The 57671-nt window shown below is 66.8% G+C and carries 46 protein-coding genes and 1 riboswitch (1 of these 47 running past the window's edge); of the genes, 31 read left to right on the plus strand and 15 right to left on the minus strand.

Annotated elements, in window-relative coordinates; all coding sequences use genetic code 11:
• Positions 1-466: 466 nt before the first annotated feature.
• The 3 genes from H3005_RS03915 to hemH all read right to left on the minus strand — a co-directional run bounded on the left by H3005_RS03915 (position 467) and on the right by hemH (position 4671).
• Entirely contained in the window at positions 467-2563 is a 2097-nt protein-coding gene (locus H3005_RS03915) for a methyl-accepting chemotaxis protein (RefSeq protein WP_191077601.1), read from the minus strand.
• A 291-nt stretch (positions 2564-2854) separates the two neighbouring features.
• On the minus strand, positions 2855-3712 hold the full coding sequence (locus H3005_RS03925; RefSeq protein ID WP_191077602.1) for an alpha/beta hydrolase: 858 nt from the start codon (positions 3710-3712) through the stop codon (positions 2855-2857).
• Positions 3709-4671: a ferrochelatase gene (gene hemH / locus H3005_RS03930; protein ID WP_191077724.1), complete on the minus strand. Its 963-nt coding sequence runs from the start codon at positions 4669-4671 to the stop codon at positions 3709-3711. Before hemH ends, H3005_RS03925 begins: the two co-directional genes overlap by 4 nt.
• Positions 4672-4837: 166 nt before the next feature.
• On the opposite strand from hemH, the gene H3005_RS03935 reads away from it, so the two are divergent.
• The 4 genes from H3005_RS03935 to tatC all read left to right on the plus strand — a co-directional run bounded on the left by H3005_RS03935 (position 4838) and on the right by tatC (position 7265).
• On the plus strand, positions 4838-5728 hold the full coding sequence (locus tag H3005_RS03935) for a YSC84-related protein (RefSeq protein ID WP_191077603.1): 891 nt from the start codon (positions 4838-4840) through the stop codon (positions 5726-5728).
• Between the two features lie 74 nt (positions 5729-5802).
• On the plus strand, positions 5803-6030 hold the full coding sequence (gene tatA / locus H3005_RS03940) for a Sec-independent protein translocase subunit TatA (protein WP_100461960.1): 228 nt from the start codon (positions 5803-5805) through the stop codon (positions 6028-6030).
• Between the two features lie 15 nt (positions 6031-6045).
• On the plus strand, positions 6046-6519 hold the full coding sequence (tatB, locus tag H3005_RS03945; RefSeq protein WP_191077604.1) for a Sec-independent protein translocase protein TatB: 474 nt from the start codon (positions 6046-6048) through the stop codon (positions 6517-6519).
• Positions 6516-7265, plus strand: coding sequence for a twin-arginine translocase subunit TatC (gene tatC, locus H3005_RS03950; RefSeq protein ID WP_099819942.1), 750 nt, complete (start codon positions 6516-6518; stop codon positions 7263-7265). The genes tatB and tatC overlap by 4 nt, the downstream gene beginning before the upstream one ends.
• A 74-nt stretch (positions 7266-7339) precedes the next feature.
• On the opposite strand, the gene H3005_RS03955 is transcribed toward tatC, so the two are convergent.
• The 3 genes from H3005_RS03955 to H3005_RS03965 are packed head-to-tail and all read right to left on the minus strand — an operon-like array spanning position 7340 to position 10856.
• Complete coding sequence (locus H3005_RS03955; protein WP_089237918.1) at positions 7340-8251, minus strand: BPSS1780 family membrane protein; 912 nt, start codon at positions 8249-8251, stop codon at positions 7340-7342.
• Positions 8252-8302: 51 nt separating this feature from the next.
• Positions 8303-9049 carry a glutamine amidotransferase gene (locus tag H3005_RS03960; RefSeq protein WP_100461962.1) on the minus strand — a complete coding sequence of 249 codons (747 nt, stop codon included), beginning with the start codon at positions 9047-9049 and terminating at the stop codon, positions 8303-8305.
• Positions 9021-10856, minus strand: coding sequence for a GspE/PulE family protein (locus tag H3005_RS03965; protein ID WP_100554038.1), 1836 nt, complete (start codon positions 10854-10856; stop codon positions 9021-9023). Before H3005_RS03965 ends, H3005_RS03960 begins: the two co-directional genes overlap by 29 nt.
• 83 nt (positions 10857-10939) lie before the next feature.
• On the opposite strand from H3005_RS03965, the gene glyQ reads away from it, so the two are divergent.
• The 8 genes from glyQ to H3005_RS04005 all read left to right on the plus strand — a co-directional run bounded on the left by glyQ (position 10940) and on the right by H3005_RS04005 (position 27299).
• On the plus strand, positions 10940-11851 hold the full coding sequence (gene glyQ / locus H3005_RS03970; protein ID WP_089237912.1) for a glycine--tRNA ligase subunit alpha: 912 nt from the start codon (positions 10940-10942) through the stop codon (positions 11849-11851).
• A gap of 88 nt (positions 11852-11939) precedes the next feature.
• Positions 11940-14015, plus strand: a complete 2076-nt coding sequence (glyS, locus tag H3005_RS03975) for a glycine--tRNA ligase subunit beta (RefSeq protein WP_100554037.1) — start codon at positions 11940-11942, stop codon at positions 14013-14015.
• Positions 14016-14234: 219 nt separating this feature from the next.
• Positions 14235-16031, plus strand: a complete 1797-nt coding sequence (locus H3005_RS03980; protein ID WP_100554036.1) for an autotransporter assembly complex family protein — start codon at positions 14235-14237, stop codon at positions 16029-16031.
• A complete protein-coding gene (locus tag H3005_RS03985) occupies positions 16028-19894 on the plus strand; it encodes a translocation/assembly module TamB domain-containing protein (protein ID WP_191077605.1) in 3867 nt (1288 codons plus the stop codon). The genes H3005_RS03980 and H3005_RS03985 overlap by 4 nt, the downstream gene beginning before the upstream one ends.
• 179 nt (positions 19895-20073) lie before the next feature.
• The gene (locus tag H3005_RS03990; protein ID WP_100554034.1) at positions 20074-22221 is read left to right on the plus strand and encodes a S46 family peptidase; all 2148 of its coding nucleotides are present in this window, start codon (positions 20074-20076) and stop codon (positions 22219-22221) included.
• Positions 22222-22346: 125 nt separating this feature from the next.
• On the plus strand, positions 22347-25802 hold the full coding sequence (locus H3005_RS03995) for a PAS domain-containing hybrid sensor histidine kinase/response regulator (RefSeq protein WP_100554033.1): 3456 nt from the start codon (positions 22347-22349) through the stop codon (positions 25800-25802).
• A gap of 140 nt (positions 25803-25942) precedes the next feature.
• Positions 25943-26032: riboswitch (yybP-ykoY riboswitch) on the plus strand.
• Between the two features lie 88 nt (positions 26033-26120).
• Complete coding sequence (locus tag H3005_RS04000; RefSeq protein ID WP_100554032.1) at positions 26121-26696, plus strand: manganese efflux pump MntP family protein; 576 nt, start codon at positions 26121-26123, stop codon at positions 26694-26696.
• Positions 26697-26843: 147 nt separating this feature from the next.
• The gene (locus H3005_RS04005) at positions 26844-27299 is read left to right on the plus strand and encodes a transposase (RefSeq protein ID WP_100554031.1); all 456 of its coding nucleotides are present in this window, start codon (positions 26844-26846) and stop codon (positions 27297-27299) included.
• A 103-nt stretch (positions 27300-27402) separates the two neighbouring features.
• On the opposite strand, the gene H3005_RS04010 is transcribed toward H3005_RS04005, so the two are convergent.
• Complete coding sequence (locus H3005_RS04010; RefSeq protein ID WP_006477308.1) at positions 27403-28068, minus strand: response regulator transcription factor; 666 nt, start codon at positions 28066-28068, stop codon at positions 27403-27405.
• A 121-nt stretch (positions 28069-28189) separates the two neighbouring features.
• Positions 28190-30133, minus strand: a complete 1944-nt coding sequence (gene acs / locus H3005_RS04015) for an acetate--CoA ligase (RefSeq protein ID WP_100554030.1) — start codon at positions 30131-30133, stop codon at positions 28190-28192.
• Positions 30134-30378: 245 nt separating this feature from the next.
• On the opposite strand from acs, the gene H3005_RS04020 reads away from it, so the two are divergent.
• The 4 genes from H3005_RS04020 to xth all read left to right on the plus strand — a co-directional run bounded on the left by H3005_RS04020 (position 30379) and on the right by xth (position 36158).
• A complete protein-coding gene (locus H3005_RS04020; RefSeq protein ID WP_100554029.1) occupies positions 30379-31800 on the plus strand; it encodes a DcaP family trimeric outer membrane transporter in 1422 nt (473 codons plus the stop codon).
• 111 nt (positions 31801-31911) lie between these two features.
• Positions 31912-33567: an MFS transporter gene (locus H3005_RS04025; protein ID WP_100554028.1), complete on the plus strand. Its 1656-nt coding sequence runs from the start codon at positions 31912-31914 to the stop codon at positions 33565-33567.
• Positions 33568-33837: 270 nt separating this feature from the next.
• Complete coding sequence (locus H3005_RS04030) at positions 33838-35244, plus strand: coniferyl aldehyde dehydrogenase (protein WP_100554027.1); 1407 nt, start codon at positions 33838-33840, stop codon at positions 35242-35244.
• Positions 35245-35390: 146 nt separating this feature from the next.
• Entirely contained in the window at positions 35391-36158 is a 768-nt protein-coding gene (xth, locus tag H3005_RS04035; RefSeq protein ID WP_100554026.1) for an exodeoxyribonuclease III, read from the plus strand.
• Positions 36159-36209: 51 nt separating this feature from the next.
• On the opposite strand, the gene H3005_RS04040 is transcribed toward xth, so the two are convergent.
• A complete protein-coding gene (locus H3005_RS04040) occupies positions 36210-36461 on the minus strand; it encodes a GlsB/YeaQ/YmgE family stress response membrane protein (protein ID WP_025878785.1) in 252 nt (83 codons plus the stop codon).
• Between the two features lie 84 nt (positions 36462-36545).
• Here H3005_RS04040 and H3005_RS04045 point away from each other — a divergent pair, with 84 nt between their 5' ends.
• The 9 genes from H3005_RS04045 (at position 36546) to H3005_RS04085 (ending at position 45048) form a co-directional block, all read left to right on the plus strand.
• Positions 36546-37145, plus strand: a complete 600-nt coding sequence (locus H3005_RS04045) for a 4'-phosphopantetheinyl transferase superfamily protein (RefSeq protein WP_089237883.1) — start codon at positions 36546-36548, stop codon at positions 37143-37145.
• 39 nt (positions 37146-37184) lie between these two features.
• Entirely contained in the window at positions 37185-37823 is a 639-nt protein-coding gene (gene rsmG, locus H3005_RS04050; protein WP_099819925.1) for a 16S rRNA (guanine(527)-N(7))-methyltransferase RsmG, read from the plus strand.
• A gap of 112 nt (positions 37824-37935) precedes the next feature.
• A complete protein-coding gene (locus H3005_RS04055) occupies positions 37936-38733 on the plus strand; it encodes a ParA family protein (RefSeq protein WP_025878788.1) in 798 nt (265 codons plus the stop codon).
• A complete protein-coding gene (locus H3005_RS04060; protein WP_089237881.1) occupies positions 38733-39653 on the plus strand; it encodes a ParB/RepB/Spo0J family partition protein in 921 nt (306 codons plus the stop codon). The genes H3005_RS04055 and H3005_RS04060 overlap by 1 nt, the downstream gene beginning before the upstream one ends.
• A gap of 142 nt (positions 39654-39795) precedes the next feature.
• Entirely contained in the window at positions 39796-40521 is a 726-nt protein-coding gene (locus H3005_RS04065) for a suppressor of fused domain protein (protein ID WP_100554025.1), read from the plus strand.
• 64 nt (positions 40522-40585) lie between these two features.
• Positions 40586-41551, plus strand: coding sequence for an NAD-dependent epimerase/dehydratase family protein (locus H3005_RS04070; RefSeq protein ID WP_100554024.1), 966 nt, complete (start codon positions 40586-40588; stop codon positions 41549-41551).
• Between the two features lie 90 nt (positions 41552-41641).
• A complete protein-coding gene (locus tag H3005_RS04075; RefSeq protein WP_100554023.1) occupies positions 41642-42364 on the plus strand; it encodes a glycosyltransferase family 2 protein in 723 nt (240 codons plus the stop codon).
• Positions 42364-42711: a lipid-A-disaccharide synthase N-terminal domain-containing protein gene (locus H3005_RS04080; RefSeq protein ID WP_032973852.1), complete on the plus strand. Its 348-nt coding sequence runs from the start codon at positions 42364-42366 to the stop codon at positions 42709-42711. The genes H3005_RS04075 and H3005_RS04080 overlap by 1 nt, the downstream gene beginning before the upstream one ends.
• Before the next feature lie 564 nt (positions 42712-43275).
• Positions 43276-45048, plus strand: coding sequence for a DUF885 family protein (locus H3005_RS04085; protein ID WP_100554236.1), 1773 nt, complete (start codon positions 43276-43278; stop codon positions 45046-45048).
• Between the two features lie 101 nt (positions 45049-45149).
• Here H3005_RS04085 and H3005_RS04090 read toward each other — a convergent pair whose 3' ends face one another.
• The 5 genes from H3005_RS04090 to H3005_RS04110 all read right to left on the minus strand — a co-directional run bounded on the left by H3005_RS04090 (position 45150) and on the right by H3005_RS04110 (position 51901).
• Positions 45150-48359, minus strand: coding sequence for a CusA/CzcA family heavy metal efflux RND transporter (locus H3005_RS04090; RefSeq protein WP_191077606.1), 3210 nt, complete (start codon positions 48357-48359; stop codon positions 45150-45152).
• 9 nt (positions 48360-48368) lie between these two features.
• On the minus strand, positions 48369-49568 hold the full coding sequence (locus tag H3005_RS04095) for an efflux RND transporter periplasmic adaptor subunit (RefSeq protein WP_100554021.1): 1200 nt from the start codon (positions 49566-49568) through the stop codon (positions 48369-48371).
• Positions 49565-50818 (minus strand): TolC family protein, encoded by a 1254-nt coding sequence (locus H3005_RS04100; RefSeq protein WP_100554020.1) that lies wholly within the window; start codon positions 50816-50818, stop codon positions 49565-49567. Before H3005_RS04100 ends, H3005_RS04095 begins: the two co-directional genes overlap by 4 nt.
• A gap of 56 nt (positions 50819-50874) precedes the next feature.
• Positions 50875-51219 carry a hypothetical protein gene (locus H3005_RS04105; protein ID WP_100461982.1) on the minus strand — a complete coding sequence of 115 codons (345 nt, stop codon included), beginning with the start codon at positions 51217-51219 and terminating at the stop codon, positions 50875-50877.
• 283 nt (positions 51220-51502) lie between these two features.
• Entirely contained in the window at positions 51503-51901 is a 399-nt protein-coding gene (locus tag H3005_RS04110) for a RidA family protein (RefSeq protein ID WP_100554019.1), read from the minus strand.
• A 110-nt stretch (positions 51902-52011) separates the two neighbouring features.
• Here H3005_RS04110 and H3005_RS04115 point away from each other — a divergent pair, with 110 nt between their 5' ends.
• Positions 52012-52905 (plus strand): LysR family transcriptional regulator, encoded by an 894-nt coding sequence (locus H3005_RS04115; RefSeq protein WP_100554018.1) that lies wholly within the window; start codon positions 52012-52014, stop codon positions 52903-52905.
• Here the strand turns inward: H3005_RS04115 and H3005_RS04120 are convergent.
• Positions 52874-54106 carry a glycosyltransferase gene (locus tag H3005_RS04120; RefSeq protein WP_100554017.1) on the minus strand — a complete coding sequence of 411 codons (1233 nt, stop codon included), beginning with the start codon at positions 54104-54106 and terminating at the stop codon, positions 52874-52876. The genes H3005_RS04115 and H3005_RS04120 overlap by 32 nt on opposite strands.
• Before the next feature lie 205 nt (positions 54107-54311).
• On the opposite strand from H3005_RS04120, the gene dnaQ reads away from it, so the two are divergent.
• From dnaQ to H3005_RS04145, 5 genes are all read left to right on the plus strand, one after another.
• On the plus strand, positions 54312-54821 hold the full coding sequence (gene dnaQ / locus H3005_RS04125) for a DNA polymerase III subunit epsilon (protein WP_100554016.1): 510 nt from the start codon (positions 54312-54314) through the stop codon (positions 54819-54821).
• 395 nt (positions 54822-55216) lie between these two features.
• Positions 55217-55453 carry a 50S ribosomal protein L28 gene (rpmB, locus tag H3005_RS04130; RefSeq protein ID WP_005411638.1) on the plus strand — a complete coding sequence of 79 codons (237 nt, stop codon included), beginning with the start codon at positions 55217-55219 and terminating at the stop codon, positions 55451-55453.
• A 10-nt stretch (positions 55454-55463) separates the two neighbouring features.
• Complete coding sequence (gene rpmG / locus H3005_RS04135; RefSeq protein WP_170272460.1) at positions 55464-55631, plus strand: 50S ribosomal protein L33; 168 nt, start codon at positions 55464-55466, stop codon at positions 55629-55631.
• Between the two features lie 205 nt (positions 55632-55836).
• A complete protein-coding gene (cls, locus tag H3005_RS04140; RefSeq protein ID WP_089237853.1) occupies positions 55837-57255 on the plus strand; it encodes a cardiolipin synthase in 1419 nt (472 codons plus the stop codon).
• Between the two features lie 24 nt (positions 57256-57279).
• Positions 57280-57671 carry the 5' end (the start) of an FAD/NAD(P)-binding protein gene (locus H3005_RS04145; protein WP_191077607.1) on the plus strand. The gene runs 1030 nt beyond the window's last position, so 392 of the gene's 1422 nt are visible here — the first part of the coding sequence; its start codon is at positions 57280-57282; its stop codon lies off the right edge, out of view.

Genomic DNA, 57671 nt, shown 5'->3' on the forward strand with positions numbered 1-57671 from the left:
GTGAAACGTAGCTGCGCCGATGGTAGTGTGGCCTAAGCCATGCGAGAGTAGGTCATCGCCAGGGTTTATACCCAAAAACCCCGCTGCTCACGCAGCGGGGTTTTTCTTTGTCCGTCGTAAACCACGGTAGTGCCGGCCGCTGGCCGGCAACCACGTGCAGGTGCTTGAGGTTCATGGGTTGCCGGCCAGCGGCCGGCACCACCGGGGGCCAGCATCACGCAGATGGTCGGCAGACGCGCATGAAAAAGCGGCGCCCAAGGGGCGCCGCTTTTTGTACAGCTCAACGGCAGGCGGACTTACTTCGCCGCAGCGGCCGGTGCCTCGGCCTTCATCATCGTGTGCTGGGCAGCCTTGAATGGACTGCCTTCGTACCCGTTGAGCCGACGAACGCTGCCGCGAACCGCGCCCAACAAAAAGGCGGCGCCCTGCGGGCGCCGCCTTCCATGGAGCATGGCGCAGGGTCGACTCAGTCGATCAACGCGGCCTCGCGCTGCCGGAACACCGATACCGCCTGGTTCAGTGCGCCTGCCTGCGACTGCAGTTCCCGTGCCGCTGCAGTCGCTTCTTCCACCAGGGCCGCATTCTGCTGCGTGGCCTGGTCCATCTGCACCACCGTCTGGTTGATCTGCTCGATACCGGAAGACTGCTCCTGCGACGCTGCCGAGATCTCGCGCATCAGGTGGCTTACGTTCTCCACGCCGCCGACGATGCCCTGCATGCGTTGTCCGGCATCGGCGACCAACTGGGCGCCCTCGCCGACCTGACGACCTGCCTCGTCGATGAGGACCTTGATCTCCTGGGCGGCTGCCGCCGATCGCTGCGCCAGCACACGGACTTCGCTGGCGACGACGGCGAACCCACGCCCCTGCTCGCCGGCGCGTGCCGCTTCGACCGCTGCGTTGAGCGCGAGGATGTTGGTCTGGAAGGCAATGCCGTCGATCACGCCGGTAATGTCGCCGATCCGCTTCGACGCGCCTTCGATGGCCTGCATGGTGTCGACCACCCGCTGCATGGCGTGGTTGCCATCACTTACTGCGCCCTGGGTGGAGGCGGCCAGCTCACTGGCCTGACGCGCATGCGCTGCATTCTGGCGCACGGTGGCGGTCAGCTCCTCCATCGAAGCGGCGGTTTCCTGCAGATGCGCAGCCTGTCGCTCGCTGCGCTCGGACAGTGCGCCGTTGCCGGCGGCGATTTCGCTGGCGGCCGTGCTGATGGTGGTGGCGCAGTGCTGGATGTGCCCGACCATGCGTGCCAGCTGGCTGGCAGTGGCGTTGGCATCGCGCTGGATGGCGGCGAACGCGCCGTGATACTCGCCCTGCATGCGGCGGTCGAGATCGCCGTTTGCCATCGCCGAGAGCATCTGCCGTACTTCGTCGACCGTGCTGCCCAGGGTGTCCAGCAACTGGTTGATGCCCCCTGTCAGGCCGTCGAGGAAGCTGGCGCCTTCGCTGGCCTGCAGGCGCTGTTCGAGATCACCGTGCGCGGCGGCATCGACAATCCCGGCAACGGCATTCTCCAGCGTCAGTTCATGGGTGCGGTCATGCCATTCCACCGCAAAGCCCAGGCGCTCGCCCTGTGCATCGAACACCGGGGTGACCACCTGCGCGAAATGCACCGGCCCGATCCGCACCTTGCCGTTGTGCGTCGCCTGCAGCCCGTTGAGGATGCCGCGGATCCGGTCAGGGTTGGCATGGAAACGATGGATGCTGCTGCCGACCAGCCGCTCTGCATCGAAATCGGGGAACGCCTGGCGCAGCGTGGCCTGCTGGTTGCGCAGCAGTGCCACCACCGAGCGGTTGACGTAGCGGATGACGTGATCGTTGTCGGCAATCATCATCGCCGTGCGCGAGGCATCCAGTGCCTGGCGGATCTGCGCGTTCTCGGCATGTGCTTCGGCCTCGCGGCCACGCTGCGCCTGCACGTGGCGTGCGGTATCGGCCAATGCATGGGCCAGTGAGCCGGGTGCGTAGTTGCGTGCATCGCTGTGTGCGCCGAGGTCGGCGCCCGTGGCGATGTCGCGTGCCAATGCGGCCAGGCGGTGCGGTCCGTGACCCAGCGCTTCGCTCTGTTGACGCAGGCGTGCGGCGGTCTGCCCCAGCACCAGCGTCAGCACTGCCAGGGCCGTGGCATTCAACAGTGGTGGCAGGACCGTCGCCCCATCAAGCAACGGCGCCAGCAACGCACTGACACCCACCGCGCCGGCCAGCCACAACGGCATGCGGTCACGCTGGATGAGCAGCACGCCCAGCAGCAGCGCGATGGGCAATGCGGCATTCAATCCGCTGATATGGCAGAGCAGGCTCAACTGCAGTGAAAGCACTACGGCCAGGCCGTTGCGCGCGAGCACATGGCCGGCGTGGCGCCAGCCCAGCCAGGCGGCTGGCAGCACCGCAGCGGCAACGGCGCTCGCGGCGGGCAGCGACGTACCGCGCATGGCCAGTACAAGGCCGATCGCTGCCAATATGACGCTGCCCAGCAGCAGGCGACGATCGCCTCGCTGTGCCAGCTGTTGCAGATAAGGGACACGGCCCTGGTCGGGCGGGCGGGAGGACGCAATGGACATCGGCAACTCCTGGATCAACGGACGGCAGCGGCCATACAACGCGCTGCGCGGACGAGCGCAACGACGGCAGGGTCGGGAAATTCGGGGAATGCGGCGCAGGCTGCGACGCGGAGGACAGACACCGTGACCACATCCTGTGGATGACGGTGCAGCAGACGGGACATGCGGTCTTCCTTGCAGAACCAGGAACGAGCCGCAGGCACAAAGGGCCTGCGTGCTGTGGGCGCAGGGGCCCACTACCGTTCTATCGGCCGCACTGGCGCAGAGTGAAGTGCGCGCAGCCGACGATGGTCAGCGTGCGTTGGCGTTTCCGCTCAGGAATGCATCGATGACCGCGGCAATCTGTGCCGGGTGTTCCATGTGCAGATGATGGTTGCCGGGGAATACCGCCAGGCGGCCATCACGCAGGTGCTGCAGGCGCTCACTGCGCATCGGCTCGGGATAGTACGACTGCGCAGGCGTGGCGTAGATCACCTGGGTCGGGCAGCTGATGGCCTGCAGCAGGTTGTCGATCTGGCCTTCGCTGAGACGGATCGCAGTGGGCAGCATCAGGCGCGGATCGCTGCACCAGCGATAGCCGCCTTCGACCGGCTCGACACCGCGTTCGACCAGCAGGCGCGCGCAGCCTTCGCTGAGCTGGTTGGTCATCATCCGCGCCCGGATTGGTGCGGCCAGATCGGGGAACACGCGCAGCTGCTTGCGCGCGAGGGCACGGGTGGCATCGACGTGTTCGCGCAGACGGCTGGCGGTGTCTTCTTCCGGTCCGCGCAGGCCGCCGAGCGCCTCGATGGCGACCAGGCGTTCGACGCGATCACTGACCGCCGCGGTGAGGCTGGCGATGCCGGCACCCATCGAATGGCCCATCAGGGTGAACCGGTCCCAGCCCAGCGCGTCGGCGACATCGAGTACATGGGTGATCGCCGCCGGCGTCGTGTACACCGCACCGGTGGGCAGATGTGCGCTGTGGCCATGTCCGGGCAGGTCGATCGCCACCAGATCCAGTTGTGGCAGATGCGGCGCCAGCGGTACGAAGCTGGCCGCATTGTCGAGCCAGCCGTGCAGGGCCAGCACGCGCGGTCCCTCGGCTGCACGGCGCAGGCCGGCAACGCGGACGCCTGCGACCTGCAGTTCAAACGGCTGCAGGGTCATGCCAGCGAGGCCACGGCCAGCCGAGCCAAGGCGCGGGCATGTTCCGGCTCGGCGTTGAGGCAGGGGATGTAACGCATCTGCGCGCCGCGCTCGGCCAGCGTTTCGGTGAAGCCCATGGCGACTTCTTCCAGTGTTTCCAGGCAGTCGGTGGCAAATCCGGGGCAGACCACATCGATCTGTTTCACGCCCGCTTCGGCCAGCTCCCACAGGCTGGGTTCCGCGTAGGGCTGCAGCCAGCGTTCGCGGCCGAAGCGCGACTGGTAACCCATCTGCCAGTCGTCCGCGCCCAGGCCGAGCGCCGCGGCGATCGCGCGTGCACTGGCCTCGCAGCGCTGCGGATAGGGATCGCCGGCATCGGCAAGGCGCTGCGGAATGCCATGGAAGGAGAACATCAGCTTCTGGCCGCGACCCTGCTGCTGCCAATAGCGCTGGATCGAGCCGGCGACGGCGGCAACCCAGTCGGGATCGATCGAATAGTCCTGCACCAGGCTGACCATGACCTGCGGGTTCCTGCTCTGCCACGCATCCACGCGGTCTTCGACCGAGGCGGTGGTGGTGGTCGAATACTGCGGATACAGCGGCAAGACCACGATGCGGCGCACGCCCTCGCTGGCCAGCCGATCCAGTTCGGTGGTCAGCGCCGGTTCGCCGTAGCGCATCGCGTGGCGCACGCGCAGCGTCGGCAGCAGCGTCTGCATCGCCTGCGCCAATTGGCGGGTGTGGACCATCAGCGGCGAGCCTTCCGGCAGCCACACCTGGGCGTACTTGGCGGCCGAACGGCCACTGCGCAGCGGCAGGATCAGGCCGCGCAGCAGGGGCTGCCACAGCAGTGCCGGTATCGCGACCACGCGCGGGTCGGACAGGAATTCGGCCAGGTAACGACGAACAGCGGAAGCCGTCGGCGTCTCGGGCGTGCCTAGGTTGACCGCCAGTACGGCGGTATCGGGTGCGTCGAGCATGGGCGGTATTGTCGCCGATTCCATCGTCACGTCGGCATGCAGGGTTCGCATCGGTGTCATTGATGAGCCCAATATGAGCAGGCAACGCTCATTGGGGATTCATCACAACACTACTAATTTCAGTCACTTGCTATATCTTCCTATGGACTGACTTCTGGAGCCTGCCATGCGTCGCCCGATCCAAGCCCTGCTGATCGCCGCCAGCCTGCTGTCCAGCCAGGCCATGGCCGGACCGCAGGAAGACCAGCGCGCCCGCAACGCGGTGCGTGTACTGGCTGAAATCCAGGGAATCCCTGAACAGGGTATTCCGGACAAATTGCTCGACGAAGGCCGCGCGGTCATCGTCATTCCCGACACGATCAAGGCCGGTCTGGTGATCGGCGGACGCCGTGGCCACGGCCTGATGTCGGTGCGCATGCCCAATGGTGCGTGGTCAAACCCGGTATTCATCAAGCTCACCGGCGGCAGCATCGGCTTCCAGGCCGGCGTGCAGTCCTCCGACGTTGTGCTGGTGTTCCGCAACGACCGCAGCCTGGACAACCTCGTCAACGGCAAGTTCACCCTCGGTGCCGATGCCGGCGTGGCCGCCGGTCCGGTGGGCCGTAATGCCGCCGCCGCCACCGATGGCCAGTTGAAGGCCGAAATCTGGTCGTGGTCGCGCGCCCGCGGCCTGTTCGCAGGCGTCGCCCTGGATGGTGCGATCCTGCAGATCGACGATGCCGCCAACCTCGACGCCTACGGCAGCAACACCACGCCGCGGATGATCTTCGAGGGCCGCGCTGCAGGCTCGCCGTCGATGGATGTGGTCGCCTTCCGTGATCGCCTGGAAGAGGCCACCTACGCGGCGCGCAACAACCGTAATGGTGGCCATGACGCACCACGTCCGTCCGCCGCTGCAGTGCCCGCCCCGGCGCCTGTTCAGGCAGCACCTGCGGCACCGGTTGAAGCGACTACGGCGCCGTTGCAGGCCGTGCCGCAGACCCCGCCGCCGGCCCAGCAGGGTTTCCAGCCGGTCAATGACGGTGAAATCCGCACTGAAACGCTGGGCAACAACTGACTTTCGTCACGCGCGCCGGCTTACAGCCGGTGCGCTATGCTCGGCAATCTGATCACTAACGTAACGAGCGACTTATGGGCAGTTTCAGCATCTGGCATTGGTTGGTCGTGCTCGTCATCGTCCTGCTGGTGTTCGGCACCAAGCGCCTGACCAGTGGTGCCAAGGATCTCGGCTCGGCGGTCAAGGAATTCAAGAAGGGCATGCACGACGAAGACAAGCCGAACGCACAGTTGGGCGACGAGTCGCGCAGCCAGGACGCCGCGCGCACCGCGCAGGACGAGCACGACCGCAACGCGCGTTGATCCGGAGCGGTTGCGGTGTTTGATATCGGCTTCAGCGAACTGCTGGTGATCGCGGTTGTCGCCTTGGTGGTGCTCGGACCTGAGCGCCTGCCCAAGGCGGCCCGCTTCGCCGGGCTGTGGGTGCGCCGCGCGCGTAATCAATGGGATTCGGTCAAGCAGGAACTGGAACGCGAACTGCAGGCCGAAGACATCAAGCGGCAGATGCAGGACGTGCGCCAGGGCATGCAGGACACCGAGAACCAGCTGCGTGCCAGCGGTGAAGCCGTGCGCCGCGAGGCCGAGCAGATGCAACAGCACAGCGACACGCTGGCGCAGCAGGTGCGTGCACCGGCACCGGCCGAACAGCCCCCCCATCTGGTGGAGGCGACCGAGCCGGTGGTGGCTTCGGCGGAAGGTGCTGCCAATGCGCCCACCACCGTCGAACCCGCAGGCGATGCCGTTGCTGATACCGCGGCCGAAGCACCTGCCCGCACGGAGCGCCCGTCATGAGCGAACACGACTTCGGCGAAAGTTCGCTGGTGGAACACCTGGTTGAACTGCGCGCGCGCCTGGTGCGTGCGTTGCTTGGCCTGGGCGTGGTTCTGCTGGGCCTGCTGCCGTTCACCCAGAAGCTCTACAACGCATTGGCCGAGCCGCTGATCTCGCAGTTGCCCAACGGGCAGACGATGATCGCGACCAACCCGGCCGGCGCCTTCTTCGCGCCGTTGAAGCTGACGTTCTTCGTGGCCCTGTTCGTGGCCGTGCCGTGGCTGCTGTACCAGCTGTGGGCCTTCGTCGCGCCTGGCCTGTATGCACGCGAGAAACGCCTGGCGATGCCGCTGCTGGTCTCGTCGGTGCTGCTGTTCTATACCGGCTGCGCCTTCGCCTATTTCCTGGTGCTGCCGGCGGTCTTCCACTTCCTCACCACCTTCAGCCCGGAAGTGATCGCGATCACTCCGGATGCGAACGCCTACCTGGACTTTGTGCTGGCGATCTTCTTCGCCTTCGGCGGCAGTTTCGAATTGCCGGTGGCGATGGTGATCCTGGTGCTGCTGGGCTGGATCACTCCGCAACAGTTCAAGGAAGGGCGCGGCTACGCGATCGTCGGCATCTTCGTGCTCGCTGCGATCTTGACTCCGCCGGATGTGGTGTCACAGCTGATGCTGGCGATCCCGATGTGCCTGCTGTACGAGCTGGGCATCCACGCCGCGCGCTGGCTGGTACCGTCTTCGGTGGTCAAGAAGCCTGCTGCCTGAAAAACAAAAGGGGACGGAGGGGATTAAGTCGTTTGTGCCACAAACGACTTAATCCCCTCCGTCCCCTTTTTCGATCAGGCGTGGAAGACGTCGTTGGCAGGCGGTGACTGCGGCACCGGCGGTGCGCCTCGGCTGCCGCGATGCACGAACATCTGCTTCCAGGCCGCATAGACCGCGCCGACATACAGCGGCATCAGCACCGTGGTGAACACCAGCTGCGCGATGAATGCCGCTGCCAGCGGGCCGCCGATCAGCATGCCCAGCTGGACCACGATCACGAACAGCACATAGACGCAGAACGCGGCGATCAGGCCGAGCACGGTGAACACGGCGGTGGCGCCGATGTTCTCGATGCAGCCCTGCAGGCTCAGGCGCAGCGCGTGCATGCCGCTCTGGCGGTCGAACACCACCAGTGCCGGCTGGGTGAACATCGCCAGGGTCAGCGCCACGGCGGTACAGAACACCAGCAGCATCCACAGCGCGATGCGCTGCGCCGGCAGGTTGGCGACCAGTTCGGCGGCGGTTTCCGGGCTGATCTGCTGCCCGCTGCGGCCGAGTTCCTGCATCTTGGTCATGGTGTCGCTGAAGGCGGTGAAGCCCTCGCGGCCGATCATCAGGTACAGCAGCGCACCGAGCAGCAGCACGGCCAGCACCTGGATCGCCAGCGGCACCAGCAGGTGGCTGACACGGCGGTCGCGGATCGGCTGCAGCAGATGGGTGGCCAGGCCGGGACGGCCCTGGTCGATCTCACCCATGGCGTACAGCATGCCGCCGAACATCACCGGTGAAATCACCAGCGTCATCATCTGCAGGGCAAGGCCGGCGGTGCCGGGCAGCATCGTCCCCAGCAGGGTGACCACCCAGTTCACCAGCAGCCAGGTCAGGCCGATCCGGGCCAGCTGCAGCGGCGCACGCCGATACAGCGAGAACGTATCCAGCAACCACTGGGCGCCCGCCGAGGCTGGCAGCTTGCGAATCTCTTTCATGGACATCCGGGGAGGGACAGGAGGGGCCGGGCGGTGTGCCCGTGCCGCCGATTATCCCTGTTTTGCCACCGGCTGGGCTGAAGACAGCCGGGCCTGGCGGACAAAGCGCCGCAACAGCTGGCGGGCCAGCGGGGCGGCGCTGACCGCGCGCTCGATGCTGCGCGCACAACCACCGTGTCGGCCGATGCAGTCGGCGCGTGCGCGCACGTAGCCACGCATGTGGTGGGTGGCAAATTCCGGATGGAACTGCACGCCCCAGGCCTGGCGGCCCCAGCGGAAGGCGTGGCAGCCATCCAGCGGCGAGCGTGCCAGCACGGCGGCGCCTTCGGGTACGCGCAGCACGGTCTGCAGATGGGTGGCATGGGCCGCGAAGTGGCTCGGCAGGCCCTGGAACAAGGGGTCCTGCGCGGCCTGCGGGTCGAGTGCCAGTTCAATCGTTCCCGATTCGCGCCCGGCGGGGTTGTAGGCCACTTCGCCGCCCAGCGCGTGGGCCAGCAGCTGGTGGCCGTAGCAGATGCCGAACACCGGCACGTCGTCGTGCGCGGTCTGCCGCAGCCAGGCGGCACTGCGTTCGCTCCATTCGGCATGGTCGGTGACGAAGGCGGCCGAGCCGGTCACCAGCACGCCGGCGAAGTCGCGCGGATCGGGCAGGTCGGCGCCATGCTCGACGTCGACCACGACGGTCTCGTGTTCTTCCAGGCCGGCGGCCACCCGGATCCAGTGCGGAAAGCGCCCGTAGCGGCGCAGTGACGGCACGGGGCGGCCGGTTTCAAGGATCAGGAAGGGCGCTGGATTCATCCGGGGGAGGCAGTACTGACAGGACTTCCTCGATTGTAGTCAGCCCCTGTGCCACCTTTTCAAGCCCGGCCTGGCGCAGGGTTCGCACTCCTTCAGCACGCGCGGCACGGTTGAAACCGGCCAGATCCATGTCCGCACGGATCAGCCCGCGCAGGCGCGAGCCCAATGGCAGCAACTCATACAGGCCGATGCGGCCGAGGAATCCGGTGCGCCGGCACTCCAGGCAACCGACCGGCCGACAGGGCGTGGCGGCATCTGGATATGCAGCTTCGCTATCAGCCAGTACCGCCCAATCGGCCCTGCCGAGGGTGTGCGGCTGCTTGCAGTGCGGGCACAGCGTGCGCACCAGGCGCTGGGCGAGGATGCCGTTGACGGTGGATGACAGCAGGTAATGCGGTACGCCCAGGTCGAGCAGGCGGGTGATGGCCGAGGGCGCATCGTTGGTGTGCAGGGTGGACAGCACCAGGTGGCCGGTCAGCGAGGCCTGCACCGCCATCTGCGCGGTTTCCAGGTCGCGGATCTCGCCGATCATGATGATGTCCGGGTCCTGCCGCAGCAGGGTGCGCACACCGCTGGCGAAGTCCAGATCGATGTTGGTCTGCACCTGCATCTGGTTGAATTCCGGCGCGATCATCTCGATCGGGTCTTCCACCGTGCACACGTTGACGTCGGGCGTGGCCAGCCGCTTCAGGGTGGAATACAGGGTGGTGGTCTTGCCCGAACCGGTCGGACCGGTGACCAGCACGATGCCGTGCGGGCGCTCGACCAGGGCGGTCCAGCCGGCCGCTTCCTGCGGGCTGAAGCCGAGCTGGTCGATGCTCTTGAAGGCCGCTTCCGGGTCGAAGATGCGCATCACGCACTTCTCGCCGAAGGCGGTCGGCATGGTCGACAGGCGCATTTCCACTTCCCGGCCGCCGGGCGAGCGGGTCTTGATGCGGCCATCCTGCGGGCGTCGGCGCTCGGCCAGGTCCATGCGTCCCAGCACCTTGATGCGGCTGACCACGGCGGTCATCACAGCCGGCGGCACTTCGAACACCTTGTGCAGCACGCCGTCGATGCGGAAGCGCATACGGCCCATGTCGCGGCGGGGCTCCAGGTGGATGTCCGACGCGCGCTGTTCGTAGGCGTACTGCAGCAGCCAGTCGACGATGTGCACGATGTGCTGGTCGTCGGCATTGACGTCGCCGGTACGGCCCAGTTCGACCAGCTGCTCGAAGCTGGGCAGGGTGGTGTTGGCCTCACCACGCACGTCGCCACGGGCACCGCGCACCGAGCGGGTGACGCCGAAGAATTCCATGGTGTAACGGTGCAGGTCGAGCGGATTGACCACCGCCAGCTCGATGCGCAGCCGGGTCAGGTGCTGCAGGTCGCGCAGCCATTCCTGTGCCAGCGGCTCGCTGGTGGCCACCAGCACGCGTTCGCCATCCACCGCCAGAGGCAGGAAGCGATGGCGGCGGGCATAGGCGTGCGAGGCCACGGCGGTGACCGAAGCGACGTCGACGCGGGTTGGATCGATGCGCAGGTAGCGGCTGCCGGTGCGCTGGGCCAGCCACTCGGTGAGGCGTTCCAGATTGAGGTCGCCGCCGTCGCTTGCGGCCAGCTTGAGGTTGGACAGCAGCACCAGCGGATGTACTTCACTGGCATTGCGGGCGCCCTGCGCGGAAAAACGGATGCGCTCGCGCTCGTGCGCAGCCACCACGCCATCGGCCAGCAGGGCCGCCGCAACCTGTTCGAACTGCAGGCGACCGGGCGGCAACGGCACCGCACCAGGCTCGCCGGGCGTGCCCATGGGCAGCCGATGTTCCATCCACCTGCTCCTTCCGGGTACGGAATGCCCCGCAGGTCGGCCGTTATACTAGCGCACCCCTTTGCCGGCCAAGACTCGTCCGCATGTCCGCGACCCCGACCGTTCCGATCACCTTCCAGGGCCTGATCCAGACCCTGAACCAGTTCTGGGCCCAGCAGGGCTGCGTGCTCATCCAGCCGCTCGACCTGGAGGTGGGCGCCGGTACGTTCCACCCGGCCACCTTCCTGCGTGCGATTGGTCCGGAAACCTGGAATGCGGCCTACGTGCAGCCCTCGCGGCGTCCGACCGATGGCCGTTACGGCGATAACCCGAACCGCCTGCAGCGCTACTACCAGTACCAGGTGGCGATGAAGCCGGCGCCGGACAACATCCAGCAGCTGTACCTGGATTCGCTGAAGGCGGTGGGCATCGATCCGCTGGTGCACGACCTGCGTTTCGTCGAGGACAACTGGGAATCGCCGACGCTGGGCGCCTGGGGCCTGGGCTGGGAAGTCTGGCTCAACGGCATGGAGGTGACCCAGTTCACCTACTTCCAGCAGGCTGGCGGCCTGGAGTGCCGGCCGGTGCTGGGCGAGATCACCTACGGTCTCGAGCGCCTGTGCATGTACCTGCAGAACTGCGACAACGTCTACGACCTGGTGTGGACCTACGGCCCGGACGGGCAGCCAGTGACCTACGGCGACGTCTACCACCAGAACGAGGTGGAGCAGAGCACCTACAACTTCGAATACGCCGACGTGGAAGAAATGTTCCACCGCTTCGATGCCTGCGAGCGTGAAGCGCAGAAGCTGGTGGAAGTGAACCTGCCGCTGCCGGCCTACGAGCAGGTGATGAAGGCCAGCCACACCTTCAACCTGCTGGATGCGCGCCGAGCGATCAGCGTGACCGAACGCCAGCGCTACATCCTGCGCGTGCGCGCGCTGGCGCAGGCGGTGGCCAAGGCCTACTACGAGCAGCGCGAGAAGCTGGGCTTCCCGGGCGCGAAGAAGGCCTGACGGCCCGTTCTCCCATCACGCGTTTCACCTACTACCCCAGGGGCGCCGGCCGCGTCGCGCGCTGCGCCCCCACCACAGGATCGAACCGATGAGCCAATTGTCTCCCCTGCTGATTGAACTGGGCACCGAAGAGTTGCCGGTCAAGGCGCTGCCGGGCCTGGCCCAGGCCTTCTTCGACGGTGTTGTCGATGGCCTGCGCAAGCGCGGCGTCGAACTGGAGCTGGGCGATGCACGCCCGCTGTCGACCCCGCGCCGCCTGGCCGTGCTGCTGCCGGGCGTTGGCCTGGAACAGCCGGAACAGCACAGCGAAGTGCTGGGCCCGTACCTGAACATCGCGCTGGACGCCGAAGGCCAGCCGACCAAGGCGCTGCAGGGTTTCGCGGCCAAGGCCGGGATCGACTGGACCGCGCTGGAGAAGACCAGCGACAACAAGGGTGAGCGCTTCGTGCACCGTGCGGTGACCCCGGGTGCGCGCACCGCTGCGCTGCTGCCGGAGATCCTGCGCGAGGCCATTGCCGGCATGCCCATTCCCAAGCCGATGCGCTGGGGCGACCACAGCTGGGGCTTCGCCCGCCCGGTGCACTGGCTGGTGCTGCTGCACGGCGGTGAGGTGGTGGAGGCCGAACTGTTCGGCCTGAAGGCCGACCGCATGAGCCGCGGCCACCGCTTCCTGCACGACAAGACCGTGTGGCTGACCCAGCCGCAGGACTATGTCGAATCGCTGCGCGCCGCCTTCGTGCTGGTCGATCCGGCCGAGCGTCGCCAGCGCATCGTTGCCGAGGTTGAAGCCGCTGCCGCCACCGCCGGTGGCAGCGCGCGGATCACCGAGGACAACCTGGAGCAGGTGGTGAACCTGGTCGAGTGGCCGTCGGCAGTGCTGTGCAGCTTCGAGCGCGCGTTCCTGGCGGTACCGCAGGAAGCGTTGATCGAGACGATGGAGATCAACCAGAAGTTCTTCCCGGTGCTGGATGACGGCGGCAAGCTGACCGAGAAGTTCATCGGCATCGCCAACATCGAGTCCAAGGACGTGGCCGAAGTGGCCAAGGGCTACGAGCGCGTGATCCGCCCGCGCTTCGCCGATGCCAAGTTCTTCTTCGACGAAGACCTGAAGCAGGGCCTGGAGGCGATGGGCGAGGGCCTGAAGACGGTGACCTACCAGGCCAAGCTGGGCAGCGTGGCCGACAAGGTCGCGCGCGTGGCGGCGCTGGCCGAGGTGATCGCCGCGCAGGTGGGGGCTGACCCGGTGCTGGCCAAGCGTGCCGCGCAGCTGGCCAAGAACGACCTGCAGTCGCGCATGGTCAACGAATTCCCGGAACTGCAGGGCATCGCCGGCCGCCACTACGCGGTGGTCGGTGGCGAGTCGCCGGAGGTGGCGCTGGCCATCGACGAAGCGTACCAGCCGCGCTTCGGTGGTGATGACATCGCGCTGTCGCCGCTGGGCAAGGTGCTGGCGATCGCCGAGCGTGTGGACACCCTGGCCGGCGGTTTCGCCGCGGGCCTGAAGCCGACCGGCAACAAGGACCCGTTCGCCCTGCGCCGCAACGCGCTGGGCCTGGCCCGCACGATCATCGAAAGCGGCTTCGAGCTGGACCTGCGCGCGCTGCTGGCCAGCGCCAATGCCGGGCTGGCCGCGCGCAACGTGCAGGCCGACGTGGCTGAGCTGTACGACTTCATCCTCGACCGCCTGAAGGGCTATTACAGCGACAAGGGCGTGCCGGCCAGCCACTTCAACGCGGTGGCCGAGCTGAAGCCGGCCTCGCTGTACGACTTCGACCGCCGTCTGGACGCGATCGGGATCTTCGCAGCGCTGCCGGAAGCCGAGGCGCTGGCAGCGGCCAACAAGCGCATCCGCAACATCCTGCGCAAGGCCGAAGGCGATATTCCGGGCCAGATCGATACTGCCCTGCTGCAGGAGGATGCCGAGCGCGCGCTGGCGGAAGCCGTGACTGCAGCCATCGACGATACCGGCGCCAGCCTGCACCAGAAGGACTACGTGGCCGTGCTGGCGCGCCTGGCCCGCCTGCGTCCGCAGGTCGATGCGTTCTTCGACGGGGTGATGGTCAATGCCGAGGATCCGGCATTGCGCGGCAACCGCCTGGCGCTGTTGACGATGCTGGGTGAACGCCTGGGCAAGGTCGCGGCGATCGAGCACCTGTCGAGCTGAGATGTGGTGCCAAGCAAGCTTGGCACCCACCGACGTGGCTGCCGGCCAGCGGCCGGCACTACCCGATGTTGTCCATCGGGGTCATCGCCGGCATCGCACACGATGCCGGCATTTCCGCATGCGCTCGCGATGATCGCCACAAAGGCGCGTATTTTGACCGCCACTTAACAACCGATCCCGAAACACGTGATGCATTTCGCATCGTCACCTTCGGTCGGTATGCTGTGCCGCATGCAGCCAACGAAATACGCCCTGCCGCTGATGGTCCTCTCGCTTTGCGCCACTTCCGTGGCCCATGCGCGCGGCACCATCGACAAGGTGGACATCAAGGGATTGGACAAGGGCGACGACGCCGCGATCATCGAGAACATCCAGGAATCGCTGTCGTTGTTCGACACGATCGGCAAGGAGCAGGGCGAGTCGCGCCTGGAATACCTGCTGTCGCAGGCCGAGCGGCAGACCCGCCAGGCACTGGAGCCGTTCGGGTACTACAACCCGGTGATCAAGGTCGAGGCGCCGCGGCAGGACGAGCACGTCACCGTGCTGATCCATGTCGACAAGGGCCCGCCGGTGCTGGTGCGCCGCGAGCATATCGACATCACCGGTCCGGCGATGTACGACCAGTACCTGCAGGACGACCTGACCGCATTCAAGCCCCGCAAGGGTCAGCGCTTCGAGCATACCCAGTACGAAGCCAGCAAGATCACCGTGACGCGGCGCCTGGCCGAGCGTGGCTACTTCGACGCCGACTACACCCAGCGCCAGGTACAAATCACCCGCGCGGACAACGCTGCCGACATCGACCTGACCTGGGACAGCGGCCGCCGCTACAACATGGGCCCGGTGACCTTCGAGCAGAACTACTTCGACGACAAGCTGTTCGACCCGCTGGTGTACTGGGACCAGGGCAGCTATTTCCACGAAGGCAAGCTGGACCGCCTGCGCGAGTCGCTGACCAAGCTCGATTACTTCAGCGTGATCGACATCCAGCCGCGCCCGGACCAGGCCGACGAAAACGGCGAGGTGCCGGTCGATGTGAAGCTGACGCGGGCCAAGCGCAGCATCTATTCCTACGGTCTTAGCTACGGCAGCGAAAGTGGCGCCGGTGTGCGCGGTGGCCTTGAACGGCGCTTCCTGAACAGCCGTGGCCACAAGATGAACACCCAGCTGGACTATGCGCAGAAACGCAAGAGCCTGATCACCAGCTACCGCATTCCGGCGTTCAACTGGCTTGATGGCTGGTACACCTTCGCCGCCAGTGCCTACGACGAGCAGACCGACTACATCGATCTGCGCAACTTCAAGCTGATCGCCAGCCGCAGCGGCGAGATCAACGAGAACTGGACCGCCATCGCCTCGATCAACGCGCTGCGCGAGCGCTGGCGCTATGCCTCGGGCACCGAATTCACCGATGCGGTCTACAACACGTCCACGCTGGTCTATCCGCAGATCGTGGCCGATTACGTGAAGGTGGACGACGAGCTGTTCCCGCGCAGCGGCATCAGCGGCACGGCGACGGTACGTGCCGGCGTCGAAGGCGTCGGTTCGGATACCAGCTTCGTGCAGGCCAATGCGGTGCTGCGCTGGTACATCCCGGTGGGACCGAGCAACCGCCTGATCCTGCGCGGCGAAGGCGGCACCACCTGGACCAGTGACCTGGTGGCGATGCCGCCCAGCCTGCGCTACTTCGCCGGTGGCGACCGCAGCATCCGCGGCTATGCCTACCGTGAGGTCGGCCCGCGTACGCCTAGACCCGACAAGTACGCGCTGGGTGCCAAGCACCTGGTGGTCGGTTCGGCCGAATACGAGCATTACTTCAATGGCGGCCCGTGGGGTGCGGCGGTATTTGTCGATACCGGCAGCGCCTTCGATACCAATATCGATCTGCATACCGGCGTCGGCTTCGGCGTGCGCTGGAAATCGCCGGTGGGCCCGGTGCGGGTGGATATCGCGCACGGCCTGAACAACCCGGATTCGCAGTTCCAGCTGTACCTCAACATCGGAGCGGACCTGTGAGCACGCCCGCACCGACTCCGTCGCCGAACACGCCGCCGCGGCGCGTGCGCTTCTACCGCCGTCGCCGTTTCTGGGCATGGTCCGGCGCGGGCGTGGTCGGCCTGGTGCTGGTTGCCCTGCTGGCCGTGTACTGGCTGCTGCAGACGGTGGCCGGCCGCGATGTGCTGCTGGCGCAGGTGGTGGCACGCCTGCCGGTGGGTGCCAGCTTCACCTGGGACAAGGTCGATGGCCCGGTGGCCGGGCCGCTGACCCTCTACAACGTCGACTTCCGCTACGACGACATCCATTTCCACGCCGAGCGCGCGCACCTGGAGCCGGACCTGCGTCCCCTGCTGGGCCGCAAGCTGCTGCTGGACAAGCTGGAACTGACCAACGCCACGCTCAACCTGGCCAAGAGCGACGAGCCGTTCAAGCTGCCGTCGTGGCCCGATTCGCTGCCGCAGATCGAAATGCCGCTGGCGATCCAGGCCGATGTGATCGCCATCGACAGTTTCCGCATCAGCCAGGCCAACGAGCCGGTGATCGACATCAGCCGCGTGCGTGGTGGCATCGAGATCGCCAACGGCGAGTTCCAGGCGCGCAAACTGGTCGTGGACAGCGACATGGGCAATTTCACTGCCCAGGGACGCTACATCCCGGCCAAGGATTACGACACCGACGTCACCGTTACTGCAGTGCTGCCGGCACCGCGCGGTCGGACTGCGGCCACGGTCGGCCTGGTCGCGCGCGGTGATCTGGCGCATATGGAAGTGGCGCTGGCCGGTCGCGCGCCGAAGCCGCTGCACGCGATGCTGGTGTTCGATGGCCGCACCGATCCGACCTGGAATGCGACCGTGCGCAGCGACGAGCTGGACCTTGCGCTGTTGTCGCCGGCGCTGGCCAGCTCGGCCATCGCGCCGCTGGCATTGGATTTCACGGCCTCCGGCAAGGGCGGCAATGCCAACCTGCATGGCCGGGTGAAGCAGGGTGAGCAGGAACTGGAGCTGGCGCCGTCGGTGGTGTCGCTGCAGGACCAGGTGCTGAAGGTCTCACCGCTGGTGGTCAAGGGCCTGGGCGGCGAAGCGCGCCTGGAAGGTACCGCTGATTTCAGCGAAGAAGACCAGCAGAAGCTGAATTTCTCGGTGATCGCGCAGAACCTGACCTGGGTGCCGGCGCCGGACCCGAACACTGCCGGTAGTTCGCCGGTGCCGGTGACGCTGAAGGAAGCGCGCTTCGGTCTGGCCGGTACGCTGAAGGCGTGGGCGGCGATCGGCCGTGCCGATGTCGAGCGCGAAAAGCAGAAGGCGCAGCTGCGCTTCGATGTGCGTGGCAACGATCAGGCCGCTGAGATCCGTGAACTGCAGGCGCAGACCCCGGGTGGTCAGCTGCAGGTGGAAGGCAAGGTGGCATGGGCACCGCAGCTGGACTGGGATGCCAAGGCCACGCTGAAGGATTTCGACCCGGGCTATTTCGCGCCGGGTTGGGATGGCCGTCTGTCCGGCAATCTCGCATCCAAGGGCCGTCAGCTGCCGCCGCCGGCCAATGCGCCGCCGGGCACCGCGGGCACGCTGGAGGCCACGGTGGACCTGCCCTCGCTGAAGGGCACCCTGCGCCAACGCAACGTAGATGCACAGGGCAAGTTCGCCCTGCAGGGTGAACAGGGCCAGGGTGAATTGAAACTGGCCGTCGGCAGCAGCCGGGTGACCGCCTCGGGCAAGGTCGGCGACCGCCTGGATATCGATGCGCGCTTCGAACCGCTGCAGCTGAGCGATCTGCTGCCCGGCGCCGACGGTGGCCTGCGTGGCCAGGTGCAGGTGAAAGGCCCGCGCGATGCGCCGGACATCACCGCCGATCTGGTCGGCAACAATCTCAACTGGGACGGTTACGGCGCTGAAAGCCTGAGCATCAAGGGCCGGCTGCCGTGGCGTGGCGACAGTGGCACGCTGGCGATTCAGGGCCAGCAGGTCAACGCCGGCATGCTGCTGGAGCGCTTGAACATCGATGCGCAGGGCAGTGTCTCCAACCTGCGCCTGGCCGCGCAGACCCGCAACGAGCTGGGCGCGATCGAACTGCAGGGCAGCGTGCGCCAGCAGGGCACGCAATGGCGTGGCGAGCTGGCATCGCTGCGCATCGCACCGGTGAAGGGCGATGCGTGGGCACTGCGTGCGCCTGCGGCATTCGCGATCAACGGCAGCAACTACACGCTGGGCGAAACCTGTCTGGGCGCTGCGACCGGGGGCGCCCTGTGCGCGCACGCCAACTGGCCGCGCGAAGGGCTGGTGGTGCGCGGCGATGCGTTGCCGCTGGCACTGGTGCAGCCGTGGTTGCCCCCGCAGTCCGGCCGGCGCATCTACCTGCGTGGCGAACTCAACCTGGACGCGCAGATCCGTCCGCGTGGCAACGCGTGGGAAGGGCACGTGGAAGTGCGCTCGGCCGAAGGCGGCGTCCGCCTGGGCGAGAACCGCAACACCAGCGTGGCCGATGCCAACCGTGGCGAGCTGGTGCGCTATGACCAGTTCTCGCTGAAGCTGGACATGACCCCGGCCAGCATCAAGGGCTACCTGGGCATGGGCTTCCAGGGCAACGGCTTCGTCGATGCCAAGATGCAGACCGGTTGGGAACCGAGTGCGCCGCTCAACGGCGAGCTCTACCTCAACATGTCGCGCCTGTACTGGCTGGAACTGTTCTCGCCGGACGTGGTGCGTCCGACCGGCCTGATCGAAGGCCACGTGAGCCTGCGCGGCACCCGCGGCCAGCCCTCGCTGGGCGGTGATGCGCAGCTGAGCAACTTCAAGGGCGAGTTCCCGGCGCTGGGCCTGACCTTCGACCAGGGCAAGGGCAGCTTCGTTGCTCAGCCTGATGGCTCGGCCAAGATCACCGCGCAGGCCAATTCGGGCAAGGGCACGCTGTATGTCGACGGCGGCCTGTCCTGGTTCGGCGATGCACAGCCGCTGCAGCTGAAGATCCACGGCGAGAATGTGCTGCTGTCCAATACCAGCGAACTGCGCATCGTCGCCAATCCCAACCTGGACTTCACCTTGGCCAAGGCCGCGATGGAGCTGCGCGGAACGGTGCACGTGCCCGAGGCCGACATCGATCTGGAGCGCCTGGACCGTGGCACCTCGGTGTCCGAAGACGTGGTGGTGCTGGACCCGGCCGATCCGGAAGAGTCGCGGACTTCGCCGCTGGACATGGAGCTGACCGTCAGCCTCGGCGACAAGGTGAAAATGACCGGCTTCGGCCTGAAGGGCGCGCTGACCGGCAAGATGCAGGTCTGGGCCAAGCCCGGCCGCGAGATGACCGCCAACGGCGGCCTGGAAGTCAGTGGCCGCTACAAGGCCTATGGCCAGGACCTGACCATCACCCGCGGCAACCTCAACTGGAACTACAACGCGGTGTCCGACCCGCGCATCAACATCCGCGCCGAGCGCCGGATCGGTGATGTCACCGCCGGCATTGACGTGACCGGGCGGGCGCAGCAGCCACGTGCCGATGTCTGGTCCGATCCGGCGATGTCGCAGTCCGAAGCACTGGGTTACCTGGTGCTGGGGCGCAGCCTGACCGGTGCCAGCAGCGACCAGACCCAGCAGGTGAACGCCGCATCGGCAGCGCTGTCGGCCGGCAGCGGCCTGCTGGCTTCGCAGCTGGGTGCCAAGCTGGGCCTGGACGATGCCGGCGTCAGCCAGTCGCGCGCGCTGGGCGGTTCGGTCATCGGCGTCGGCAAGTACATTTCGCCCAAGCTGTACGTGGGCTACGGCGTGTCGCTGGTCGGTGCCGGTTCGGTGATCACGCTGAAGTACCTGCTGCGCCGCGGCTTCGACGTTGAAGTGGAATCGAGCACGGTGGAAAACCGCGGTTCGCTGAACTGGCGGCGGGAAAAATAACCCGCCGCGGCATCCCTGTAGAGCCGAGCCATGCTCGGCTTCCGCGCGCAGCGCGGACTGACGGAAGAGCAGCCGAGCATGGGCTCGGCTCTACCTGTCAGGCCCCCAACCATCGGCCGTTGCCCCATCCGCCCCCAGCGGCTATGGTCCCGGGCTGTTCTGTCGTACCGGATTGCCTCATGTCGCCACGCAAAGCCCTCCCCACCGCCCTGGCCCTGGGCCTGACCCTCGCCGCCGGCGCCCACGCCGATGAAGGCATGTGGATGCCGACCCAGCTGCCGGAGCTGGCCAAGCCGCTGCAGGCGGCCGGTTTCAAGGGCAACCCGGCCGATCTGGCCAACGTGACGGCGCCGCCGCTGAGTGCGGTCGTGCGTGCCGGTGGTGGCACCGGCTCGTTCGTCTCGGCCGATGGCCTGCTGCTGACCAACCACCACGTGGCGATGGGCGTGATCCAGTACAACAGCTCGCCCGAGCACAACTTCATCAACGACGGCTTCATCGCCAAGGGCCGCGCCGATGAGCGCCCGGCCAATCCGGACTTCCGCGTGCTGGTCACCGTCGGCTTCGACAAGGTGACCGACCAGGTGCTGGCGCAGGCCCGGGGCAAGACCGGCCGCGCGTACTTCGACGCGGTGGATGCGGCCAGCAAGCAGATCGTGGCCGAGTGCGAGAAGGACGGCAGCGTGCGCTGCTCGGTGGCCAACATGTATTACGGCACCGACTTCTACCGCATCGCCCAGCTGGAACTGAGCGACGTGCGCCTGGTCTATGCGCCGCCGCGCGCGATCGGCAACTACGGCGATGAGATCGACAATTTCATGTGGCCGCGCCACACCGGCGACTTCACCCTGCTGCGCGCCTACGTGGGCAAGGACGGCAAGCCGGCCGCCTACAGCAAGGAAAACGTGCCCTACCAGGCCCCGGCGCACCTGCAGATGTCGGTGGAAGGCCCGAAGGAGGGTGACTACGCGATGCTGGCCGGTTACCCGGGCATCACCTACCGCCATCGCACCGCCGCCGAATTCGCGGGCCAGATCGATACCGTGCTGCCGCGCCGGGTGTCGGTGTTCCAGCAGATGATCGATACCATCGACGCAGCCAGTGCCAAGGACGCGCAGGCGCGTACCCGCTACGCCTCGCAGCTGCAGTCGCTGAAGAACAACCGCAAGCGTGCCGCCGGTGAGCTGGAAGGCCTGCTGCGAAGTGATGCCAAGGCGCAGCGTGCAACCGACGAGCAGGCAATGCTGGCCGCCACCGACCGCAAGTACCAGGGCGACATCAAGGCATTGCTGACCAACCTGTCGCAGGGTGCGGCGGTGGGCGAGCGCGACCTGCTGCTGGAGCAGATGGCTGGCCAGAGCCAGCTGCTGCGCTCGGCGCTGCTGCTGGAACGCCTGCGCATTGAATCGGCCAAGCCGGACGCGCAGCGCGAGACCGGCTACCAGCAGCGCGACCAGGCGATGATCGAGGGCGTGCTGAAGCAGGTGCAGCGTCGCTATGCACCCGAGGTCGAGAAGGCGCTGCTGTCCACCCTGTTGACCCGCTACCAGCAGCTGCCGGATGCGCAGCGCGTGGCCGAGTTCGATACGGCGTTCGGCCGTACCCCGGCACAGCTGGCGCAGGCACTGGACACGCTGTACGCCGGCACCCAGCTGGGTGATGAAGCGCAGCGTCTGTCCCGTTTCGCCGCTGCCCGCGAAGGCAAGGCGCTCGCCGCCGACCCGCTGATCGCCGTGGCCGGCCCGCTGGTGGCCGCGCAGCTGCGCATCGAGAACGAGAGCAAGACCCGCGAAGGCGAACAGCTGCGTCTGCGCCCGGCCTACATGCAGGCGCTGTTCGCCTGGCGTGCCAAGCAGGGCCGTGCGGTGTATCCGGATGCCAACCGCACGCTGCGCATCAGTTACGGCAAGGTCGAGGCGCTGCACCCGCGTGATGGCGTGACGTACTCGCCGGTGACCACCGTGGCCGGCATCGTCGAGAAGAACACCAACGCCTATCCGTTCGATGCACCCAAGCCGTTGCTGGCCGCGATTGCAAAGGGGGACTTCGGCAGCACCGCCGATCCCGCGCTGAAGACGCAGACGGTCAACTTCCTGACCAACCTGGACACCACCGGCGGCAACTCCGGCTCGCCGGTGCTCAACGCCAAGGGCGAACTGATCGGCCTGAACTTCGACAGCAACTGGGAGTCGGTCAGTGCCAGCTGGTGGTTCGACCCGCGCTACAAGCGCGCCGTGCACGTGGACATGCGCTACCTGCGCTGGCTGCTGGCCAAAGTCTACCCGGCACCCGAGCTGCTGAAGGAAATGGGCGTTCCAGCGGAATAAGGCCGGTACCCGGTAGGTGCCCACCGTTTCCTGGTGGGTGCCCACCCTTGCGGGCCACCGGCGTGACCTACCATCACGACCAACGGTCGTGATCTACTGGCCCCTGCTCTGACGGAAACACGCGCTTGGTCTCCAGCTGGATCCTGCTGCTGGTCTCGGTTGCCTACGCCGCGCTGCTGTTCGGCGTGGCGTGGTGGGGCGACCGTCGGCCGATGTACCCGGACCGGCCGTGGCTGCGACCGGTCGTCTACAGCCTGGCACTGGCCGTGTACTGCTCGTCGTGGACCTTCTACGGCGCAGTCGGTACCGCCGTGCGCAACGGCGTGGGCTACCTGCCGATCTACATCGGCCCGCTGCTGCTGCTGTTGTTCGGCTGGCGCATCATCGAGCGCCTGGCGCTGATCGCGCGCAGCCAGAACGTGGTCTCCATCGCCGACTTCATTTCCTCGCGCTTCGGCCGCTCGCGGCGGCTGGCGGCGCTGGTGGCGATCATCGCGCTGATCGGCATCATTCCCTACCTCGCCCTGCAGTACAAAGCGGTGGCGATGAGCCTGCAGGTACTGACCGGAAACACCGGGCCGACCGGGTTCTTCAGCGATCCAGCCCTGTATGTGGCGTTGCTGATGGCGCTGTTCGCCACCCTGTTCGGCACCCGCCAGGTCGATGCCACCGAACACCACCACGGCATGATGCTGGCGATCGCGCTGGAATCGGTGATCAAGCTGGTGGCGATGGTGGCGGTGGGCGTGTTCGCCTATGTCTGGCTCAGCGACCGCAACGAAGCGGTGGTGGAGTCGGTGCATACGCTGTTCACCGGCCTGCCACCGGTGGGTTTCCTCTCGCAGACCCTGCTAAGTTTCCTGGCCATCATCTGCCTGCCGCGCCAGTTCCACGTGGCGGTGGTCGAGTGCGGCGACGTGCGCGATGTGCGCCGCGCGCGCTGGATGTTCGGTGGCTACCTGGTGCTGATCTCGGCGATGGTGCTGCCGATCGCCACCGCCGGCGTCAGCCTGTTCGGTACCGGAAGCGGCGTAGCCGATGACTCGATGGTGCTGGCCCTGCCGCTGGCCGAGGGCCGCAACGCGTTGGCATTGATCGCCTATATCGGTGGCTTCTCCGCCGCCACCGGCATGGTCATCGTGTCTTCCATCGCGCTGGCGACGATGGTCAGCAACGACCTGGTGATGCCGGTGCTGCTGCGTCGCAGTGGCGATCACCAGGAAGCGGCGGATGTTGCCTCGCGCGTGCTGTGGATCCGCCGCCTGGCGATCCTGCTCCTGGCGCTGATGGCCTACAGCTACTACCGCAGCAGCAGCAACGACAGCACGCTGGCCTCCTATGGATTGATGGCCTTCGCCGCGGTAGCGCAGTTCGCGCCGGGCCTGATCGGTGGCCTGTACTGGCGCGGCGCCAGCCGTCGTGGCGTGGAGACCGGCATGCTGCTCGGCTTCGCCACCTGGCTGTACACCCTGCTGCTGCCGGCGATGACGATGGCCGGCTGGATGGATGCGGGCTGGGTGCAGCATGGTCCGTTCGGCATCGATTGGCTGCGGCCTCAGCAGCTGTTCGGCATGACCGGCTGGGACCCGCTGACCCATGGCACGTTCTGGTCGCTGCTGGTCAACGCGGCGACGATGATGCTGGTATCGGCGCGTTGGCGTCCGGGCGTGGATGAGCGCCTGCGTGCTGCACCCTTCCTCGATCCCTATGCCGAGCGGCCTTCAGTGGCGGGCGGGTGGCCGGGTCACGTGCACGTCGGCGATCTGCTGGCGCTGGCCTCGCGTGTGGTCGGTGAACGCCATGCGCGGCGCTCGTTCTTCGAACAGGCGCAGTCGCTGGGGCGCGAGCTGCAGTCCTCGGCACCGGCTGACCGGCCATGGGTGCAGTTCACCGAACGCCTGCTGGCCGCGTCGATCGGCGCGGCCTCCGCGCGCCTGCTGCTCACCAGCCTGCTGCGCGGTTCGGGCATGGACCTGGGCGAAGTGGTGGCGGTGCTGGACGAAGCGGGACAGGAACTGCGCTTCAATCGCGAGATCCTGTCGACCACCCTGGAAAACATCAGCGCCGGGGTCAGCGTGGTCGACCCGGACATGCGCCTGACCGCCTGGAACCGCCGCTACCAGGACATGTTCGGCTACCCCGACGGCATGCTCTACGTGGGTCGCCCGGTGGCCGATCTGATCCGCTACAACGCCGAGCGTGGTGAGCTGGGCGAGGGCGATATCGAACTGCAGATCAACCGCCGCATCGGCTACATGCGCGCCGGTTCGCCGCATGTGTTCGAGCGCACCCGCAGCGACGGCAAGGTGATCGAAATGCGTGGCCAGGCACTGCCTGGCGGCGGCTATGTCACCAGCTACAACGACATCACCGACTACAAGCACGCCGAACGCGCGCTGCTGGAAGCCAACGAAACGCTGGAGCAGCGCGTGGCCGAGCGCTCGCATGTTGCGGAAGTCGCGCAGCAGTCGAAGACCCGTTTCCTGGCCGCGATCAGCCATGACGTGCTGCAGCCGTTGAACGCTGCGCGGCTGTTCGCATCGGCGTTGCGCGACAGCGATCATGTCAGCGACGAGCAACGGCATCTGGCCGAACGCGTGGATGCGTCGCTGCGCGCGGCCGAGGAGCTGCTGGATGGCCTGCTGGACGTGTCGCGGCTGGATGCCGGCGGCCTGCATCCGGTGATCGGCGAATTCGATGTCAGTGCGCTGATGCGCGAGCTGGCCGCGCAGTACACACCGGTTGCGGCCGGACGTGGGCTGCGCCTGGATCTGTTCGCGCGTACCACCTGGGTGCGCAGCGACCGTCGCCTGCTGCGCCGTGTACTGCAGAACTTCCTTGCCAATGCGCTGCGCTACACGCGGCAGGGCCGCATCGTGCTGGCGGTGCGCCAGCGCGGCGATGAAGTGGAACTGCAGGTGTGGGATACCGGCCCCGGCATTCCCGAGCATCACATGCGGCAGATCTTCGACGAGTTCCATCGCTACCAGCAGCCGTTCGACTGGGGCGAGCAGGGCCTGGGACTGGGCCTGTCGATCTGCCAGCGCATCTCGCGCCTGCTCGATCATCGCTTGAACGCGCGCAGCCGGGTCGGCAGTGGTTCGATGTTCTCGATCATCCTGCCGCGGGTGGCGCCACTGCCGGGATATACCGATGCGGTCACCCTGGCGGCGACGGCACCGCCGGTCCGCAGCGATTCGCTGGCGGGCCTGCGCGTGCTGTGCGTGGACAACGACGAGGAGATCCTCGATGGCATGCGCGCGCTGCTGGGGCGTTGGCAGGTGCAGGTGATCACCGCATCGACGGTGGACCAGGCGCTGCAGAAGATCGCCGAGCGTCCGCAGGTGATGCTGGTGGACTACCACCTGCACGATCGCATGGATGGCCTGGATGCGCTGGTGGCATTGCGTGAGGCGGCGGGCTATCCGTTGCCCGGTGCGCTGCTTACCGCAGATGGCCGCGATGAACTGAAGCGGATGGCGCGCGAGCGAGGCTATCGCCTGTTGACCAAGCCGATCAAGCCGGCGTCGCTGCGCGCGTTCCTGGGCGCACTGCGGGATACCCGGAACGGCGATGCCTGATGGGCAACTGTAGAGCCGAGCCCATGCTCGGCTCCTGCGCGAAGCGCGGCTCATATATAGCCTTCGCTATAAAAACCAGCCCTGCCTGCGCGTTTCGCTGGAAATGCGCCACGCGCAGATCGCGGTGCTAAGCTTCGCGTCCCCTTGGGGAGTAGCCGGATTCCTACGCAGGAATCGTCCACGTCAACATACTCGGCCAGTGCGCCGTGGCGTGGACAACCATGATGGTTGGCGAGACCAGCGGCCCGCGCGCGCAACATCAGGTTGGGCGCGAGCGCAGGCCGTGCGTCCGTCCTTGCCCGACCTCAGCAGCCGCCAATGTCCCCCATTTCGATCCTCCTGATCGGCTTTGCCATGTCCACCGATGCCTTCGCCGCTGCGATCGGCAAGGGTGCAGCCATGCGCAAGCCGGTGTTCCGTGATGCGCTGCGCGCCGGCATCATCTTCGGCGTCATCGAGGCGATCACACCCATCATCGGTTGGCTGCTCGGCCGTGCCGCTCTGCAGTACGTGGAAGCGTTCGACCACTGGATCGCCTTCGGCCTGCTCGGCGCGCTGGGCATCCACATGATCTACAACGGCCTGCGTCCGGATAACGGCGAGGACGATGAAGATCCGGCGCAGCACCATGGCTTCTGGAAGCTGGCACTGACCGGTTTCGCCACCAGCATCGACGCGATGGCAGTCGGCATCGGCCTGGCCTTCATGGACGTGCATATCGGGGTGATGGCCGCAGTCATCGGCCTGTGCACGCTGACCATGGTCACCGCCGGCATCATGCTGGGCCGCGTGCTCGGCAGCATGGTCGGCAAGCGCGCCGAAATCATCGGTGGCGTGATCCTGGTGATCATCGGTGCGACGATCCTGTACGAACACCTGCACGGTGTCGCGTAAGCAGGGATACCTGTAGAGCCGAGCCCATGCTCGGCTGACGTATGAAGCTGCCGAGCATGGGCTCGGCTCTACATTGGGGCAATGGCTGACATGCAGCGCAGCATTTCGCTGATGTAGAGATCCTCTGCTGCGCCGTAGTCTTCCCGTATGGCCAGTCCCGCACTCCGTTATGGTCGCTGGTCGCATACTGGCAATGCCTATGCGCTTACCACGGTGACGCATGCGCGTCGCCCCTGGTTCAGTGGCAAGGCCAACGTTGAGCTGTTGATAGAGGCATTGCGCACCGTTGAGCGGACCGGTCGGACCTTATCCCTCGCCTGGGTGGTCATGCCGGATCATCTGCATTGGCTGTTCGAACTACGTACCGGCACGCTAGCCGGCTGCATGCAGATCCTGAAGTCCAGGAGTGGAAGGTCCGTCGGCAGGCGCGTTGATGCCAACGCGCCGATCTGGCAGCCGGGGTACTACGATCATGCACTGCGCAGTGATGAATGCCTGCGCACGCAGGCGACCTACATTGCGGCCAATCCGGTGCGCGCTGGACTGGCTACGTGCATTGGGGAGTACCCGTATGCCTGGAGTCGATGGCCCTTGCTGGGCTGATTCGGTACTCGGATGAAGAGCAGCCGAGCGTGGGCTCGGCTCTACAAATGCATCATGAAGTCTGTAGAGCCGAGCCCATGCTCGGCTCCAAAGTTCGTCACGATCAGTCTTCTTCCGGCGGCAGCACGATGGCGTCGTCGTCGATCGCCAGCTTGCCGGCCATCAGCACCGCCTGGGTGCGGTTGGTCACGCCCAGCTTGCGCAGGATCGCGGTGACGTGCGCCTTGATCGTTGCTTCGGAGACGTTGAGGTCGTAGGCGATCTGCTTGTTCAAGCGGCCCGCGCCGAGCATCTGCAGCACGCGGAACTGCTGCGGGGTCAGCTCGCGCAGACGCTGGCCGACTTCGCGTTCTTCGCTGCCGGTCGGCGGCACGTTGTGTGCTTCCGGCGGCGCCCAGGTCTCGCCATCGAGGATGGTGCCGAGCGCATGGCCGATCGTGTCCGAATCAGCGGACTTCGGAATGAAGCCCAGTGCGCCGTGGTCGAGTGCGCGACGCATCACCGTGGCTTCTTCGCGTGCGGAGACCACCACCACCGGCAGGTGCGGATGCAGCGAGCGCATGTGCACCAGCGCGTTGAAGCCCTGTGCGCCGGGCATGTTGAGATCCATCAGGACCAGGTCGGCGTCGTTGTGCTGGTCGGCCAGTGCATACAACGCTTCCACGCTGTCGGCCTCGAACAGTTGAACGCCCGGAATGACCCGCTGCACGGCACCCCGCAGGGCTTCGCGGAACAACGGATGGTCATCGGCAATCAGGAGGGTGGTCATGGGTCGAGCTTATCGATCAGGAAAAAGGGCGGTGTGATGGCTGGCACAGGACGGGTTGAACATGGCCGGGTCCCTCCTCCCGGCCACGTTCGTGGCGCGTCCTGTGCTCGCGCTCACGTCATCAACGGACCTTGCGTTCGTCCACCAGCGAAGCCACGACCGACGGATCGGCCAGGGTCGAGGTGTCGCCGAGCTGGTCCGGCGCGTTCTCGGCGATCTTGCGCAGGATGCGGCGCATGATCTTGCCCGAACGGGTCTTCGGCAGGCCCGGCGCCCACTGCAGATGATCTGGCGTAGCGATCGGGCCGATTTCCTTGCGCACCCAGGCGACCAGTTCCTTCTGCAGCTCGTCGCTCGGCGCCTCTTCCGCGACCAGGGTGACGTAGGCATAGATGCCCTGGCCCTTCACGTCGTGCGGGAAGCCGACCACGGCGGCCTCGGCCACCTTCGGATGCGAGACCAGCGCGCTTTCCACTTCGGCGGTGCCGATGCGGTGGCCGGATACGTTGATCACATCGTCCACGCGGCCGGTGATCCAGTAGTAGCCGTCTTCATCGCGGCGGCAGCCGTCACCGGTGAAGTAGCTGCCCGGGTAGGTGCGGAAGTAGGTATCGATGAAGCGCTGGTGGTCGCCATACACCGTACGCATCTGGCCCGGCCAGGAATCACGGATGATCAGGTTGCCTTCGGTCGGGCCGTCCTTGATCTCGCCATCGGCGTTGACCAGGGCCGGCTGCACGCCGAAGAACGGCAGGGTGGCCGAACCCGGTTTCAGATCCATCGCGCCGGCCAGCGGCGAGATCAGGATGCCGCCGGTTTCGGTCTGCCACCAGGTATCGACGATCGGGCAACGGCTGTCGCCGACCACCTCGTAATACCAGCGCCAGGCTTCCGGATTGATCGGTTCGCCGACGCTGCCAAGCAGGCGCAGCGACGCGCGCGAGGTCTTCTTCACCGGCTCCTCGCCCTCGCGCATCAACGCGCGGATGGCGGTGGGGGCGGTGTAGAAGATCGACACCTTGTGCTTGTCGATCACGTTCCAGAAGCGCGAGGTATCGGGGTAGTTCGGTACGCCCTCGAACATCAGCGAGGTCGCGCCATTGGCCAGCGGGCCGTACACGATGTAGCTGTGGCCGGTGACCCAGCCGACGTCGGCGGTGCACCAGTAGATGTCGTCCTCGCGCAGGTCGAACACCGCTTCATGGGTGTAGGCCGCGTACAGCAGGTAACCGGCGGTGGTATGCAGCACGCCCTTCGGCTTGCCGGTGGAACCGGAGGTGTAGAGGATGAACAGCGGATCCTCGGCGTTCATCGGTTCCGGTTCGCAGCTGGCCGGCTGGCTGTCGACCACGTCATGGAACCAGCGGTCGCGCGGGGCCTGCATGTCTACCGCGCCGCCGGTATGGCGCACCACCAGCACGGTTTCCACGGTATTGGTGCCGGGCAGCTTCAGCGCCGCATCGACGTTGGCCTTCAGCGGAATCTTCCGGCCACCACGCAGGCCTTCGTCGGCGGTGATGATCAGCTTGCTCTGGCAGTCGCTGACACGGTCGGCGATCGAGTTCGGTGCGAAGCCACCGAACACCACCGAGTGGATCGCGCCGATGCGCGCGCAGGCCAGCATGGCCACGGCAGCGTCGACGATCATCGGCAGGTAGATGGTGACCCGGTCGCCCTTCTTGACGCCCAGGTTGCGCAGCGCGTTGCCGAGACGGCAGGTGCGCTCGTACAGCTCGCGATAGGTCACGTGCTGGGCCGGCGCATCCGGGCTGTCCGGCTCGAACAGCAGGGCGGTCTTGTCGCCGCGTTTTTCCAGCTGGCGGTCCAGGCAGTTCACGCTGGCGTTGAGCTCGCCATCTTCGAACCACTTGATGTGGAAGTCGGCCAGGTCGTAGCTGACGTTCTTGATTCTGGTCGGCTTGCGCGACCAGTCCAGCCGCTCGGCGGCCTTGCCCCAGAACGCATCCGGATCGGACACCGAGGCCTGGTACTGCTGTTCATAGGAGTTCTTGTCGATACGCGCCTTGGCGGCGAACTGCGGATCGACGGGGTAGAGATCAGCCATGGCACCCTCACTTGCACGTTGACTTTGTGTGTGCAGCCGCAGCATTGCCGCAGCCGTTCCCCCTCAGTTTGCCCCATCCACCCCCGGTCGCGTCACCACTTCGGTTAGACCTTGGTCGAAAGTCGGGCCCCTGCAGGCCCGGGTTCGACCAATGGCCAATAGCCGGTGCGTGCAAACGCCCCGCAGTCTCGGCTCGACCGTGCCCCACGCGCGGCATCACCTTGCCACTTGGGAGAGAGGGCAACATGAGCCACCGTACGTTGAAAGCCGTGCGCACACCTTTGGCGGCCTGCCTGTTGGTCGCCCTGGTCGCACCGGGCATGGCGTTCGCCGAGACCGCCAAAGAGAAGGCACTGGAGTCACGCGTCGCCGAACTGGAGCGGCAGGTGCAGGCGCTGCTGGCGTCGCAACAGCAGCAACAGACCCAGATCGTGCAGACCCAGCAGGCGGTCACCGACGTCCGCACGCTGCAGGCCGAACAGAAGCCGGCGGTGCCTGCCGGCAAGCAGCCGATCCAGGTCACCACCATTACCCCCGGCGCCGCGCCGGGTACCACGGTCAAGATCGGCGGCTTCATCAAGGCCGATTTCCTGGCCACCCAGACCAGCGATGGCCAGCTGGCCGACGATGCCACCGGCCGCGCGCTGTACCTGCCCGGGCAGACACCGGTGGAAGGTGCCGGCGGCAGCGGCAAGCGCTCGGACGTGGACTACAACGCCCACGCCAAGTTCTCGCGCTTCAACCTGGGCATCGACAACGTCAGCGAGTCGGGCAACAAGGCCGGCGCGTTCTTCGAGATGGATTTCTTCGGCAATTCGCTGGGCAACCAGACTGCCACCAACACCTATGGCGTGACCCTGCGCCATGCGTACATGTACTGGAACAACTGGATGGCCGGCCAGACCTGGTCGAACTTCATGGATGCGGCATCGCTGCCGGAAGCGGTCGACTTCGTCGGTCCGACCGATGGCGTGATCTTCGTGCGCCAGGCCCAGCTGCGTTACACCAAGGGCGGCTTCAGCGTCGCGCTGGAGAATCCGGAAACCACCACCCTCACCGGTACGCGCAATCCGGTCACCGGCGCCTGGACCAATGCCAGCGCCAACTCCGATCGCGGCAGCCTGCCGGACCTGACCCTGCGTTATGGCTGGAAGGGTGACTGGGGCACCTTCGGTGTCGGCGGCGTGGTCCGCCAGCTGAAGGTCGACAACCAGGCCACCGGTGCCAAGGCTGACAAGGTGGCAGGTGGCCTGACCCTGGGCGGCAAGTGGGTGATGGGTGACAGCGATTCGCTGCACTACCAGTTCACCGGTGGCGAGGGTATCGCCCGCTACATCGGCCTGGGCATCACCGCCGATTCGGCCTATGACGTGGCACGCGACGAACTCAACCCGACCGGTGTGATCGCCGGCTACGTCGGTTGGCGCCATGCGTTCTCGCCGAAGCTGCGCACCAACCTGATCTACGCGCGCAGCGACTACGACAACGACAGCATCCTCGGCCCGCTGGTGACCAAGAGCGTGCAGAGCATCCGCGGCAACATCTTCTATTCGCCGATGCCCAAGGTCGATGTCGGTGCCGAGCTGATGTACGGCAAGCGCGAGATCGAGAACGGCAACAAGGGCGACATCACCCGTCTGCAGTTCACGACCAAGTACAGCTTCTGATCGAGTGCCGACCAACGGTCGGCACCTACCGAGATTGAGTGCCGACCATGGTCGGTATCTACCAAGACTGCGTGCCGACCAAGGTCGGCACCTACAGAGGGAAAGCGTCCCATGTCCACAACACCTGCACCGGCGAAAGCCCAACTTACCCAGGGACACAAGAAGGTCATCTTCGCGTCCAGCCTGGGCACCGTTTTCGAGTGGTACGACTTCTTCCTGTATGGCTCGCTTGCGGCGATCATCGCCAAGCAGTTCTTCAGTGGCGTCAATGAAACCACGGGCATGATCTTCGCCCTGCTGGCCTTTGCTGCCGGCTTCTTCGTGCGACCGTTCGGCGCGGCCTTCTTCGGCAGCCTCGGCGACCGCATCGGCCGCAAGTACACCTTCCTGGTCACCATCCTGATCATGGGCATCTCGACCTTCCTGGTCGGTGTGCTGCCCAACTACGCATCGATCGGCTTCGCCGCACCGGTGATCCTGATCGTGCTGCGTCTGGCCCAGGGCCTGGCGATGGGCGGTGAGTACGGTGGCGCTGCCACCTACGTGGCCGAACACGCACCGGCTGACAAACGTGGCCTGTACACCAGCTTCATCCAGTGCACCGCCACGCTGGGCCTGTTCATGTCGCTGCTGATCATCCTGGCCTGCCGCTACTTCCTCGGCAACGAGGCCTTCGAGGCGTGGGGCTGGCGCATTCCGTTCCTGGTCTCGATCGTGCTGCTGGGCATCTCGGTGTGGATCCGCCTGCAGCTCAGCGAATCTCCGCTGTTCCAGCAGATGAAGGCCGAAGGCAAGGGTTCCAAGACGCCGTTCCGTGACAGCCTGAAGGGCGGCAACCTGAAGCTGATGCTGCTGGTTCTGCTCGGTGCTGCTGCTGGTCAGGCGGTGGTCTGGTACGGCGGCCAGTTCTACGCGCTGTTCTTCCTCAGCAGCATGCTGAAGGTCGATGCCACCACCTCCTACCTGCTGATCGCAGCCGCGCTGGCACTGGGCGTGCCGTTCTTCATCTTCTTCGGCTGGCTGTCCGATCGTATCGGCCGCAAGAAGATCATCCTCGCCGGCTGCCTGCTGGCCGCCATCACCTACATCCCGATCTTCAAGGGCCTGACCCACTTCGCCAATCCGGCCATCGAAGAAGCCCGCAGCAGCTCGCCGGCGCTCGTGGTTGCCGATCCGAACACCTGCTCGTTCCAGTTCGATCCGGTTGGCCTGCGCAAGTTCACCAGCTCCTGTGACGTGGCTACCGCTGCGCTGACCAAGGCCGGCGTGCCGTATGACGTGCAGCCCGCCGCCGCCGGCTCGCTGGCGATGGTGAACGTTGGCAGCGCCAGCGTGACCTCGTATGAAGCGGCCGGCCTGAGCAAGGAAGACGGCAAGGCCAAGGCCGATGCGTTCGGCGCGGAGTTGAAGGGCGCACTGGTCACTGCGGGTTACCCGGCCAAGGCTGATGGCTCGCGCATCAACATCGCCGGCACGATCTTCATGCTGTGGCTGCTGGTGCTGTACGTGACCATGGTCTACGGCCCGATCGCCGCCTATCTGGTCGAACTGTTCCCGACCCGCATCCGCTACACCTCGATGTCGCTGCCGTACCACATCGGCAACGGCTGGTTCGGTGGCTTCCTGCCGGCGATCTCGTTCGCGCTGGTGGCCGGTACCGGCAACCTGTACTACGGCCTGTGGTATCCGATCATCATCGCGCTGATGTCGGTGGTGGTGGGTGGCCTGTTCCTGCGCGAGACGAAGAACGTGGATATCACCAAGTAGGAGTGATGTTCATTGGATGAAGGAGAGGCCGTGGTGCAGACCACGGCCTTTTCGTTTCCCTGTAGCGCCGAGCCATGCTCGGCGACCGCGCAACGCGCGGCACAAAACTCCGCAGACGCGAACAGACAGCGCTCAATGCCGTCATCGCGGTTGACAAGCATCCGAAGCCACACGCCCTCTCGCGCACGGGGTCAGATCCCTTTCGCACGCGAAAGGGATCTGATCCCATCGAGACCGCCGCCTCACGTGCGCACGCCGTATAGTCGCGGAATGAGCACCTCAGCCGCCGACCTCCCCGCCATCCTGCACACCCTGCGCAGCACTTGGCAGGCCCAGCGCCCTTCGCTCGACCAGCGCGACGCCGACCTGCGCCGCCTGCGCGAGGCGCTGCAGACGCGCATGGATGAAATGGCCACGGCCATCGCCGAGGACTTCGGCCACCGCGCCCACGTCGAATCAAAGCTGGCCGATGGCATGAGCGTGCTGTCGGCCATCGATCACCTGCGCCGCCACCTGCGACGCTGGTCGAAGCCGCGTCATGCGTCTGCTGGCTGGAAGCTGTGGCCAGCGCGCGCGCAGCTGCGGCCGACACCGCTGGGTGTGGTCGGGGTGATCTCACCGTGGAACTATCCGGTCACGCTGGCGTTGGTGCCGTTGGCCACTGCGATTGCCGCTGGCAACCATGTGCTGCTGAAGCCTTCCGAGCACACACCTCACACCAGCGCGTTCCTGGCCGATCTGTTGGCCAGCGTGTTCCCGCCCGATCGCGTGGCGGTGGTGCAGGGTGGGGCGGACGTGGCTGCGGCGGTGTCTTCGCTACCGCTGAACCACCTCGTGTTTACCGGTTCCACCGCGGTCGGTCGCAAGGTGATGGCGGCGGCGGCGGAACATCTGGTGCCGCTGACGCTGGAGCTGGGCGGGAAGTCGCCCGCCATCGTCTGCCGCGATTTTCCGTTGGATAGGGCCGCGGCGCGGCTGGCCACCGGCAAGTGGTTCAACGCTGGCCAGACCTGCATCGCGCCGGACTACGTGCTGATCGACAGCGTGCGGCAGCGCGAATTCGTGCAGGCGCTGCAGCAGCAGGTGCGCGAGCGTTACGGCGATTTCAGCGATGCGGGTGACTACACGCGGATCATCAACGAAGGCCAGTACCGGCGCCTGCAGGGCTATCTGGCGCAAGCCCGCGAACGTGGCGTGCCGGTGATTGCGTTGGCGCAGGTGGATGAGGCGCGCGCCGACCGCGAGCGCCTGCTGGTGCCAACGGTAGTGCTGGACCCGCCGGATGACCTGGACCTGATGCGCGAGGAGATCTTCGGCCCGATCCTGCCGGTGCGGGCGTATCCGGACCTGGATGCGGCGCTGGCCGACATCGTGGCCCGCGACCGGCCGCTGGCGTTGTATCCCTTCAGCCACGACCGCGCGACGGTGGAGCGTATCCTCGGCCAGGTGCTGGCGGGCGGGGTGACGGTGAATGACACGCTGCTGCACTTCGCCGCTGATGGTTTGCCGTTCGGGGGAGTTGGCGCCAGCGGCATGGGCGCGTATCACGGGCAGGCGGGGTTCGATGCCATGAGCAAACTGTTGCCGGTGTTGTGGCAGTCGCGCTGGGCGGCCAGTGACCGGCTGCGGCCGCCGTATTCGAAGATTGCCGGGTTGTTGAGGTTGCTGCTGCGGTGAAGCCATTCCGGTGACGCATTCCCGTAGAGCCGAGCCCACGCTCGGCTGCTCTTGGCTGGTCCAGGCAGAAGCAGCCGAGCGTGGGCTCGGCTCTACACGGGAAGCCGGGCCGACCCCCATCCCGGCCACCCGGGTAGAATGCCCGCATGAAGATCGCCTCGTGGAACGTCAATTCGCTCAATGTCCGCCTGCCGCACCTTGAGCAGTGGCTCAAGGACTTCGGCCCGGACATCGTCGGTATCCAGGAAACCAAGCTGGAGGACCACAAGTTCCCGGATTCGGTGCTGATCGCCGCCGGTTACCGCAGCGTATTCGCCGGGCAGAAGACCTATAACGGCGTGGCGCTGGTGTCGCGCGAGCCGGCGCAGGACGTGCAGATCGGCATTCCCGGCTTCGAGGACGAGCAGAAGCGGGTCATCGCCGGCACCTTCGGCGACCTGCGGGTGATCAACCTGTATGTGGTCAACGGCCAGGACATCGGCACCGACAAGTACGAGTACAAGCTGCGCTGGCTGGAGGCGGTGCACGCGTGGATCGCCGAAGAACTGCAACGGCATCCGAAGCTGATCGTGATGGGCGACTTCAACATCGCTCCCGATGCGCGCGATGTGCACGACCCGGAGGTGTGGAACGAGAATCACATCCTGACCTCCACCGCCGAGCGCGGTGCGCTGGCCAAGCTGCTGCAGCTGGGCCTTCACGACGGCTTCCGTCTGCACAACGACGAGGCCGGCACGTTCAGCTGGTGGGATTACCGGGCGGCCGGTTTCCGCCGCAACCTCGGCCTGCGCATCGACCTGAATCTGGTCTCCGATGCACTGAAGAGCAGTGTGGTGGCCTCGGGCATCGACCGCGAGCCGCGCACCTGGGAACGCCCCAGCGACCATGCACCGGCGTGGGTGCAGTTGGGTTGAACGAACGGGGCCCGGCGATTGCCGGGCCCCGTATTCAAGCGGTGTTCCGCGTCAGCGTATGCTCTTGCGGGTGAACAGGTTGACGATCGCCAGCAGGATCACCGCGCCGATCAGCGAGAACAGGAACGTGCGGAGGGTGATCGCTTCATTGATGCCGCCGCCGAACAGCCAGCCGGAAATCAGTGCGCCAACGATGCCCACCACGATGTTGAGGATGATGCCCTGCTGGCCATCGCGCTTCATGATGATGCTTGCCAGCCAGCCGACGATGCCGCCGACGATCAGCCAGATGATGATTCCCATGATCGACTCTCCGGTGGATAACCGAGCCCAGTTGACGCGCAACGCTGTGAACCCGTCGTGCAATCCCGTGATGGCCGCGTGCGGATGAGCCTGCCAGCCACCCTCGACGGCCCCTGGCGGTTTGGTCCGGTTACGGTCTGGCGCTGCCCGCACGTGCCCGGTCAGCGCGGTGAGCCGCAGGCCCGGCAGGTGCTGGCACAGGCCCTGGGCGGCGAGCCGGATGCGCTGCCGCTGCTGCGCGATGACAAGGGCCGCCCCGAGCTGAGCGGCGCGCTGGCCCACTACGGCACCGGCTGGAGCCACAGCGGCGAGGTGCTGCTGGTGGCGCTGGGCGAGGGCGTGCGGTTGGGCGTGGACCTGGAACTGCTGCGGCCGCGCCCGCGCATGCTGGAAATCATCCAGCGCTTCTTCCATCCCGACGAAGTGGTCTGGCTGCAGGGCCTGGACGAGGCCGACCGCGAGCATTGGTTCTTCCGCGTCTGGTGCGCCAAGGAAGCCATGCTGAAGGCGCACGGGCAGGGCATTTCCTTTGGCCTGCACCGCCTGCAGCTGGCCCCGGCCGCCGATGGCGCGCTGCACCTGCGCTGGTGCGACCCGGAACTGGGCGAGGCGGCGCGCTGGCACCTGCACGAGTGGCAGGCCAGTGGCCAGTTCCGCGCCGCATTGGCCTGGTATCCGCAGTGAATCGCCGAATCTGCAGTGAAAACCGGCGATAATGTTGCAATGAGCGAACACGATCTTCCCGCCGGCGTAGCGTCCACGCTGCAGCAGGGCCTGGCCAGCATGGGCCTGGCCGCCGAGCTGGCCCCGCCGCTGCTGCGCTACCTGGCGTTGCTGCACCGCTGGAACGGCACCTACAACCTCACCGCCATCCGCGATCCGCAGGAAATGGTCACCCGCCATCTGCTTGATTCGCTGGCGATGCAGCCGTTCGTGGCCGATGGCAGCCTGGCCGACCTCGGTACCGGCCCCGGGTTGCCGGGCATCCCGCTGGCGATCGCCTGCCCGGGCCTGCAGGTCACCCTGGTGGAAAGCAACGGCAAGAAAGCCCGCTTCATGCGCGAGGCGGTGCGCCAGCTGGGCCTGGGCAATGCCCGCGTGGCCGAGTCGCGCGCCGAAGCGCTGGCCGAGCCGGGCAGCTACGATCAGCTGACCGCGCGCGCGATGGACACCCTGGCCGGCATCGTCCGCGTCGGTGGCCACCTGCTGCGCCCCGGTGGCGTGCTGCTGGCCATGAAGGGCGTCTACCCGCATGAGGAGATCGCAGCGCTGCCGGCCGGTTGGCAGGTGCGCGAGGTGGTCCCGCTGAGCGTGCCCGGCCTGGCCGGCGAACGCCATCTGGTCACTGTCACAGGCCCCTGAACCCCGCCGCCACCCCCTTGTGGAACAAGCGGTTGGCGATCCACGATTTCCGCACGGGCCCGGTTGTACGCATAATGACCGGTCCCAGCACACGTCGACGAGGCACACCCGCATGGCCCGCATCATCGCCATCGCCAACCAGAAGGGTGGCGTCGGCAAGACCACGACCGCCGTCAACCTGGCCGCTTCCCTGGCCAACGCACCCAAGCGCGTGCTGTTGGTCGACCTGGATTCCCAGGGCAACGCGACCATGGGCAGTGGCGTGGACAAGCGCGAGCTGGTCTCCTCCACCTACGATCTGCTGCTGGGCGAGTCCAGCGCTGCCGACGTGCGCGTGCAGACCGCCGAAGGCTACGACCTGTTGCCGGGCAACATCGACCTGACCGCGGCCGAGATCCAGCTGATGGCGCAGAGCGAGCGCGAGCAGCGCCTGAAGCGCGCGCTGGCGCCGATCCGCGACGAGTACGACTACATCCTGATCGACTGCCCGCCGGCACTTTCGCTGCTGACCCTGAACGCCCTGGCCGCCGCCGATTCGGTGATCGTGCCGATGCAGTGCGAGTACTACGCGCTGGAAGGCCTGAGCGCGCTGGTGGAAACCATCGAAGCGCTGCGCGCCAACCTCAACCCGGCGTTGGAGATCGAAGGCGTGCTGCGCACCATGTTCGATGTGCGCAACAACCTGGCCAATGCCGTGTCGGCCGAGCTCACCGAGCATTTCGGTGACCGCGTGTTCCGCACCATCGTGCCGCGCAACGTACGCCTGGCCGAGGCGCCCAGCCATGGCCAGAGCATCGTCGGCTACGATCGTGCTTCGCGTGGCGGCGTGGCCTACCTCGGCCTGGCCGGCGAGATCATCCGCCGCAACAACGAACGCAACAAGGCCACCAAGGCCGTGGAGACCGTCTGATGACCAGCAAGCCTGCCGCCAAGAAGCGTGGCCTCGGCCGCGGCCTGGACGCCCTGCTGGGGCCCAAGGGCGCGGTCAGCCAGGTGCAGGCCAGCACGGCGGTGATCGAGCCGCTGCCCGGTGAAGTGCTGCGCAAGCTGCCGGTAGGCCAGCTGCAGCCGGGCAAGTACCAGCCGCGTCGCGAAATGGACCAGGGCAAGCTGTCCGAACTGGCCGACTCGATCAAGTCGCAGGGCGTGATCCAGCCGATCCTGGTGCGCCAGCTGCCGGCAGGCAACTTCGAAATCGTCGCCGGTGAACGTCGCTGGCGCGCCTCGCAGCTGGCTGGCCTCGACGAAGTGCCGGTGGTGGTGCGCGAGCTGGAAGACCGCACCGTCATCGCGATGGCGCTGATCGAGAACATCCAGCGTGAAGACCTCAACCCGCTGGAAGAAGCCGAAGCGCTGCAGCGCCTTATCAGCGAATTCACCCTGACCCATGCCGAGGCGGCCGAGGCGGTCGGCCGCTCGCGCGCGGCGGTGTCCAACCTGCTGCGCCTGCTGGAGCTGCCGATCGCCATCCGCCTGCTGCTGGAAACGCGCCGGCTGGAGATGGGGCACGCCCGCGCGCTGCTGACCCTGGCCCCGGAACTGGCCAGCAAGCTGGCCCAGGAAGCGGCCGATGAGGGCTGGTCGGTGCGCGAGGTCGAGCGTCGTGCGCAGGCGTTCGCCGCCGGCAAGGTGCCGAGCAACCGTCCGCAGCCGGTGGCCAAGGTGCAGCAGGCCGATATCGCCTCGCTGGAGACCGAGCTGTCCGAAGTGCTGGGTACCTCGGTTGCGATCAACCATGGTCGCGGTGGCAAGGGCAAGCTGATCATCCATTACGCCAACCTGGACACGCTCGATGGCGTGCTGGAGCGGCTGCGCACGCGCCAGGGCTGACCCCGGCGCAGTTTCATGGGCGCACGGCCTGTTCCTGCCGTGCTCCGTCGATTGCAGGGAACGCACCGCCGCGCGTGCCGGAGGCCGCGTCGTCCACCGCAGGTGGGCCGCTCCGCCCCGTGGCTCATCCAGGGAGCAGGACATGACCATTGAAATCGACGACGTCAGCCCGGGCGGCAGCCCGATTCTCGTGCACAGCCGCGAGAAGGACTTCACCCCGGCCCACGGCGAAGAACACATCGAGGCGATCAGCGCCTACATCGAGCGTCATCTTGGCCCGATCTCCGGCGTCTTCCACGAAATCATCTCCGATATCGTGCACATCGACGTGCACGTGGTGCCGGCCAGCGACGCGTGTCCGTACCTGCGGCTGGTGACCTCGGGCATGAGCGATCTGCCGATGGCCGTGCCCGATGAGGTGGACGCCCCCCGGCACATGGAACTGATGGTGACCTTGCCGGCGGATTGGCCGATCACCCAGGATGCCTTCGAGGACGAACGCAACTATTGGCCGGTGCGCCTGTTGAAGACGCTGGCACGGCTGCCGCATGAGTACGACACCTGGCTGGGCTTCGGCCACACCATTCCCAACGGTCATCCGTCCGAGCCCTATGCGCCGGGCGTGGGATTCGATGGCGCCATCGTGCTGCCGCCGGTCACCACTCCGGACGACTTCGGCACGCTGGAGCTGGAAGACGGCAAGACCATCGAATTCATGGCGATCGTGCCGCTGTACCCGGAAGAGATGGATCTGAAGCTGAAGAAGGATTCGGAAACCCTGCTGGACCGCTTCGATGCGAAGAACATCCAGGATGTCATCCAGCCGGGGCGCACCAATGTGGCCAAGAAGCGTTTCGGCCTGTTCTAGGCCCTGCGCGTACCATCAAACTCTGTAACCGTTGAATTGACCGCTGAATTCCAGGCCCACCGCAATGACCATCCTGCTTACCGGCGCAGCCGGCTTCATCGGTGCCTACACCGCGCGTGCCCTGCTTGATGCGGGTCAGTCCGTGGTCGGCCTGGACAACTTCAACGATTACTACGACCCGCAGATCAAGCGCGACCGCGTGGCCGCACTGTGCCCGACGCTGGACCTGCGCACGCTGGACCTGACCGACCGCGACGGCCTGGCCGCGCTGTTCGACGAAATACAGCCGACGGCGGTGATCCACCTGGCCGCACAGGCCGGCGTGCGCTATTCGCTGGAAAACCCGCACGCCTACGTCGACAGCAACCTGGTCGGCTTCGTCAACATGCTCGAGCTGTGCCGCCACCGTGGCGTGCAGCATCTGGTGTATGCATCCAGCAGTTCGGTGTATGGCGATTCGGCTACGCCGCCGTTCTCCGAAGACCAGCGCGTGGACCAGCCGCGCTCGCTGTACGCAGCAACCAAGGCCGCCAATGAACTGATGGCCTACACCTACGCGCAGTTGTATGGCCTGCATGCCACCGGCCTGCGCTTCTTCACCGTGTACGGCCCGTGGGGTCGGCCGGACATGGCGCCGCTGCTGTTCTCGCGCGCGGTGCTGGCCGGTCGTTCGATCGATGTGTTCAACGAAGGCCGCATGCAGCGCGACTTCACACATGTCTCCGACATCGTTGCCGGTATTCTCGGCGCCCTCGCGCACCCGGCTGATGGTCCGGTGCCGCACCGGGTGTTCAACCTCGGCAACCACACGCCGGTCGAGCTGGAGCGCTTCATCGGCGTGATCGAGCAGGCCGCTGGTCGCCCCGCGCAGAAGGTGTACAAGCCGATGCAGCCGGGCGACATGGTACGCACGATGGCCGATACCCAGCGCGCACATGACGCATTTGGCTACGAACCGGTCATGCCGATCGAACAGGGCCTGCCGCCGGTGGTGCAGTGGTGCCGCGAGTATTTTGCTGATCGCGCGTGAGAACGCATCCTCACACTGCCGGATTCATCTTCGGATAACCTCGGCGTCGGAAAATGCGCGGTCTTTGTCCCTCCTTGGCCGAGTCCCCCCATGAGCCAACCCGAGCTGTCCGTCGTCGTCCCAGTATTCAACGAGCGCGACAACGTCGCGCCCCTGGTGGCCGAAATCACCGCTGCACTGCGCGGCCGGCTGCCGTTCGAGATCGTCTACATCGACGATCATTCGCGCGATGACACCCTGGCCGTGCTGCAGGGCCTGAAGGCCACCACGCCGGAACTGCGGGTGCTGCACCACGTTTCTCAGAGCGGGCAGAGCACCGCGGTACGTACCGGCGTCAAGCATGCGCGTGCACCGTGGATCGCCACCCTCGACGGTGATGGCCAGAACGATCCGGCCGACATCCCCAAGCTGCTGCAGGCCCGCGGTGCCGCCGATGCCCAGGTGAAGCTGTTCGCCGGCTGGCGCGTCAACCGCCAGGACAGCGGCAGCAAGCGCTGGGCCAGCAAGTGGGCCAACGCCATCCGCGCGCGCATGCTGCGCGATGACACCCCCGATACCGGCTGCGGCATCAAGCTGTTCGAGCGCAACGCCTTCCTCGATCTGCCGTACTTCGACCACATGCATCGCTACCTGCCGGCATTGATGCAGCGCGCCGGCTGGACGACCACCAGCGTGCCGGTCAATCATCGCCACCGCACTGCGGGCGTGTCCAAGTACAACAACCTCGGCCGCGCACTGGTCGGCATCCGCGACCTGCGTGGCGTGGCCTGGCTGATTACCCGCAGCAAGCGCACCGCGGTGGAAGAGCGATGATGGGTCTGGCGCTGCACTGGCTGGACCAGCCGCTGACCTGGCTGTACTGGACCGGCCTGCATGTGACTGGCTGGAAACTGATCGGCTACACCGGTGCGTTGATGTTTGGCGGCCGCTGGCTGGTCCAGTTCGTTGCTTCCAAGCGCGCCGGCAAGCCGGTGATCCCGCGCCTGTTCTGGTACATGAGCGTGGTCGGCAGCCTGATGACGCTGAGCTACTTCCTGTTCTCGGCCAAACAGGACTCGGTGGGCGTGCTGCAGAACCTGTTCCCTGCGTTCACCGCGTTGTACAGCCTGCAGCTGGACATCAAGCACCGCGGCTGGAAGCGGGACAAGGCCAGCCACTGAGACGTTGGTAGATGCCGACCTTGGTCGGCACCGCTGTGCATCGGTAGCGCCGGGCCATGCCCGGCGGCTCTGGGATGACCGCCAATGTCGGCCGCGCTGCGCGCTCGCGGGGCATGGCCCCGCGCTACCTCGCGCCTTCGGCGCTGGGGTCCCGGCCTGCGGCCGTTCCCGGTCCTGCCTGGGTAGTGCATCGGTAGCGCCGGGCCATGCCCGGCGGCTGTGGGATGACCGCCAACGTCGGCCGCGCTGTGCGCTCGCGGGGCATGGCCCCGCGCTACCGCGCGCCTTCGGCGCTGGGGTCCCGGCCTGCGGCCGTTCCCGGTCCTGCCTGGGTAGTGCATCGGTAGCGCCGGGCCATGCCCGGCGGCTGTGGGATGGTGGCCAACGTCGGCCGCGCTGCGCGCTCGCGGGGCATGGCCCCGCGCTACCTCGCGCCTTCGGCGCTGGGGTCCCGGCCTGCGGCCGTTCCCGGTCCTGCCTGCGCTGCAGGCAGGACCTTCGTCCCATGCCATGTGTGGTGCGGGGTGCCATGATCGGGGTCTGCCTTCCCGGGAACCTGTGCTCGTGAAAACCCGTCTTGCCGTAGCCCTGCTGATCGCTCTGTCTGCCCCTGCCGTGGCCCTGGCCGCCCCGCCCACCGCCACCGCGCCGGCCAGCGTGGCCACTGAATCTCCCGCCGATGCCGCCTTCCGCGCGCTGTACGAGAAGGAATGGAAGTGGCGCCAGGACGGCGGTGGCGAGGCCAGCGAGGACGAAGACGCCCCGGCCAACGCCACCCGCATGCCCGACGTCGGTGCGGCCGCGCAGCAGGCACGCCTGAAGGTATGGGACGAAACCCTGGCCGCGCTGAAGAAGATCGACCCGAAGACCCTGTCGCCCGACAACCAGGTCAACTACGCGATCTACCGCGACCAGGTGTTCAACCTGGCCGAAGAAGTGCGCCTGCGCGGCTACGAGATGCCGTTCAACGCCGACTCCTCGTTCTGGTCGAACCTGTCCTTCATGGCCCGGCGCGAGATGAAGAGCGCGCAGGACTACCAGAACTACATCGCGCGCCTGAATGATGTGCCGCGCTACTTCGACCAGCAGACCGAAAACATGCGCGCCGGCCTGAAGCGCGGCTTCAGCGTGCCGCGTGCGGTGCTCGATGGCCGCGAGGTGTCCATCGCCACCGTCGCCGAACTGAAGGACCCGACCGAGTCGCCGCTGTACGCGCCGTTCAAGAAGCTGCCCAACACCGTCCCGGTTGCCGAGCAGGCCAAGCTGCAGGCACAGGCCCGCGCGGCGATCAGCGGCAAGGTGGTGCCGGCGTTCCAGCAGCTGCGCACGTTCTTCGTCAACGAGTACGTGCCGCAGGCGCGTACCACCCTGGCCGCCGAAGCGATGCCCGACGGCAAGGCGTACTACAAGCAGCAGATCCACGAATACACCACGCTGGACCTGTCGCCGGACGAGATCCACCGCATCGGCCTGGATGAAGTGGCACGCATCCAGAAGGAAATGAACGACATCATCAAGCAGGTGAAGTTCAAGGGCAGCTTTGCCGAGTTCCTGACCTTCCTGCGTACCGACCCGCAGTTCTATGCCAAGACGCCGGAAGAACTGCTGTCGCGTGCCGCATGGATCTCCAAGCGTGCCGATGGCCAGCTCGGCAAGTACATGACATTGCCGCGCGCGCGCTTCACCATCGTGCCGGTGCCGCCGGACATCGCGCCGTTCTGGACCGCCGGCCGTGGTGGCATGGGCACCTATTGGCTCAACACCTACAACCTGCCGTCGCGCCCGCTGTACAACCTGCCGGCGCTGACCCTGCACGAATCCGATCCGGGCCATGCACTGCAGGGTGCCATCGCCGCCGAGCAGAAGAACCTGCCGGAGTTCCGCCGCAACGCCTACATCTCCGCCTATGGCGAAGGCTGGGCGCTGTACTGCGAGAAGCTGGGCGTGGAAATGGGCATCTACGAAACCCCGTACGAGGATTTCGGTCGCCTGACCTACGAGATGTGGCGCGCCACGCGCCTGGTGATCGACACTGGCGTGCACAGCAAGGGCTGGAGTCGCGAGCAGGCGCTGGCCTACCTGCGTGACCACACGGCGCTGAGCGAGCACGAAGTGACCACCGAAGTGGATCGCTACATTTCCTGGCCGGGCCAGGCGTTGAGCTACAAGCTCGGCGAGATCGCCATCGTGCGCCTGCGCGCGCAGGCGGAGAAGGAACTGGGTGACAAGTTCGACATCAAAGGCTTCCACGACACGCTGCTGAAGCAGGGCTCGGTGCCGTTGCCGGTACTGGAACAGCAGATCCAGGCGTACATCGCCGAACGCAAGAAGGCCTGACAGCCGTGTGGTCGGGTCGGAGCCCCGCCGGTGGCGGGGGTCCGACCCGGGCGCGGGGTCGGATCCCTTTCCCGCGGAAAGGGCTCCGACCCCCTCTCACCTCACCCCACCGTCCGCACCTTCGCCACGCGCGCAGCAAAGGTCGGCAGTACCAGCAGGGTCAGCACCGTGGCGGTGATCAAGCCGCCGATCACCACCGTCGCCAGCGGCTTCTGCACTTCCGCACCGGAACCACTGGCGATCGCCATCGGAATGAAGCCGACGATGGCCACCAGTGCGGTGGTCAGCACCGCGCGGATACGGCTGGACGCACCATTGATCGCGGCCATCATCGGCACGTCACCGGCGTCCAGGCGCTCACGGATCGCCTGCATCAAAACCAGGCCGTTGAGCGTGGCCACACCGGACACCGCGATGAAGCCCACCGCTGCCGACACCGAGAACGGCATGCCGCGCAGCAGCAGGGCGAGGATGCCGCCGACCAGCGCCAGCGGTACGCAGCTGAACACCAGTACCGCTTCCTTGCCGCTGCGCAGGGCCATGAACAGCAGGCTGCCGATCAGCAGGAACACCACCGGCACCACCGTGGCCAAGCGCTTTTCCGCACGCTGCAGGTTCTCGAACTGGCCACCCCAGGTCAGGTACGCACCCGGCGGCAGCGCCACCTCGGCCACGGCGGTCTGCGCCTCGCCAACGAAGCCGCCGAGATCGCGGCCACGCACGTTGGCCTGCACCACCACGCGGCGGCTGCCGTTGTTGCGGCTGATCTGGTTCGGCCCTTCGCTGACGCTGATGCGCGCGACCGAGGACAGCGGAATCACCACACCGGCTGGTGTGGCGATCGGCAGCGAGGCCAGCTGATCCGGGTCGTTGCGCGCGCTGTCATCCAGCCGCACCACCACATCGAAGCGACGGTCGCCCTCGAAGATCTTGCCGGCCGCCGTGCCGCCGATGCCGGTGGACAGCGCATCGCTGACGTCCGCGGCGGTCAATCCGTACTGCGCCGCTGCCACGTGGTCGATCTTGACGTTGAGCGTGGGCAGGCCGGAAATCTGCTCCACGCGCACATCGGCCGCGCCTTCCACCGCACGCAGTTTCAGCGCTACCTGGTCGGCCACCTTCTGCAGCTGGCTGAAGTCATCGCCGAAGATCATCACCGCCAGATCGGTCCGCACGCCGGAAATCAGCTCGTTGAAGCGCAGCTCGATCGGCTGGCTGAACTCGAAGCTGTTGCCCAGCTGCTGGCCGGCCAGCTTTTCGAAGCGGGCCACCAGCGCTTCCTTGCCCAGCTTCGGATCGGGCCAGTCCGCACGTGGCTTGAGCACGATCACGCTGTCGGAAATGTTGGTCGGCATCGGGTCGATCGCCGCTTCGGCGGTACCGGTACGCGAGAACACCGTTTCCACTTCCGGTTGCTTGGCAATGGCCTTTTCCAGCGCCAGCTGCATCGCCAGCGATTGCTCCAGTGAAGTGGACGGCACGCGCAATGCCTGCATCGCCACGTTGCCTTCATCCAGGGTAGGCATGAACTCGCGGCCGAGCAGGCCGAACGAACCAATACCCACCAGCAGCATCAGGCTCGCACCCGCCACCACCGACCGCGGCCGCGCGACGGCCAGGCGGATGATCGGCTCGATGCGCCCACGCAGCACGCGGATCAGCTTCGTTTCGTGCTCGCCATCATCGCTGTGTGCCTCGCCTTCCTTCAGCTTCGGCTCGCGCACCATCAGCGCGGCCATCGCCGGCACGAAGGTGAAGGAGAAGATGAAGGCACCCACCAGGGCCAGCATGAACGTGGCCGCCATCGGATGGAACGTCTTGCCCTCCACGCCTTCCAGGGTGAGGATCGGTGCGAACACCAGCAGGATGATCAGCTGTCCGAACGCTGCCGGTCGTGCCATCTTGCGCGCCGAATCGGCCGCGACGCGCAGGCGTTCCATCGCGGTCAACGCGCGGCCCAGTTCGGCACGACGCTGGCCCAGCATCAGCAGCGTCGACTCGATCACGATCACCGCGCCGTCCACCAGGATGCCGAAGTCCAGCGCACCCAGGCTCATCAGGTTGCCGCTGATGCCGAAGCGGTTCATGCCGATTACCGCGAACAGGAACGACAGCGGGATCACCAGTGCGGTGATCGTCGCTGCGCGCAGGTTGCCGAGCAGCAGGAACAGCACCACCACCACCAGCAACGCGCCCTCGGTGAGGTTCTTGGCCACGGTCTTGATCGTGGAATTGACCAGCACGCTGCGGTCCAGCACCGGCGCTGCCACGATGTCGGCCGGCAGCGACTTGTTCACCTGTTCCAGGCGCGCGGCGGCGGCCTGGGCCACGGTGCGGCTGTTGCCGCCGGCGATCATCAGCGCGGTACCGAGCACGGCTTCATGGCCGTTGCGGCTGGCCGCACCCAGGCGCGGTGCGCGGCTCAGTTCGACCTCGGCCACATCGGACACCCGTACCACCACGCCATTGCGGGTGGCCACAGGCGCTTGTGCCAGATCGTCGGTGGTCAGTGCCAGACCGTCGGCACGCACCACCAGGCCTTCGCCGGCACGCTGCACGAAGCCGGCACCGGCCTGCACGTTGGAGCGCTGCAGGGCCGTCACCAGATCGGCCAGGCCCAGGCCATGCGCGGCCAACCGCGCGCTGTCCGGATGCACGCCGTATTCCTTCACGTAGCCACCGACGGTGTCCACGCCCGCCAGCCCGGGGCTGGAACGCATCTGCGGCGCGATGATCCAGTCCTGCACGGTGCGCAGGTAGGTGGCGCGTTCTTCCGGCGTGCGCAGCAGATTGCCTTCCGGCGTGCGGTAGACCTCGCCGGCCTGCCAGCCTGCTTCGCCCGGCTTGGCCAGCTTCGCAGGGTCGAACGCGGTGAAGTCCACCGTCCACATCAACACCTCGCCGAGGCCGGTGGTGACCGGCGACAGCATCGGCGAGGCACCCTCGGGCAGCGCCTCGGCGGCCTCGCGCATGCGTTCGGCCACCTGCTGGCGGGCGAAGTAGATGTCGGTGGCATCGGTGAAGATCGCGGTGACCTGCGAGAAGCCATTGCGCGACAGCGAACGGGTGGTGGTCAGGCCGGGGATGCCGGCCAGCGCGGTTTCCAGCGGATAGGTCACCTGCCGCTCGATCTGCTCGGGCGTCAGTGCCGGAGCCACGGTGTTGATCTGCACCTGGCGGTTGGTGATGTCCGGTACCGCATCGATCGGCAGCTTGCCGAGCTGGAACAGGCCCACGGCGGCAATGAGTGCAGCCAGGGCCACGACCAGCCAGCGGTGGCGTACCGCGGTTTCAATGATGAGCTTGAACATGGAAGGTCCTCAGTGCCCGTGCTCGGCTTCGCCCTTGGCCAGTTCGGCCTTGAGCAGGAAAGCGTTGGCGCCGACGATGCGTTCGCTGCCGCTCAGGCCACCGAGGATCTCGATGCGGTCGCCGGCGCGTCGGCCGGCCAGCACCGGTTGCACCTTGAAGCCGCCCTCGACGGCGACGAACACCGCGCTGCTGCCATCCACGTTCTGCACGGCATCGGCCGGCACGCTCAACGCGCCGTCCTTGCCGTCGGTGACCACCACCGCCGACACCGGCGAACCGGCTGGCGGCAATGCCGCATTGACCGGCGTGGCACGTATCACCGCCACGCCGCCCTGCTGGCGCACATCGGCGGCCGAACCGGTGACGGTGGCACTGAAGCTGCCGCCCGGCACGGTCACTTCCAGCGTCATGCCCGGGCTGACCTGTGCGGCCAGCGCTGGCGGTGCGGTGAATACCAGCTCGTTCATCGACGGATCGGCGACGTCGGCCACCGGGCTGCCGGCTGCTACCACGCCACCGGGCGTGACCTGCACGTTGCCGACGATGCCGGCCACCGGGCTGGTGATGCGCACGCGGCCGCTGCTGTCGGGTGAACCGTTGGCGGCGGCCTGTGCCTGTGCGGCGGCGGCCTGCGCCTGTGCCGCCAGCGAGCGCGCGCGTGAGGTTTCCAGTTCCTGGCGGGCGACCACGCCCTGTTCGACCAGCGCCTTGTCACGGCCATGGGCCAGGCGCGCCGCCTCGGCTTCCGCAGCGGCGGCAACCGCATTGGCGCGGAACACCGCCGCCTCGCCGCTGACCACGATCGCCAGGGCCTGGTTCTGCTTCACCGCCGTACCCGGTGCAACCAGCACGCGCTCCACGCGCCCGGTCACGGTGGAGGCGACCGATGCACGCGCACCGATCGATGGCTCCACCCGGCCGGACAGCCGCGTCGAACCGCCGCCGCCGCGGCCGACGGCAACCACGTCGATGCCGGAGGCCTTGATCTGCTCGGGCGTCAGCTGCACCACGCCTTCATCGGCGTCGGGCACCTTGCGTGTTTCGGCCTTGGCTTCGGTGCTGTCAGCGGCATGACCATGGCCGTCGTCGGCCGCTGCCTTGCTGGCGGTATCCGATGCGTCCGGGGTCTGTGCGTTGCCGGAGCAGCCGGCCAGGAATACGGTCAGCAGCAGGCCACCAACCAGAGGGAAAGAGCGGGACAGGTTCATCGGGCCTCCACAAAAGGTGCGCGCCCTTCGAGGCGGGCGAGATCGATTTCCGCGCCGACGCGCGACAGACGCGCGTCCACAGCGGTGCCGCGGGCGGCGATGAGGGCACTGCGGGTGCTGCGCAGTTCCAGCTGCGAGATGCGTCCGGCGTCGAAGCCGACGCGGGCCAGGCGATAGGCTTCCTCGGCGGCGACCACGCTTTCGTCGGCCGCGCGGGTGCGGCTGCCGGCGGCCTTCAGGCCCGCCACGGCCGACAACCGTTCCGCTTCGCTGTCACGGCGCTGCTGGTCCAGCCGCGCCTCGGCCGCGCGCTGTTCGGCACTGGCGGCGCGGATGCCACCACGGTTGCGGTCGAACAACGGGATCGAGAGGCTGACGCCCAGCGTGTAGGCCTGCTCGCGGTCCTCGCGGAAACGCGTCTGCGCGGCCGTGACGCTGAGGTCGGGCAGGGCACGCTTGCGCTCCACATCGACCAGGCGACCGGCCGCATCAACTTCGGCTTCGGCGACACGCACGGCCAGTGCGACATCGATGGCGCCACGCGGCGCCGGCGGTGCGCGGTCGAGCAGGCTGTTGTCGATGGTCCGCACCGGTGCATCCAGCAGGGCCGCACCGGCCAGGCGGGCCAGTGCGGCATCGCGGAAGGCCTGCGCCTCATCCAGCGCGGCGCTGGCATTGGCCACTTCGCTTTGTGCCTGCACCGCGCGCAGCTGCGGCTCGCGGCCATGCTTGACCATGGCGGTGACCGCCGCCGCATCATCGCGGGTGAGCGTCAGCGCTTCGTCGGCCAGGGTGTAGCGACGCAGGGCGCTTTCCGCCTGTGCGTAGATCGCCGCCAGCTGGCTGGCGACATCGCTGCGGCTCTGCGAACCGCGCAGGGCAGCGGCCTGTGCCTCGGCGCGGGCGGCGCGGACGCGCGCGCCACGCTGGCCCCAGACCTCCAAGGGCTGGGACAGGGTAAGCACGGTGTCGGCCCTGCCCATGCCGCCGTAGGAGCCGGTGCCCCAGGCGTTTTCGGCGGACCAGGAAAGGGAGGGGTTGGGCAGCGCCCGGGCCTGGTCGGCGCGGGCGTCGGCCGCCTCGGCCAGTGCTGCGCCGACGCGGGCGCCGGGCAGCTGGTCGAGACGTTCAAGCAGGGTGTCGTACGAAGGTGCGGCTTGTGCGGCGACCTGTGCTGCGGGGATCAGGCCCAGCAGCACGGCGACGACCAGCCCGGCCGCGCGCGGCGACCGACGTGTCAGGATCGACATAGGGGGATTCCGGTTGTGAGTGAAACGGGAGCCCGCGATTGCGGGACGCGCTCAACTCACGCCCGGGGAGGACGTGCCAGTTCGTCCTGGGCGACCGCATAGGTCGCCGCGTCGCCTGCATTCATCCAGCGCGCCGGTTGCGGCGTGCCAAAGGCGGCGAAGGTGCTCGCCGGCAGGCTCAGGTTGGAGTGGTGGCAGTGGTTATGACTGCAGGCAGCGGTGTGCTTGCCGTCACTGTCATTGTCACCGTCGGGCTCTTCGGCAGCCGACTCCACATGCACCACCGTGCTGTCGTGCGGTTCCACCGCACACGCCAGGACATCGGCCACCGGCACGACCACGAACGCCGCCATCAGCAGCATCAGCAGGTACGAACGAAGGTGGCGGGCGATCCGGCGCATGGAGGGGAGGCTAGCAAGCGGTTTTCGGTGGATACAATATCAATGGCCACCTCGGGAATTCGTCGGAACCTCCCGTTCAGCTGCGCCGCGCACGGGACTGCTGCTCTGGTAGGTGCCGACCTTGGTCGGCACGCCTTTCGGTCCGTGGGGTGGGACACCGGAGGCGCTTCTGTAGAGCCGAGCCCATGCTCGGCTGCTGTCGCGCGACCAGCCGCCCCGGTAGGTGTCGACCTTGGTCGACACGCTTTTTGACCCCCGACACATTGCCGGCCAGCGGCTGGCACTACTGGTCTGCAGGCAGCTTCGCGATCACCTTGATCTCGAACTGGAAGCCATACAGCCAGGTCACGCCGATGCCGGTCAGGGTCGGGTGCGGTGCTTCGCCCCAGTACTCCGGCACGATCGCCCAGGCCTTTTCGAAGTTGGTTTCCGGGTCGACCAGGAACACAGTCACATCGACCACGTCGTCGAACGTGCAGCCGGCCGCGGCCAGCACTGCGTTGAGATTCTCGAAGGCGCGGCGCACCTGGGTCTCGAAGTCCGGCTCGGGCGAGCCGTCCTCGCGGCTGCCGACCTGGCCGGAGACGAACAGGAAGCCACTGGACCGGATCGCCGGTGAGTAACGGTTGCGCTCGTACAGCGCCTGCCGGCCGGCGGGAAAGACGACATCACGGTGGGACATAAGACGGATTCCAGACGGGAGGAGACCATCCTCCCCGCTGCCGCTGTCTGGATAAACCGTGATGATGCGTCTAGATTGATTAGAAATTCCAAACAATCAGGGTCGCTGACATGGACCGCTTCGAGGCGATGCGGGCCTTCGCCCGGGTGGTGGAGACCGGCAGCTTCACCCGCGCAGCGCACACGCTGCAGCTCAGCCGCACCACGGTCACGCAGCTGGTGCAGCAGCTGGAGGCACATCTGCGGCTGCGGCTGCTCAACCGCACCACGCGCCGGGTCAGTGTCACCGCCGATGGCGCGGCGTACTACCCGCGCATCGTGCGTCTGCTGGCCGAGCTGGAAGAGGTCGAGGGTGGGCTGGGCGATGCCGCCGCTCTGCCGCGTGGGCGCCTGCGCATCGACGTTCCCGGCCCGTTCGCACGGCTGCTGCTGGTGCCGGCGCTGCCCGGCTTCCAGGCGCGCTACCCGGACATCCAGCTGGAGGTGGGGGTCAGCGACCGCGAGGTCGATGTGATCGCCGACAACGTCGACTGCGTGATCCGCGGCGGAACCCCGGCCGACCCGGCGCTGGTGGCGCGGCCGCTGGCGAGCCTGCCGATCGGCTTCCATGCCAGCCCAGGCTATGTGCAGCAGTTCGGTGCGCCGGACCACCCGCGCGCGCTGCAAGGGCCGGACCACCACACGGTCGGTTTCCTCAGCCCGCGCAGTGGCCGTGCCCGCGTGTTCACCGCGCAGCGCGGCGCCGAGCGCATCGAGGTGCAGGGGCGCTATTCCATCGGCTTCGATGATGGCAATGCCTATCTGGCGGCGGGTCTGGCCGGCCTCGGCGTGGTCGCGCTGCCCAGCTACATGGCCGAACCGCATGTAGCGCGCGGCGAGTTGCTGCCCGTACTGCAGGATTGGCAATTGCCGCCGATGCCGATGCACGTGATGTTCCCGCCGAACCGGCACATGAGCCAGCGGCTGCGGGTGTTCATTGACTGGGTGGTGGAGACGTTGGGCTGAGCCACCGCTCGATCGCCGCCACGCCGCATGCCACACCATCCTCGTTCGCCATTGCAGCGCCCAGCGCGGCTGCACGCGCGCGCGTATCCGCATGCTCGGCGAACGCCAGTGCAGCGGCCAACGCCTGCGGCTGCAGCCGTTTCGGTGACAGCGGCGCAGGCGCTACGCCCAGGCGCTGCAGGCGATCGGCCCAGAAGAACTGGTCGGCGGCGAACGGCATCACCATCGACGGTATGCCGGCGCGACAGGCCGAATGCGTGGTGCCGCTGCCACCATGATGGATCGCCAGCGCGCAGCGCGGCAGCAAGGCTTCATGCGGGGTGGGCCCGATCACCAGCACCGTGTCGGGCAGCGCCATGTCGGGCACGCCGACCCAACCGGGGAACAGCAGCACGCGGCGCGGTGCCAGCGCTGCCAACAGCGCCGGCAACACGCGTTCGCGGTCGAAGCCGGTCATGCTGCCAAAGCCCAGGTAGACCGGCGGTGGCCCTGCATCGAGGAAGGCCTGTAGTTCGGCTGACGGCTGCCACGGCGCTGCGGGTGCCGACCACTGGCCGCATACGAGGTGGTCGGCCGGCCAGTCCGAAGGCGGCGGCAACAGCTGTGGCGAGACGCCGTACAGCATCGGCAGGCCGGTCCAGAGCGAGCGTCGTGGCGGCTGCCCGGCGTGCTGGCGGGCAGCGTTTATCGGGCCGCGGAACTGCCGCCAGATCAGGCCGTTGACCAGCCCGTAGCTGGCCCGGTTCAACCATCCCGGTGAGCGCCCGGGTGGCAGGAAGGGCGAGCGGAATGCGCGCGTCGGCGTCAGCGGAATCATGCCGGCGCCGATCACCGGAAGACCACGACGTTCGCCGACGCTCATGCCGACGAACGCCGCCAGGCCGCCGGTCAGGATCGCATCGCAGCCCTCGGCCGCAGCATCGGCCTGGCGCATCCAGCCGGCAACGTGCTGCAGCGCCATCCGTGCCAGCCCGGTGCTGGCGGCGGCCACGCCGTTGCCGCGTGAGACCAGCGCTACCACCTCATCGTGGATGTCGCCTTCAAGCGCGGCGTGCGGGACGCCCATTGTTTTCGCGCTGCCCAGAGTGCCGCCGTCGGCCAGCAGCATGACGTCGTGGCCGGCCGCGATCAGCCCGTGGCAGAGCATGACCAGCGGGCGCGTATCGCCTTCGGTGCCGTAGGTGAGGGCCAGCAGTCGCATTGGAAGCTCCGCAGTGAGGCGCCAGTATGCCGGGATCACACCGCGTGCCCCTGCGCTGCCGCTGGCGCACGACATGGGACAATCCAGCATCATCTGCCCCCGTTGCACGGGGCGCGCGTAACAGGATCCAGCATCGAATGACTGCACTGCCCTCACTACCATCCTTTGTCTCCCGCATGCCCGTTGCTGCATACGGGTGTGGGGCATGAGCCGCGTCGTCGCGCTGGACACCGAAACCACCGGCATCTCGCATCGTCTGGGCCACCGGGTGATTGAAATCGGGGCGGTGGAACTGATCGATGGTCAGCTCAGCGGCCGCCAGTTCCACACCTATCTGCAGCCGCAGCGCAAAGTGGACTGGGGCGCGCAGCGCGTGCACGGCATCAGCGATGCGATGCTGGTGGGCAAGCCGCTGTTCGCGAGCAAGGCCGCCGAGCTGCTGGAGTTCCTGCGTGGCAGCGAGATGGTCGCGCACAACGCTACCTTCGACGTCGGCTTCCTCGACAACGAGCTGCGCCTGGCCGGCATTGCCGATGGGCTGGCCCAGCACTGCCGCGTGACCTGCAGCCTGAAGCTGGCGCGGGGGCGCTGGCCCGGCCAGGGCAACAAGCTGGACGATGTGCTGCAGCGCCTGCGCATTCCCGGTAATCGTGGCCTGCACGGCGCGCTGAAGGACGCCCATCTGCTGGCCCAGGTCATTCCACACCTGCGCTGAGCTGGCCCTGTCGCTGTTGTAGAGCCGAGCCGACGCTCGGCTGCTTCCCCCCGTATGACCCAGCCGAGCGTGGGCTATGCCGGTCGTCCTGACCGTCACCCTACGGGCCGTCGCAAGCGACGTTGGCAGCGGCTCCTGCCGCTACCTTCGGCTCTACAAGGGCCCCCGTCGCCGTGTTCAGCCTTGCCCTGTGGGTAACTTGCGCAAGTGCTTGAACCCGTGCATAATGCGCGGCTCGCTGTGTCCGGTTTTCTATCGGGCGGCGCCCCCGGGAGCACGTCCCCGGCCGCCCAACGCCAGCGTAACCCTTTGATTCTCTTGACGTGTGGTGGGCAACCATCGAGGCCGCCGTCTCCCGGGCTACGGGCTGACACAACTTACTATCGAGGTGCGCCATGTCCCGCGTATGCCAGGTTTCCGGCAAGCGAGTGCAGACGGGTAACAACGTCTCGCACGCCAACAACAAGACCCGTCGTCGTTTCCTGCCGAATCTGCACGAGCGCCGCTTCTGGGTTGCCAGCGAGAACCGCTGGGTGAAGCTTCGTGTTTCCGCGCATGCACTGCGCACCATCGACAAGAACGGTATCGATTCCGTTCTGGCTGAGCTGCGTGCGCGCGGCGAAAAGGTCTGAGGAGTAGACGATCATGGCAGGCAAGCGCGATAAGGTCCGTATGATTTCGACCGCTGGTACCGGTCACTTCTACACGACCGACAAGAACAAGAAGAACACCCCGGGGAAGATGGAATTCTCCAAGTACGATCCGGTCGTGCGCAAGCACGTCCCGTACAAGGAAGGCAAGATCAAGTAATCCGCAAGGATTGCTGATTGCCTCCGAAGAAACCCGCCCTCGTGGCGGGTTTTTTTGTGGCTCCCCGCCCCCGGTAGGTGTCGACCTTGGTCGGCACGTTCCGACCCCGGTGGGTGCCGACCGTTGGTCGGCACGCTTGGCGCGGCTCGACTCTACCCACCCCGCTGGGCAGAATGGCCCATCACCCTCCCGACGGGCGCGCCTGATGCTGTTCGAGTGGTTGCTGGGTTCGTATCTGCTGCTGATCGACTGGCTGATCCGGCTGGTGGCGCTGTGCTGGATCCCCACCCGCACTACGCCGGGCGCGGCGCGCAGCTGGCTGCTGCTGGTCGGCTTCGTGCCGCTGCTGGGCCTGCCGCTGTACCTGCTGTTCGGGCATCCGTGGTTGTCGCGCGAACGCATCCGCCGGCAGGCCGAGGCCTCGCAGGTGATCCGCGAGGAACAGGCGCTGCAGCGCCGCCTGCGCTGGACGCCGCAGCCCGATTCGGCCAGCGCCGAAGTGGTGCCGCTGGTGCAGCGTCAGGGCGATTTCATGCCGGTGCACGGCAACGCGGTCGATCTGCTGACCGACTACGACGAATCACTGCACAACCTGATCGCCGACATCGACCAGGCCCAGGACCGGGTGCACCTGCTGTATTACCTGATGTTCGATGACACCGTGGGCGAGGCCATCGTCGAAGCCCTGCAGCGTGCCGCAGCGCGTGGCGTGCAGTGCCGCGTGCTGCTGGATGCGGTGGGCGCCAAGCGCGGCCTTCGCGCGTACAGCAAGCGGCTGCGGTCACGTGACGTCGAAGTGCGCGCGATGCTGCCCGGCGGACTGCGCTGGCGCCGCAGCGGGCGCATGGACCTGCGCAACCACCGCAAGATCGCGGTGATCGACAACGAAGTGGGCTATGTCGGTTCGCAGAACCTGGCGCGGCCTGAATTCGTGGCCGGCCACCCCAACCGTGAACTGGTGGCGCGCGTGCGCGGGCCGGCGGTGGCGCACCTTGAAGCGGTGTTCGCCAGCGACTGGTACATCGAAACCGGGCAGCGCCTGGACGTCATCGCCGACGTGCCGGTGTGCAGCGAGGACATCGCCACCCAGCTGCTGCCCAGCGGCCCGGCCTACCCCTACAGCAACGCGCGCGATGCGGTGGCCGCGCTGATCCATCTTGCCCGGCGCCGGCTTGTGATGGTGACGCCGTACTTCGTGCCCGACGAAGCAACGCTGAGTGCACTGCGCATCGCCGCACTGTCCGGCGTGCAGGTGCAGCTGATCCTGTCGGCCAGCAACAACCAGCGGCTGACCTCGTGGGCGCAGGAGGCCTACTACGACGAGCTGCTGCGCTGCGGGGTGCAGATCGCGCTGTACGAGCCGCAGTTCCTGCATGCCAAGCACATGAGCGTGGACGAGGACATCGCCGTGCTGGGGTCGATCAACATGGATATCCGCTCGTTCGCGCTGAATGCCGAAATCGGCCTGATCTGCTACGACCGTCAACTGGTCACGCAGCTGATCGCCATCGAGGACGACTATCTGCGCCAGTCACGCCTGCTGGACCTGGAGCAGTGGCGCAAGCGCCCAGCGTGGCTGCGCAGCCGCGAGGGCATCGCGCGCCTGGCCGATGCATTGATGTAGGCCGGCGCCAGCCGGGCAGGGGCGATGGCCTACAATCGGCGCATGACTGATTCACCGCGTAATGGCGAACTGGACCTGGCGATCATCGGTGGTGGTGCGGCCGGGGTGCTGGTGGCGATCCAGGTGTTGCGCCAGGCCCGGGCGCCGCTGGCGCTGGCCATCTTCGAACCCGCCTCGCAGCTGGCACAGGGCATCGCCTATGCCACGCCGTGGCCGGAGCATCTGCTGAACGTGCCGGCGGCGAAGATGAGTGCGTTCCCCGACCAGCCCGGCGACTTCCTCGATTACCTGCAGACGGCCAACGCCTATCCGGGCGAGGCGCGCGAGGTGCTGGGCGAGCGTTACGTGTGTCGCCACTACTTCGCCGCTTATCTGCAGCAGCGCCTGCGCGAGGCCGAAGCGGCCAGCGCAGCCCG

This window comes from Stenotrophomonas sp. Br8 (assembly GCF_014763005.1).
Taxonomy (GTDB): domain Bacteria; phylum Pseudomonadota; class Gammaproteobacteria; order Xanthomonadales; family Xanthomonadaceae; genus Stenotrophomonas; species Stenotrophomonas lactitubi.

Bases quoted from the DNA above. Each gene is read 5' to 3' on its own strand.
- H3005_RS03915 (WP_191077601.1), bottom strand. From the start codon at position 2,563: ATGTCCATTGCGTCCTCCCGCCCGCCCGACCAGGGCCGTGTCCCTTAT.
- H3005_RS03925 (WP_191077602.1), bottom strand. From the start codon at position 3,712: ATGACCCTGCAGCCGTTTGAACTGCAGGTCGCAGGCGTCCGCGTTGCC.
- hemH (WP_191077724.1), bottom strand. From the start codon at position 4,671: ATGCTCGACGCACCCGATACCGCCGTACTGGCGGTCAACCTAGGCACG.
- H3005_RS03935 (WP_191077603.1), top strand. From the start codon at position 4,838: ATGCGTCGCCCGATCCAAGCCCTGCTGATCGCCGCCAGCCTGCTGTCC.
- tatA (WP_100461960.1), top strand. From the start codon at position 5,803: ATGGGCAGTTTCAGCATCTGGCATTGGTTGGTCGTGCTCGTCATCGTC.
- tatC (WP_099819942.1), top strand. From the start codon at position 6,516: ATGAGCGAACACGACTTCGGCGAAAGTTCGCTGGTGGAACACCTGGTT.
- H3005_RS03955 (WP_089237918.1), bottom strand. From the start codon at position 8,251: ATGAAAGAGATTCGCAAGCTGCCAGCCTCGGCGGGCGCCCAGTGGTTG.
- H3005_RS03960 (WP_100461962.1), bottom strand. From the start codon at position 9,049: ATGAATCCAGCGCCCTTCCTGATCCTTGAAACCGGCCGCCCCGTGCCG.
- H3005_RS03965 (WP_100554038.1), bottom strand. From the start codon at position 10,856: ATGGAACATCGGCTGCCCATGGGCACGCCCGGCGAGCCTGGTGCGGTG.
- glyQ (WP_089237912.1), top strand. From the start codon at position 10,940: ATGTCCGCGACCCCGACCGTTCCGATCACCTTCCAGGGCCTGATCCAG.
- glyS (WP_100554037.1), top strand. From the start codon at position 11,940: ATGAGCCAATTGTCTCCCCTGCTGATTGAACTGGGCACCGAAGAGTTG.
- H3005_RS03980 (WP_100554036.1), top strand. From the start codon at position 14,235: ATGCTGTGCCGCATGCAGCCAACGAAATACGCCCTGCCGCTGATGGTC.
- H3005_RS03990 (WP_100554034.1), top strand. From the start codon at position 20,074: ATGTCGCCACGCAAAGCCCTCCCCACCGCCCTGGCCCTGGGCCTGACC.
- H3005_RS04000 (WP_100554032.1), top strand. From the start codon at position 26,121: ATGTCCCCCATTTCGATCCTCCTGATCGGCTTTGCCATGTCCACCGAT.
- H3005_RS04005 (WP_100554031.1), top strand. From the start codon at position 26,844: ATGGCCAGTCCCGCACTCCGTTATGGTCGCTGGTCGCATACTGGCAAT.
- H3005_RS04010 (WP_006477308.1), bottom strand. From the start codon at position 28,068: ATGACCACCCTCCTGATTGCCGATGACCATCCGTTGTTCCGCGAAGCC.
- acs (WP_100554030.1), bottom strand. From the start codon at position 30,133: ATGGCTGATCTCTACCCCGTCGATCCGCAGTTCGCCGCCAAGGCGCGT.
- H3005_RS04020 (WP_100554029.1), top strand. From the start codon at position 30,379: ATGAGCCACCGTACGTTGAAAGCCGTGCGCACACCTTTGGCGGCCTGC.
- H3005_RS04025 (WP_100554028.1), top strand. From the start codon at position 31,912: ATGTCCACAACACCTGCACCGGCGAAAGCCCAACTTACCCAGGGACAC.
- H3005_RS04030 (WP_100554027.1), top strand. From the start codon at position 33,838: ATGAGCACCTCAGCCGCCGACCTCCCCGCCATCCTGCACACCCTGCGC.
- xth (WP_100554026.1), top strand. From the start codon at position 35,391: ATGAAGATCGCCTCGTGGAACGTCAATTCGCTCAATGTCCGCCTGCCG.
- H3005_RS04040 (WP_025878785.1), bottom strand. From the start codon at position 36,461: ATGGGAATCATCATCTGGCTGATCGTCGGCGGCATCGTCGGCTGGCTG.
- H3005_RS04045 (WP_089237883.1), top strand. From the start codon at position 36,546: ATGAGCCTGCCAGCCACCCTCGACGGCCCCTGGCGGTTTGGTCCGGTT.
- rsmG (WP_099819925.1), top strand. From the start codon at position 37,185: ATGAGCGAACACGATCTTCCCGCCGGCGTAGCGTCCACGCTGCAGCAG.
- H3005_RS04055 (WP_025878788.1), top strand. From the start codon at position 37,936: ATGGCCCGCATCATCGCCATCGCCAACCAGAAGGGTGGCGTCGGCAAG.
- H3005_RS04060 (WP_089237881.1), top strand. From the start codon at position 38,733: ATGACCAGCAAGCCTGCCGCCAAGAAGCGTGGCCTCGGCCGCGGCCTG.
- H3005_RS04065 (WP_100554025.1), top strand. From the start codon at position 39,796: ATGACCATTGAAATCGACGACGTCAGCCCGGGCGGCAGCCCGATTCTC.
- H3005_RS04070 (WP_100554024.1), top strand. From the start codon at position 40,586: ATGACCATCCTGCTTACCGGCGCAGCCGGCTTCATCGGTGCCTACACC.
- H3005_RS04075 (WP_100554023.1), top strand. From the start codon at position 41,642: ATGAGCCAACCCGAGCTGTCCGTCGTCGTCCCAGTATTCAACGAGCGC.
- H3005_RS04080 (WP_032973852.1), top strand. From the start codon at position 42,364: ATGGGTCTGGCGCTGCACTGGCTGGACCAGCCGCTGACCTGGCTGTAC.
- H3005_RS04090 (WP_191077606.1), bottom strand. From the start codon at position 48,359: ATGTTCAAGCTCATCATTGAAACCGCGGTACGCCACCGCTGGCTGGTC.
- H3005_RS04095 (WP_100554021.1), bottom strand. From the start codon at position 49,568: ATGAACCTGTCCCGCTCTTTCCCTCTGGTTGGTGGCCTGCTGCTGACC.
- H3005_RS04100 (WP_100554020.1), bottom strand. From the start codon at position 50,818: ATGTCGATCCTGACACGTCGGTCGCCGCGCGCGGCCGGGCTGGTCGTC.
- H3005_RS04105 (WP_100461982.1), bottom strand. From the start codon at position 51,219: ATGCGCCGGATCGCCCGCCACCTTCGTTCGTACCTGCTGATGCTGCTG.
- H3005_RS04110 (WP_100554019.1), bottom strand. From the start codon at position 51,901: ATGTCCCACCGTGATGTCGTCTTTCCCGCCGGCCGGCAGGCGCTGTAC.
- H3005_RS04115 (WP_100554018.1), top strand. From the start codon at position 52,012: ATGGACCGCTTCGAGGCGATGCGGGCCTTCGCCCGGGTGGTGGAGACC.
- H3005_RS04120 (WP_100554017.1), bottom strand. From the start codon at position 54,106: ATGCGACTGCTGGCCCTCACCTACGGCACCGAAGGCGATACGCGCCCG.
- dnaQ (WP_100554016.1), top strand. From the start codon at position 54,312: ATGAGCCGCGTCGTCGCGCTGGACACCGAAACCACCGGCATCTCGCAT.
- rpmB (WP_005411638.1), top strand. From the start codon at position 55,217: ATGTCCCGCGTATGCCAGGTTTCCGGCAAGCGAGTGCAGACGGGTAAC.
- cls (WP_089237853.1), top strand. From the start codon at position 55,837: ATGCTGTTCGAGTGGTTGCTGGGTTCGTATCTGCTGCTGATCGACTGG.